The 55,568-nt window shown below is 72.0% G+C and carries 51 protein-coding genes and 1 pseudogene (1 of these 52 running past the window's edge); 34 read left to right on the top strand and 18 right to left on the bottom strand.

Annotation, left to right across the window (positions count from 1 at the left end):
• Positions 1 to 13: 13 nt before the first annotated feature.
• Positions 14 to 961, bottom strand: coding sequence for a 5'-3' exonuclease (locus ACLVWQ_RS34120; protein WP_414113337.1), 948 nt, complete (start codon positions 959 to 961; stop codon positions 14 to 16).
• Positions 962 to 1,276: 315 nt separating this feature from the next.
• Between ACLVWQ_RS34120 and ACLVWQ_RS34115 the strand changes: the two genes are divergently transcribed.
• The 4 genes from ACLVWQ_RS34115 to ACLVWQ_RS34100 all read left to right on the top strand — a co-directional run bounded on the left by ACLVWQ_RS34115 (position 1,277) and on the right by ACLVWQ_RS34100 (position 6,610).
• Positions 1,277 to 2,365, top strand: a complete 1,089-nt coding sequence (locus tag ACLVWQ_RS34115; RefSeq protein ID WP_414113106.1) for a quaternary amine ABC transporter ATP-binding protein — start codon at positions 1,277 to 1,279, stop codon at positions 2,363 to 2,365.
• Positions 2,358 to 4,973 carry an ABC transporter permease/substrate binding protein gene (locus ACLVWQ_RS34110; protein WP_414113105.1) on the top strand — a complete coding sequence of 872 codons (2,616 nt, stop codon included), beginning with the start codon at positions 2,358 to 2,360 and terminating at the stop codon, positions 4,971 to 4,973. Before ACLVWQ_RS34115 ends, ACLVWQ_RS34110 begins: the two co-directional genes overlap by 8 nt.
• 313 nt (positions 4,974 to 5,286) lie before the next feature.
• A complete protein-coding gene (locus ACLVWQ_RS34105) occupies positions 5,287 to 5,850 on the top strand; it encodes a helix-turn-helix domain-containing protein (protein ID WP_414113104.1) in 564 nt (187 codons plus the stop codon).
• A 40-nt stretch (positions 5,851 to 5,890) separates the two neighbouring features.
• On the top strand, positions 5,891 to 6,610 hold the full coding sequence (locus tag ACLVWQ_RS34100; RefSeq protein WP_414113103.1) for a helical backbone metal receptor: 720 nt from the start codon (positions 5,891 to 5,893) through the stop codon (positions 6,608 to 6,610).
• On the opposite strand, the gene ACLVWQ_RS34095 is transcribed toward ACLVWQ_RS34100, so the two are convergent.
• Positions 6,537 to 7,727, bottom strand: a complete 1,191-nt coding sequence (locus ACLVWQ_RS34095) for a TDT family transporter (RefSeq protein WP_414113102.1) — start codon at positions 7,725 to 7,727, stop codon at positions 6,537 to 6,539. The two genes, ACLVWQ_RS34100 and ACLVWQ_RS34095, sit on opposite strands and share 74 nt — an antisense overlap.
• Positions 7,728 to 7,797: 70 nt before the next feature.
• Between ACLVWQ_RS34095 and ACLVWQ_RS34090 the strand changes: the two genes are divergently transcribed.
• Complete coding sequence (locus ACLVWQ_RS34090; RefSeq protein ID WP_414113101.1) at positions 7,798 to 8,736, top strand: LysR family transcriptional regulator; 939 nt, start codon at positions 7,798 to 7,800, stop codon at positions 8,734 to 8,736.
• A 670-nt stretch (positions 8,737 to 9,406) separates the two neighbouring features.
• On the opposite strand, the gene ACLVWQ_RS34085 is transcribed toward ACLVWQ_RS34090, so the two are convergent.
• A complete protein-coding gene (locus ACLVWQ_RS34085) occupies positions 9,407 to 10,117 on the bottom strand; it encodes a gamma-glutamyl-gamma-aminobutyrate hydrolase family protein (protein ID WP_414113100.1) in 711 nt (236 codons plus the stop codon).
• 82 nt (positions 10,118 to 10,199) lie between these two features.
• Positions 10,200 to 10,949, bottom strand: coding sequence for a FadR/GntR family transcriptional regulator (locus tag ACLVWQ_RS34080; RefSeq protein ID WP_414113099.1), 750 nt, complete (start codon positions 10,947 to 10,949; stop codon positions 10,200 to 10,202).
• Positions 10,950 to 11,026: 77 nt separating this feature from the next.
• Between ACLVWQ_RS34080 and ACLVWQ_RS34075 the strand changes: the two genes are divergently transcribed.
• The 4 genes from ACLVWQ_RS34075 (at position 11,027) to ACLVWQ_RS34060 (ending at position 15,582) form a co-directional block, all read left to right on the top strand.
• Positions 11,027 to 12,400 (top strand): glutamine synthetase family protein, encoded by a 1,374-nt coding sequence (locus ACLVWQ_RS34075; RefSeq protein ID WP_414113098.1) that lies wholly within the window; start codon positions 11,027 to 11,029, stop codon positions 12,398 to 12,400.
• A gap of 11 nt (positions 12,401 to 12,411) precedes the next feature.
• Positions 12,412 to 13,809 carry an aldehyde dehydrogenase family protein gene (locus ACLVWQ_RS34070; protein WP_414113097.1) on the top strand — a complete coding sequence of 466 codons (1,398 nt, stop codon included), beginning with the start codon at positions 12,412 to 12,414 and terminating at the stop codon, positions 13,807 to 13,809.
• Positions 13,806 to 14,597, top strand: a complete 792-nt coding sequence (locus ACLVWQ_RS34065) for a 3-oxoacyl-ACP reductase (protein WP_414113096.1) — start codon at positions 13,806 to 13,808, stop codon at positions 14,595 to 14,597. Before ACLVWQ_RS34070 ends, ACLVWQ_RS34065 begins: the two co-directional genes overlap by 4 nt.
• A gap of 61 nt (positions 14,598 to 14,658) precedes the next feature.
• Positions 14,659 to 15,582 (top strand): DUF2510 domain-containing protein, encoded by a 924-nt coding sequence (locus ACLVWQ_RS34060; RefSeq protein WP_414113336.1) that lies wholly within the window; start codon positions 14,659 to 14,661, stop codon positions 15,580 to 15,582.
• Positions 15,583 to 15,622: 40 nt separating this feature from the next.
• Here the strand turns inward: ACLVWQ_RS34060 and ACLVWQ_RS34055 are convergent, their stop codons facing one another.
• The gene (locus ACLVWQ_RS34055) at positions 15,623 to 16,825 is read right to left on the bottom strand and encodes an amino acid deaminase/aldolase (RefSeq protein ID WP_414113095.1); all 1,203 of its coding nucleotides are present in this window, start codon (positions 16,823 to 16,825) and stop codon (positions 15,623 to 15,625) included.
• A gap of 747 nt (positions 16,826 to 17,572) precedes the next feature.
• Between ACLVWQ_RS34055 and ACLVWQ_RS34050 the strand changes: the two genes are divergently transcribed.
• Positions 17,573 to 18,838, top strand: a complete 1,266-nt coding sequence (locus ACLVWQ_RS34050) for a hypothetical protein (protein ID WP_414113094.1) — start codon at positions 17,573 to 17,575, stop codon at positions 18,836 to 18,838.
• Positions 18,835 to 20,028, top strand: coding sequence for a type VII secretion-associated serine protease mycosin (mycP, locus tag ACLVWQ_RS34045; protein ID WP_414113093.1), 1,194 nt, complete (start codon positions 18,835 to 18,837; stop codon positions 20,026 to 20,028). Before ACLVWQ_RS34050 ends, mycP begins: the two co-directional genes overlap by 4 nt.
• Before the next feature lie 67 nt (positions 20,029 to 20,095).
• On the opposite strand, the gene ACLVWQ_RS34040 is transcribed toward mycP, so the two are convergent.
• A complete protein-coding gene (locus ACLVWQ_RS34040) occupies positions 20,096 to 21,082 on the bottom strand; it encodes a serine hydrolase (RefSeq protein ID WP_414113092.1) in 987 nt (328 codons plus the stop codon).
• 148 nt (positions 21,083 to 21,230) lie between these two features.
• On the opposite strand from ACLVWQ_RS34040, the gene ACLVWQ_RS34035 reads away from it, so the two are divergent.
• A complete protein-coding gene (locus ACLVWQ_RS34035; protein WP_414113091.1) occupies positions 21,231 to 21,962 on the top strand; it encodes an SseB family protein in 732 nt (243 codons plus the stop codon).
• Positions 21,963 to 22,037: 75 nt separating this feature from the next.
• On the opposite strand, the gene ACLVWQ_RS34030 is transcribed toward ACLVWQ_RS34035, so the two are convergent.
• A complete protein-coding gene (locus tag ACLVWQ_RS34030) occupies positions 22,038 to 22,394 on the bottom strand; it encodes a DUF1844 domain-containing protein (RefSeq protein ID WP_414113090.1) in 357 nt (118 codons plus the stop codon).
• 366 nt (positions 22,395 to 22,760) lie between these two features.
• Between ACLVWQ_RS34030 and infC the strand changes: the two are divergent.
• From infC to ACLVWQ_RS33980, 10 genes and pseudogenes are all read left to right on the top strand, one after another.
• Positions 22,761 to 23,472: pseudogene (infC, locus tag ACLVWQ_RS34025) on the top strand (translation initiation factor IF-3).
• Between the two features lie 136 nt (positions 23,473 to 23,608).
• Complete coding sequence (gene rpmI, locus ACLVWQ_RS34020) at positions 23,609 to 23,803, top strand: 50S ribosomal protein L35 (protein WP_073499621.1); 195 nt, start codon at positions 23,609 to 23,611, stop codon at positions 23,801 to 23,803.
• A gap of 95 nt (positions 23,804 to 23,898) precedes the next feature.
• The gene (gene rplT, locus ACLVWQ_RS34015) at positions 23,899 to 24,282 is read left to right on the top strand and encodes a 50S ribosomal protein L20 (protein WP_414113089.1); all 384 of its coding nucleotides are present in this window, start codon (positions 23,899 to 23,901) and stop codon (positions 24,280 to 24,282) included.
• Between the two features lie 104 nt (positions 24,283 to 24,386).
• A complete protein-coding gene (locus tag ACLVWQ_RS34010) occupies positions 24,387 to 25,229 on the top strand; it encodes a TrmH family RNA methyltransferase (protein WP_414113088.1) in 843 nt (280 codons plus the stop codon).
• Between the two features lie 122 nt (positions 25,230 to 25,351).
• On the top strand, positions 25,352 to 26,524 hold the full coding sequence (locus ACLVWQ_RS34005; protein WP_414113087.1) for an ATP-binding protein: 1,173 nt from the start codon (positions 25,352 to 25,354) through the stop codon (positions 26,522 to 26,524).
• Between the two features lie 181 nt (positions 26,525 to 26,705).
• Positions 26,706 to 27,848 carry a phenylalanine--tRNA ligase subunit alpha gene (gene pheS / locus ACLVWQ_RS34000; protein ID WP_414113086.1) on the top strand — a complete coding sequence of 381 codons (1,143 nt, stop codon included), beginning with the start codon at positions 26,706 to 26,708 and terminating at the stop codon, positions 27,846 to 27,848.
• The gene (gene pheT, locus ACLVWQ_RS33995) at positions 27,848 to 30,349 is read left to right on the top strand and encodes a phenylalanine--tRNA ligase subunit beta (RefSeq protein WP_414113085.1); all 2,502 of its coding nucleotides are present in this window, start codon (positions 27,848 to 27,850) and stop codon (positions 30,347 to 30,349) included. Before pheS ends, pheT begins: the two co-directional genes overlap by 1 nt.
• Before the next feature lie 350 nt (positions 30,350 to 30,699).
• On the top strand, positions 30,700 to 31,725 hold the full coding sequence (locus ACLVWQ_RS33990; RefSeq protein ID WP_414113084.1) for a PP2C family protein-serine/threonine phosphatase: 1,026 nt from the start codon (positions 30,700 to 30,702) through the stop codon (positions 31,723 to 31,725).
• 430 nt (positions 31,726 to 32,155) lie between these two features.
• Positions 32,156 to 33,496, top strand: coding sequence for a transcriptional regulator (locus ACLVWQ_RS33985; RefSeq protein ID WP_414113083.1), 1,341 nt, complete (start codon positions 32,156 to 32,158; stop codon positions 33,494 to 33,496).
• Positions 33,497 to 33,715: 219 nt separating this feature from the next.
• Positions 33,716 to 34,261, top strand: a complete 546-nt coding sequence (locus ACLVWQ_RS33980; protein WP_414113082.1) for an NUDIX hydrolase — start codon at positions 33,716 to 33,718, stop codon at positions 34,259 to 34,261.
• Between the two features lie 23 nt (positions 34,262 to 34,284).
• Here ACLVWQ_RS33980 and ACLVWQ_RS33975 read toward each other — a convergent pair whose 3' ends face one another.
• Both ACLVWQ_RS33975 and ACLVWQ_RS33970 read right to left on the bottom strand, forming a co-directional pair.
• The gene (locus ACLVWQ_RS33975; RefSeq protein WP_414113081.1) at positions 34,285 to 34,542 is read right to left on the bottom strand and encodes a hypothetical protein; all 258 of its coding nucleotides are present in this window, start codon (positions 34,540 to 34,542) and stop codon (positions 34,285 to 34,287) included.
• A 216-nt stretch (positions 34,543 to 34,758) separates the two neighbouring features.
• Positions 34,759 to 35,619: a 3-hydroxybutyryl-CoA dehydrogenase gene (locus tag ACLVWQ_RS33970; RefSeq protein ID WP_414113080.1), complete on the bottom strand. Its 861-nt coding sequence runs from the start codon at positions 35,617 to 35,619 to the stop codon at positions 34,759 to 34,761.
• A 182-nt stretch (positions 35,620 to 35,801) separates the two neighbouring features.
• Between ACLVWQ_RS33970 and ACLVWQ_RS33965 the strand changes: the two genes are divergently transcribed.
• Positions 35,802 to 37,073, top strand: a complete 1,272-nt coding sequence (locus tag ACLVWQ_RS33965) for a glycoside hydrolase family 10 protein (protein ID WP_414113079.1) — start codon at positions 35,802 to 35,804, stop codon at positions 37,071 to 37,073.
• A 27-nt stretch (positions 37,074 to 37,100) separates the two neighbouring features.
• Here ACLVWQ_RS33965 and ACLVWQ_RS33960 read toward each other — a convergent pair whose 3' ends face one another.
• Positions 37,101 to 37,298 carry a DUF1918 domain-containing protein gene (locus ACLVWQ_RS33960; RefSeq protein ID WP_414113078.1) on the bottom strand — a complete coding sequence of 66 codons (198 nt, stop codon included), beginning with the start codon at positions 37,296 to 37,298 and terminating at the stop codon, positions 37,101 to 37,103.
• A gap of 93 nt (positions 37,299 to 37,391) precedes the next feature.
• The gene (locus ACLVWQ_RS33955; RefSeq protein WP_414113077.1) at positions 37,392 to 38,321 is read right to left on the bottom strand and encodes a DMT family transporter; all 930 of its coding nucleotides are present in this window, start codon (positions 38,319 to 38,321) and stop codon (positions 37,392 to 37,394) included.
• Between ACLVWQ_RS33955 and ACLVWQ_RS33950 the strand changes: the two genes are divergently transcribed.
• The 3 genes from ACLVWQ_RS33950 (at position 38,320) to ACLVWQ_RS33940 (ending at position 40,921) form a co-directional block, all read left to right on the top strand.
• Complete coding sequence (locus ACLVWQ_RS33950; protein ID WP_414113076.1) at positions 38,320 to 39,768, top strand: PLP-dependent aminotransferase family protein; 1,449 nt, start codon at positions 38,320 to 38,322, stop codon at positions 39,766 to 39,768. The two genes, ACLVWQ_RS33955 and ACLVWQ_RS33950, sit on opposite strands and share 2 nt — an antisense overlap.
• 17 nt (positions 39,769 to 39,785) lie before the next feature.
• Positions 39,786 to 40,259, top strand: coding sequence for a GNAT family N-acetyltransferase (locus tag ACLVWQ_RS33945; protein ID WP_414113075.1), 474 nt, complete (start codon positions 39,786 to 39,788; stop codon positions 40,257 to 40,259).
• Between the two features lie 77 nt (positions 40,260 to 40,336).
• A complete protein-coding gene (locus tag ACLVWQ_RS33940; RefSeq protein ID WP_414113074.1) occupies positions 40,337 to 40,921 on the top strand; it encodes a histidine phosphatase family protein in 585 nt (194 codons plus the stop codon).
• A gap of 4 nt (positions 40,922 to 40,925) precedes the next feature.
• On the opposite strand, the gene ACLVWQ_RS33935 is transcribed toward ACLVWQ_RS33940, so the two are convergent.
• Entirely contained in the window at positions 40,926 to 41,411 is a 486-nt protein-coding gene (locus tag ACLVWQ_RS33935; protein ID WP_414113335.1) for a DUF6314 family protein, read from the bottom strand.
• A gap of 146 nt (positions 41,412 to 41,557) precedes the next feature.
• Between ACLVWQ_RS33935 and ACLVWQ_RS33930 the strand changes: the two genes are divergently transcribed.
• A complete protein-coding gene (locus ACLVWQ_RS33930; RefSeq protein WP_414113073.1) occupies positions 41,558 to 44,044 on the top strand; it encodes an alpha-L-arabinofuranosidase C-terminal domain-containing protein in 2,487 nt (828 codons plus the stop codon).
• 16 nt (positions 44,045 to 44,060) lie between these two features.
• Here ACLVWQ_RS33930 and ACLVWQ_RS33925 read toward each other — a convergent pair whose 3' ends face one another.
• The 3 genes from ACLVWQ_RS33925 to ACLVWQ_RS33915 all read right to left on the bottom strand — a co-directional run bounded on the left by ACLVWQ_RS33925 (position 44,061) and on the right by ACLVWQ_RS33915 (position 46,792).
• Entirely contained in the window at positions 44,061 to 45,155 is a 1,095-nt protein-coding gene (locus tag ACLVWQ_RS33925; protein ID WP_414113072.1) for a MerR family transcriptional regulator, read from the bottom strand.
• A 30-nt stretch (positions 45,156 to 45,185) separates the two neighbouring features.
• The gene (locus tag ACLVWQ_RS33920; protein ID WP_414113071.1) at positions 45,186 to 45,851 is read right to left on the bottom strand and encodes a HEAT repeat domain-containing protein; all 666 of its coding nucleotides are present in this window, start codon (positions 45,849 to 45,851) and stop codon (positions 45,186 to 45,188) included.
• A 131-nt stretch (positions 45,852 to 45,982) separates the two neighbouring features.
• The gene (locus ACLVWQ_RS33915; RefSeq protein WP_414113070.1) at positions 45,983 to 46,792 is read right to left on the bottom strand and encodes a LysR family transcriptional regulator; all 810 of its coding nucleotides are present in this window, start codon (positions 46,790 to 46,792) and stop codon (positions 45,983 to 45,985) included.
• A 68-nt stretch (positions 46,793 to 46,860) separates the two neighbouring features.
• On the opposite strand from ACLVWQ_RS33915, the gene ACLVWQ_RS33910 reads away from it, so the two are divergent.
• The 7 genes from ACLVWQ_RS33910 to ACLVWQ_RS33880 all read left to right on the top strand — a co-directional run bounded on the left by ACLVWQ_RS33910 (position 46,861) and on the right by ACLVWQ_RS33880 (position 53,420).
• Positions 46,861 to 47,757 (top strand): NAD(P)H-binding protein, encoded by an 897-nt coding sequence (locus ACLVWQ_RS33910; RefSeq protein WP_414113069.1) that lies wholly within the window; start codon positions 46,861 to 46,863, stop codon positions 47,755 to 47,757.
• Positions 47,754 to 48,443 (top strand): SDR family NAD(P)-dependent oxidoreductase, encoded by a 690-nt coding sequence (locus tag ACLVWQ_RS33905; protein WP_414113068.1) that lies wholly within the window; start codon positions 47,754 to 47,756, stop codon positions 48,441 to 48,443. Before ACLVWQ_RS33910 ends, ACLVWQ_RS33905 begins: the two co-directional genes overlap by 4 nt.
• A 78-nt stretch (positions 48,444 to 48,521) precedes the next feature.
• Positions 48,522 to 49,550: an N-acetyl-gamma-glutamyl-phosphate reductase gene (argC, locus tag ACLVWQ_RS33900; RefSeq protein ID WP_414113067.1), complete on the top strand. Its 1,029-nt coding sequence runs from the start codon at positions 48,522 to 48,524 to the stop codon at positions 49,548 to 49,550.
• Positions 49,547 to 50,740: a bifunctional glutamate N-acetyltransferase/amino-acid acetyltransferase ArgJ gene (argJ, locus tag ACLVWQ_RS33895; protein ID WP_414113066.1), complete on the top strand. Its 1,194-nt coding sequence runs from the start codon at positions 49,547 to 49,549 to the stop codon at positions 50,738 to 50,740. Before argC ends, argJ begins: the two co-directional genes overlap by 4 nt.
• Entirely contained in the window at positions 50,737 to 51,648 is a 912-nt protein-coding gene (gene argB, locus ACLVWQ_RS33890) for an acetylglutamate kinase (RefSeq protein ID WP_414113065.1), read from the top strand. Before argJ ends, argB begins: the two co-directional genes overlap by 4 nt.
• Positions 51,645 to 52,865: an acetylornithine transaminase gene (locus ACLVWQ_RS33885; RefSeq protein WP_414113064.1), complete on the top strand. Its 1,221-nt coding sequence runs from the start codon at positions 51,645 to 51,647 to the stop codon at positions 52,863 to 52,865. Before argB ends, ACLVWQ_RS33885 begins: the two co-directional genes overlap by 4 nt.
• 18 nt (positions 52,866 to 52,883) lie before the next feature.
• Positions 52,884 to 53,420 carry an arginine repressor gene (locus ACLVWQ_RS33880; protein WP_414113063.1) on the top strand — a complete coding sequence of 179 codons (537 nt, stop codon included), beginning with the start codon at positions 52,884 to 52,886 and terminating at the stop codon, positions 53,418 to 53,420.
• A 193-nt stretch (positions 53,421 to 53,613) separates the two neighbouring features.
• Here the strand turns inward: ACLVWQ_RS33880 and ACLVWQ_RS33875 are convergent, their stop codons facing one another.
• From ACLVWQ_RS33875 to ACLVWQ_RS33865, 3 genes are all read right to left on the bottom strand, one after another.
• Positions 53,614 to 54,351 carry an FAD:protein FMN transferase gene (locus tag ACLVWQ_RS33875; protein ID WP_414113334.1) on the bottom strand — a complete coding sequence of 246 codons (738 nt, stop codon included), beginning with the start codon at positions 54,349 to 54,351 and terminating at the stop codon, positions 53,614 to 53,616.
• A 61-nt stretch (positions 54,352 to 54,412) separates the two neighbouring features.
• Complete coding sequence (locus tag ACLVWQ_RS33870; RefSeq protein WP_414113062.1) at positions 54,413 to 55,255, bottom strand: FMN-binding protein; 843 nt, start codon at positions 55,253 to 55,255, stop codon at positions 54,413 to 54,415.
• A 19-nt stretch (positions 55,256 to 55,274) separates the two neighbouring features.
• Positions 55,275 to 55,568: the final stretch of a ferric reductase-like transmembrane domain-containing protein gene (locus ACLVWQ_RS33865; RefSeq protein ID WP_414113333.1), read on the bottom strand. 1,035 nt of this gene lie beyond the right edge of the window; the window shows 294 of its 1,329 coding nt (coding positions 1,036-1,329); its start codon lies off the right edge, out of view; its stop codon occupies positions 55,275 to 55,277.

Raw genomic sequence — 55,568 nt, 5'->3', positions numbered from 1 at the left:
TCCCAGTGTCCTCTCAGGCTCCCAGGGTCGCCAGCAGCCGGGTCAGGGAGCCGCCGAGTCCCCAGCGCTCGGCGAGCGCGTCGAGGGCCGCCCGGTCGCGCGGCGTGTGGGGCAGCGCGGTGTCCACCTCCGGCAGGGGCACGTCACCGGCCACCCTGACGACCTTCGGCGCGACGGAGACGTACGCCCGTGACTCGTCCAGACGCCTGCGCTGCGACGGGGTGAGCTTGGCCTTCGGGTCGTCCACGGCGGCCATGATCTCGGCCAGGTCCCCGAACTCGGCCAGCAGCTTGGCGGCCGTCTTGTCGCCGATGCCCGGCACGCCCGGCAGGCCGTCGCTCGGGTCGCCGCGCAGCAGCGCGAGGTCCACGTACCCCGGGCCGTCGACGCCGTACTTCTCGCGCAGCCAGGCCTCGTCCGTGAGCTGCAGCGAGCCGACGCCCTTGAGCGGGTACAGCACGCGGATCCCGCGCCCGTCGTCGACCAGCTGGTACAGGTCGCGGTCGCCGGTGACGATGTCGACCGGGCCCGTGGCGCGGCCGGCGAACGTGCCGATCACGTCGTCCGCCTCGTACCCCTCGACGCCCACGCGGGCGATGCCCAGCGCGTCCAGGACCTCCTCGATGACCGGCACCTGCGGCGACAGGGTGTCGGGCACCTCCTCCTCGTCCGGCCCGGCCTCGGTCTCCGTGGCCACGCGGTGCGCCTTGTAGGAGGGGATCAGGTCGACCCGCCACTGCGGCCGCCAGTCCGCGTCCATACAGGCCACCAGGTCGTCCGGGCGGTGGTCCTTCACCAGGCGGTCGATGAACTCCAGCAGCCCCCGCACCGCGTTCACCGGAGTGCCGTCCGGGGCCCGCACGGACTCCGGCACTCCGAAATAGGCGCGAAAGTACAGGGAGGCGGTGTCGAGGAGCATGGTTCGCCGGGGCTGCTGAGTCTGCTGCGTCACGCCTCGCATCATGCCGTACGGCACCGACAGCGGGGCCGAGGCGGGCGCCGTCGTCCGGCACGGACAGTCACGGTTCGGTGCGGAGAGTGGGCCGAAAAGGTTTCCACAACCGTCCGTGGGTAAACGTCATGTGAACTAGGACACGAATCGGAAACGGTCGGGTTTGGGCCAGGAAGGTCCGGGCAGGCGCGAACCCGGAGCGAACCCGGTCGCGTTTTCAACCAACCTGTACATGTGCGACCGGATGAGCGGGCGTAACCCGCATCGCTCCACGGCCCGCCGGCGGGGGAGGCGGGCCGTCTTCGTTCGACCGGAGAGGTACTTGTGTCATCCAGGCTGCAGGCGGAACAGCTTTACAAAGTGTTCGGCAGACGACCCGGCGAAGCAGTCGAGCGACTGCGCGGGGGAGCCGACCGGGAGGAACTGCGCGCCGACGGCATCACCGCCGCGGTGATCGACGCGTCCTTCACGGTGGAACCCGGCGAGATCTTCGTCGTGATGGGTCTGTCCGGATCCGGTAAGTCCACGCTGCTGCGCATGCTCAACGGACTCCTGGAACCCACCGAGGGCCGTGTGGTCTTCGACGGGCAGGACCTGACCGCGCTGAACGACCGTGAGATGCGCGAGGTCCGTTCGCGGAAGGTCAGCATGGTCTTCCAGCACTTCGCGCTCTTCCCACACCGCAACATTCTGGAGAACGCCGCCTACGGCCTCGAGGTGCAGGGCGTGCCGCGCGCCGAGCGCCACGACCGCGCCAACAAGGCCCTGGTGCTGGCCGGCCTGGCCGGCTGGGAGAAGTCCTGGCCCGACGAGCTGTCCGGCGGGATGCAGCAGCGCGTGGGTCTCGCCCGCGCGCTCGCCACCGACGCCGACCTGCTGCTGATGGACGAGTCCTTCAGCGCGCTGGACCCGCTGATCCGCCGCGACATGCAGGACCAGCTGATCGAACTCCAGAAGAAACTGAAGAAGACCATCGTGTTCATCACCCACGATCTCAACGAGGCCATGAGGCTCGGAGACCGTATCGCCGTCATGCGTGACGGCGAGATCGTCCAGATCGGCACCGCCGAGGACATCCTGGTACGCCCCGCGAACGACTACGTCGCCTCCTTCACCCAGGACGTGGACCGCTCCCGGGTCCTGACCGCGGCCTCCGTCATGGACACGGAGCTGAGCGGAGACGAGGCGGACTGCGGCTGTGAGACCGCCAGGCCCGACAGCTCGTTCGGTGACCTGTGCGCCATCAGCGCCCGGCTGACCCACCCCGTCGCCGTCGTCGACAAGAAGGGCAAGCTCGTCGGAGTCGTGCCGCGGCGCCGGCTCGTCGGCTTCCTCGGCGACGAACAGGGTGAACCGTCACCGTGCGACTCCTCGGGTGGCAAGACCCTCGGGGCGGTGAAGACCGATGCCTAGAATCCCCTTCGGCGACTGGGTCAACGACACGGTCGACTGGCTGCTCAACCACATGGCGTGGCTGTTCGACTTCTTCAAGACCGTCTTCGACGGCGCCTACGACGGCATCAACGCGGTCCTCCAGGCGCCCGAGCCGCTCCTCCTCGCGGGCATCTTCGCGGTGATCGCGTTCTGGCTGCGCGGCGCCTCGGCCGGTGTCCTCACCTTCGTGGGATTCGCGTTCATCGACTCCCTCGAACTGTGGGAGAACGCGATGATCACTCTGTCGCTCGTTCTCGTGGCGACGATCATCGCGCTCGTGATATCCGTGCCGGTCGGCATCTGGGCGGCCCGCTCGGACCGGGTCAGCAGCATCGTGCGGCCCGTGCTGGACTTCATGCAGACGCTGCCGGCGATGATCTATCTGATCCCGGCGATCCTGTTCTTCGGCACCGGCGCCCCCGCGGGCATCGTGGCCACCCTGATCTTCGCGCTGGCACCCGGCGTCCGGATGACCGAGCTGGGCATCCGGCAGGTCGACAAGGAACTGGTCGAGGCGGCCGACGCGTTCGGCACCACCCCCGGCAACATCCTGCTGCGCGTCCAGCTGCCGCTGGCCCTGCCCACCGTCATGGCGGGCGTCAACCAGGTCATCATGCTGGGCCTGTCCATGGCCGCCATCGCGGGCATGGTCGGCACCGGCGGCCTCGGCGGAGACGTGAACGAGGCCATCGGCCAGCTGAACGTCGGCCTGGGCTCCGAGGCGGGCGTCGCCATCGTCATCCTCGCCATCTACCTGGACCGGATGACCAGCGCGCTGGGCACCGAGGTCTCTCCGCTCGGCCGTCGCGCCGTCGCCAAGCTGCGCGCCGCCGGGGGCCTGAAGATCTGGTCCTACCGCCCGCAGGCCAGTGTGGCCGTGGTGGGCGTCGTCGTGCTCGCGCTCGTCGCGGGCGGCATGGGCGTCTTCGGTTCCGGAGACGACGAAACCACCGCGGCCGACTCCGAGAACGTCGGCCAGGGCAAGAAGATCACCATCGGCTACATCCCCTGGGACGAGGGCGTCGCCTCCACCTTCCTCTGGAAGGAGATCCTGGAGCAGCGCGGCTACAAGGTCGACGTCAAGCAGTTCGACGCCGGCCCGCTCTACACCTCGCTCGCCCAGGGCGACATCGACTTCCAGACCGACTCCTGGCTGCCCGTCACGCACGAGACGTACTGGAAGAAGTACGGCAAGCAGCTCGACGACCTGGGCTCCTGGTTCGGCCCGACGTCCCTCGAGCTGAGCGTGCCCGCCTACATGAAGGACGTCGAGTCCCTGGCGGACCTCAAGGGCAAGGCCGACGAGTTCGGCGGCAAGATCACCGGCATCGAGTCGAGCGCCGGCATGATGGGCCTGCTCAAGTCCAAGGTCCTCAAGGCGTACGGGCTCGACAAGGAGTACAAGGTCGTCGACAGCTCCACGCCGGCGATGCTGGCCGAGCTGAAGCGCTCGTACGCCAAGGAGGAGCCCTTCGTCGGCACGCTCTGGTCGCCGCACTGGGCGTACAGCGACTACAAGCTGAAGAAGCTCAAGGACCCCAAGGGTGCCTGGGGCTCGGGCGACGGTGTGCACACGCTCGCCCACAAGGGGTTCGCCGAGAAGAACCCGGTCATCGGCAAGTGGCTCAAGAACTTCAAGATGACCGAGAAGCAGCTCACGAGTCTCGAGTCGGAGATCAACAAGGCCGGCAAGGGCGCGCAGCAGGACGCCGTGCGCACCTGGCTGAAGAGCAACACCAAGGTCGTCGACAAGCTGGCCCCGGTCGCCGGCTCCTCGTCCGGCACCCCCGCCGAGGCGAAGCGCGCGATCGACGTCGCCTGGTTCCCGTGGGACGAGGACGTCGCCGTCACCTACCTGTGGAAGAACGTCCTGGCGCGGCGCGGCTACACGCTGAACCTGAAGCAGATGGACGTCGGCCCGGTCTACACCGGTCTGGCCTCCGGTGACATCGACCTCAACTTCGACGCGTGGCTCCCGTACGCGCAGTCGAACTACTGGAACAAGCACAAGGACAACCTGACGGACCTCGGCACCTGGTACCAGCCGACGTCCCTGGAGATCGCGGTGCCCTCCTACGTCAAGGACGTCAAGTCCCTGGCGGACCTCAAGGGCAAGGCCGACACGTTCGGCGGCCGGATCATCGGCATCGAGCCGGGCACCGGCGAGATGAACCTGCTCAAGAAGGACGTGCTGCCGGGCTACGGCCTGGACAAGGAGTACAAGGTCGTCGACGGCTCCACGCCGGCGATGCTGGCCGAGCTGAAGCGCTCGTACCGCAAGAAGGAGCCCGTCGCCGTCGTGCTGTGGTCCCCGCACTGGGCCTACAGCGAGTACGAGCTCACCAAGCTGTCGGACGAGAAGAAGAAGTTCGGTGAGGGCAACACGATCCGGACCATCTCGAACAAGAAGTTCCCCGGGCAGTATCCGCAGCTCACGAAGTGGATCAAGAGCTTCAAGATGAGCGAGGACGAACTCGGCAGCCTGGAGGCCGAGATCAAGAACCGTGGCCAGGGGCACGAGGAGGACGCCGTGGCCGCGTGGCTCAAGGAGCACCCGGACATGGTGGAGCGCATGACTCCGCAGTAACCGCGGCCGGTCCGTACGCGATCGTGTTCGGTCCGTACGTCACCGTGTTCGGTTCGGTACGACGACGAGGGGTGGGCGGTGCTTCAGGGCGCCGTTCGCCCCTCGTCGTCGTGTCTGCGCCCGCCCGGCCGCGACAGGCCGACGGCGCGGCAATGTTTGCGGGGATGTGACGGGCACGTGAAACGGTTTGGCGAACACCCGTAGGGTGCAGAGAACACATCAAGAACCCGCGAGACACGGGCGCGTCACCATGGAGCGACCGAGCCGCCACCGAACCTCATGCACCGACGACGCACAGGGGGGAGCCGAAGCGATGGACGAGAACAAGGAGACCCTTCGAGTGGGCGCGGCCGTCAGGCGGCGCCGCCGGGCACTGGAGCTCACCCTGGCCGTCGTCGCCGAGCGCAGCGGTCTGTCGGTGCCGTTCCTGAGCCAGGTCGAGAACGAGCGGGCCCGGCCCAGCACCCGTTCCCTCGAACGCGTGGCCGACGCCCTCGGGACGACCCGCGTGGAGCTGCTGGCGGCGGCCGACCCGGCGCGCAGTGTCGACGTGGTGCACGCCGACGACTCCGAGTTCACCCATGAGCCCCGTGTGCGCCCCCTGGTGCGCGGGCATCACCAGCTGCACGCCATGGAGTTCTCCGGCGACCAGGACGCCGGCCGCGAGTTCCAGCACCGCAACGACGAATTGATGTACGTGGCCGACGGCGTCGTCGAGGTCGAGGCGGAGGGCCGCGCGTACCGGCTGGGCCGGGGCGACACGCTGTATCTGACCGGCGGGGTGCGCCACCGGTGGCGGGCGACCGAGGAGGACACCCGCGTGCTGGTGGTGGCGGTCGCGGACCATGTCGAGGCGGTGGACGATCTCAACCGGTGAGCACGGCGGCGCCGGCCCGGCCCCCGGCTCCGGTCCGGGGATGCGGGTCGTGTCGCTGGTGCCGTCCCTCACCGAGGCCGTCGCCGTGTCCGCGCCGGGGATCCTCGTCGGGGCGACCGACTGGTGCAGCCACCCCGCCGGCCTCGACGTCGTACGCGTCGGCGGCACCAAGAACCCGGACACCGGGCGGATCATCGCGCTCGCCCCGGACCTGGTGATCGCCAACGAGGAGGAGAACCGGGAGCCCGACCTGACCGCGTTGCGGGAGGCGGGACTGGAGGTCCTCGTCACCGAGGTACGGGACCTGCCGGGGGCCCTGCGCGAACTGGAGCGCGTGCTCGTGGCGTGCGGCGTCCACGGGCGGCCGCGCTGGCTCGACGAGGCGGAGGCGGTGTGGCTCGACCCGCCCTGCCCGCCGATCCGGCTCCGCGCGGCCGTGCCGATCTGGCGGCGCCCCTGGATGGTCGTCGGACGGGACACCTTCGCCGGGGACCTGCTGGCCCGCATGGGCGTCGACAACGCGTACGCGTCCCACCCCGAGCGCTATCCGAAGGTCCCCGTCGACGACCTGCGCGCGGCCCGTCTCGACCTGGTCGTGCTGCCCGACGAGCCGTACCGCTTCACGAAGGACGACGGCCCGGAGGAGTTTCCCTCGGTGCCCTGCGCCCTCGTCAGCGGACGCCATCTCACGTGGTACGGGCCGTCGTTGGCGCAGGCCCCGCGGGTGATCGCCGAGGCGCTGCGAGCAGCTGTCCGGTGAGCAGGCCGCGGGCGGTGTGCGCGGCGGCCACGGTCCAGGCGGTGAGCAGCAGGGCGTAGAGGGCGACGGTGAGGCCCTCGTACGCGACGAGCCCCGTCTGCCGGGCGAGCCCCTCGGCGCCCGTCACACAGGTGCCCACCGGGAAAGTGAACGCCCACCAGCTCATCGTGAAGCCCATGCCCCGGCGGCGGGCGCGCACCACCATCGCGCCGGCCAGCGCCAGCCAGAACAGCGCGAACCCCGTCACCGGTACGCCGTAGAGCAGGGCCAGGACGACGAAGCCCTGGTCGTACGGGGCGGGTACGACGCCCGGCGCGATGCCGGCGAACTTGTCGACGGCCGTCGTGGACTGCCCCAGCGGGCCCAGGACCAGGAACAGGGTCGGGGTGAGGGCGAGCGGCAGCGGGCCGCCCGTGACGAGACGGGCGAAGATCATCGGGAGCGTCACGAGGGTGGCCAGCAGGCTGAGGCCGAACATCGCGACGCAGGCGAGCAGCAGGGTCGCGCGCGGGGCGCCGGCCGGCAGATGCGGTACGAGGAGCGGGCCGAGGGCGGCGGACACCATCGGGGCGACCAGGGGGAGCAGCCACACCGGGCTGACCTGGGAGGCGTCCACCCGGTGGCGCACGACCATCAGGTACGGGACGGCCACGGCCACCGTCAGCCCGATCACGGTGCCGGCCGTGAACAGGACGGCGTCCAGGGCGAGAGCGGCGGGGGTGCCGATCCAGTCCCGCCCGACGACGAGTGCGCCGCCGCCGACGGCGAGCAGGGCCATCGAGAGGCAGCCGTAGAACGGCGCCGTGGCCGGGTCGAGGAGGTGGGCCGCCGCCTGGTCCCGGTGGTGGGTCCAGTGCGCGGTCCTGGCGACGAGCAGGGTGCCGAGCAGGGCCAGCGAGAGGGCCCAGAACGCCGTGCAGACGGTGCGCAGGCCCGGGACGCCGAGGGGGAGGCCGGCTCCCGCGGTGGCCACGATGGCGGTGCCCATGACCGGGGCGTACCAGTTGGGGCCGAGGTGGCGGACGTGGTGTGCCGGCGGGTGGGTGGTGCGGCGGGGGGAGCGAGTGTTGCGGGTGTGCCTTCTGAGGGTGGGAAGGCGGAGGGCGGCGGTGACCATGGCTCCACGGTGCCCTCTGCGGGGCGGGCTCACCAGGGAGCGTCGGCCTATGGGGACATAAGGTGGGCTTATGAGTCGGGACGGCAGGGCGAACGGGGCGGGTCCGGTGCCGGGCGGCGGGCTGGCGCACCGGGTGCCCGAGCTGGGCGCGCTGGAGCTGCTGCTCGCGGTGGCGCGGCTCGGGAGCCTCGGGCGGGCCGCCAGGGAGCTCGGGATCACCCAGCCCGCGGCCAGCAGCCGGCTCCGCTCCATGGAACGGCAGTTGGGGGTCGCGCTGGTGGACCGGTCGCCCAGGGGCTCGCGGCTCACCGGCGCGGGCGCGCTCGTCACGGACTGGGCGCGGCGGGTGGTGGAGGCGGCGGAGGCGTTCGACGCGGGGGCGCAGGCGTTGCGGGACGGGCGGGACTCGCGGTTGCGGGTTGCCGCGAGCATGACGATCGCGGAGTACTTGTTGCCGGGGTGGCTGATCGCGCTGCGGGGGCAGCGGCCGGACACGGCGGTGTCGCTGCTCGCCGGGAACTCGACGGTGGTGGCTGAGCGGGTGCTCGGTGGGGAGGCGGACCTGGGGTTCGTGGAGGGGGTGTCCGTGGCGGACGGCCTGGACTCGGTCGTGATCGCGCACGACCGGCTGATCGTGGTGACCGCGCCGGGGCATGCGTGGGCGCGGCGGCGACGGGCTCTGGGGGCGGAGGAGTTGGCGGCGACGCCGCTGATTCTGCGGGAGGAGGGGTCGGGTACGCGGCAGGTGCTGGACGCGGCGTTGGCCGGCGGGCTGGCCCGCCCGCTGATCGAGCTGTCCTCGACGACGGCGGTGAAGGCGTCGGCGGCGTCGGGGGCGGGGCCGGCGGTTCTGAGCGAACTGGCGCTGGGGGAGGAGCTGTCGGCGCGGCGGCTGGTGGAGATACCGGTGGAAGGGGTGCGGCTGAGCCGCGACCTGCGGGCGGTGTGGCCGACGGGGCATCGGCCGGCGGGGCCGGCGCGGGATCTTTTGGCTTTGACACGATCGTAGTGAGCGGGGGTTTTGTCTGCGGGTGGGTGGGGGCTGGTCGCGCAGTTCCCCGCGGTGCCCTGCGGGGCTTGGGCCGTTGTTTGTCTGCGGGTGCGTCGTGGCTGGTCGCGCAGTTCCCCGCGCCCCTGGGTGGGTGGGGCCTGGGGTTGTGTGGTGTCTGCGGGTGGGTGGGGGCTGGTCGCGCAGTTCCTCGCGCCCCTGGGGGGTGGGTGGGGGTGGAGGGTGGTGGTCGGGTGCGGGTGGGGGCGTGTCGGGACGTGCGTCCGCAGCCGGAAACGCGTCGGCCCGACCACGTTCGCGAGGGTGGGTGGGAGTCGTCGTACGCTGCGGCCACACATCCCGCCACACCCCCTACACCGGACAACCGGCCCGAGCCCCCACTAGTCAGGGGCGCGAGGAACGGCGAACCCGCACTAACCATCGGACCTGAACCCCCGCCTACCCAGGGGCGCGGGGAACTGCGCGCTCAGCCACGGCAGACCCGCACCCGACAGCGGCGCTGAACCCCCGCCCACCCAGGGGCGCGAGGAACTGCGCGCTCAACCACAACGCACCCGCACCCGACAGCGGCGCTGAACCCCGACCTACCCAGGGGCGCGGGGAACTGCGCGATCAGCCCCCACCGGGCCGCACCCAAGAACCCGCCCAAGCCCAGCAGGGGGGCGCGCGCTCAGTCTCCGCCGGGCCCCCAGGTGAGACCCGGCGTGGAGGCCGTTACCAGGGCCTTCATCACCCTGGTGTCCGTTGCCATCTCCGGGTGCCACTGGACTCCCAGGGCCCACCCGGGCCCAGGGAGTTCGACCGCCTCCACCGTCCCGTCCTGCGCGAACGCACTCGGTACCAGCCCCGCCCCGAGCCGCCCCACCGCCTGGTGGTGGTACGTCGGCACGGACACCTCCTCGCCGACCACCCCCGCGTACAACGACCCCGGCACCGGCTTCACCCCGTGCCGCCCGAACACCCCCACCGCCTCGACATGCCCGTCGATGTGCTGCCGGAGCGTCCCGCCGAGGGCCACGTTCAGGAGCTGCATCCCCCGGCAGATGCCGAGCAACGGCGTCCCGGAGGCCAGCGCGGCCTCGATCAGGGCGAGTTCCCAGCCGTCACGGGCACGCGCCGCAGGCCCGCAGCGCGGGTCGCGCTCGGCCCCGTACCGGGAAGGATCCACATCGGGCCCGCCCGCGATCACCAGACCGTCCAGCCGCGCGACGACCCCGGCGGCGTACGCCGGTTCGTCCGGCGGCAGCATCACGGCCAGGCCGCCCGCCGCCTGGACCAGCCGCGGATAGCCGGCCGGCAGCAGCGCCGCCTCCAGCTCCCACACCCCCCACCGCGCTGTCTCCAGATACGTACTCACTCCGATCAGTGGCCTGTCCGGCATCCCCGCACTCCCTGCCTCGACTCCCTGCCCTGGCCCTCCGGAGAAGGCTAGCCAATAGACCCGCGCCATACCTTTGTGGAACCTACGTGAGGAAGCCGCGCAGCAGCGCCGCCGTGCCCGCGCAGTGTTCGCGCATCGTCGCGCGGGCCCCGGCCGCGTCCCCGGCCAGCACCGCGTCCACCAGCGCCGTGTGCTGGCGCTGTGAGTGCTCCAGGTTCCGTACCAGCAGGGGGATGCAGTCGAGGAGGTCGTTCACGGTCGAGCGCACGGCCGCGTACTGCGCGGTGAGGGTCGGCGAACCGCACAGCTCGGCCAGGGTCAGGTGGAGGAGCGTGTCGAGGCGCCGGTAGTCGGACAGGGGCGCGTCGTGGGTGCCGGCCAGCGCCGCACGCAGCAGGCCGGCCTGCTCGGCGGAGAGGCCGTGCGCCGCGCACAGGCCCGCCGCACCCACCTCCAGCACCTCCCGGAAGCGCAGGACGTCCTCGATGTCGACCTCCTCGACCCGCCGCCGCAGCTCGGCCCCGCCGGTCGCCTCGGCGCGGTCCCGGGCCCGTACGAACGTGCCGCCGTAGCGGCCGCGCCGGGACTCGACGAGCCCCTGGTCCTGGAGCACCTTCAGGACCTCGCGGAGCGTCACCCGGCTGATCCCGAGCCGCTGCGCCAACTCGCGCTCGGCGGGCAGCCGCTCCCCGCCGGTGACCAGGCCGAGGCGCACGACCTGGAGGATCTGCTCCAGGGCCTCCTCGAAGCCGTTGCCCGCGCGCACCGGCCGCAGGACCGGTGCCAGCCGGTCGTTCGGCCCGTGCGGCGCGTGTGGATCCGGCTGCGACATCCGGCCGCGCCCCCTTCCCAAGCAATGGTTCTCGGCAATACCTTATGGCTCTCGGCTGACCGAAGGAGGCCTTTCCCGTGGCAGACCGCACACCACCGCTCGCCGTCGAGGAGCTGCACGCCCTCGTCGCGAGCGGGGAGATCGACACGGTCGTCCTGGCCTTTCCCGACATGCAGGGACGGCTCCAGGGCAAGCGGTTCGCCGCCCGTTTCTTCCTCGACGAGGTCCTGCACCACGGTACGGAGGGCTGCAACTACCTCCTCGCGGTCGACGCGGAGATGAACACGGTCGACGGGTACGAGATGTCGTCCTGGGACCGCGGCTACGGCGACTTCGCCATGCATCCGGACGTCAGTACGCTCCGCCGGGTCCCGTGGAACGCCGGCACCGCGCTGCTCGTCGCCGACCTCGCCTGGGAGAACGGCTCGCCCGTCGTGGCCGCACCCCGCCAGATCCTCCGGCGCCAGCTGGAGCGGCTCGCCGAGCACGGGTTCAGCGCCCAGGTGGGGACCGAGCTGGAGTTCATCGTCTTCAAGGACACCTACGAGCAGGCCTGGGACGCCGACTACCGGGGCCTGACACCCGCCAACCAGTACAACGTCGACTACTCGGTGCTCGGCACCGGCCGCGTCGAGCCCCTGCTGCGGCGTATCCGCAACGAGATGGCGGCGGCCGGGCTGACCGTCGAGTCCGCCAAGGGCGAGTGCAACCCCGGACAGCACGAGATCGCCTTCAAGTACGACGAGGCCCTGGTCACCTGCGACCAGCACGCCGTCTACAAGACCGGCGCCAAGGAGATCGCCTCCCAGGAGGGCGTCTCGCTCACCTTCATGGCCAAGTACAACGAACGCGAGGGCAACTCCTGCCACATCCACCTCTCCCTCGCCGACGCCGCCGGCACCAATGTGATGGCCGGCCAGGGTGAGGGGAGCGAGGGAGGCATGTCGCGGGTGATGCGGTACTTCCTCGCCGGGCAGCTCGCCGCGCTGCGGGACTTCTCCCTGCTGTACGCGCCCCACATCAACTCGTACAAGAGGTTCCAGCCGGGTTCGTTCGCGCCGACCGCCGTGGCCTGGGGGTACGACAACCGCACCTGTGCGCTGCGGGTGGTCGGCCACGGGCGCTCCATGCGGTTCGAGAACCGGCTCCCGGGCGGCGACGTCAATCCGTATCTCGCCGTCGCCGGGCTCGTCGCGGCCGGTCTCCACGGCATCGAGCAGCGGCTGGAGCTGCCCGAGGCGTGTACGGGCAACGCGTACGCCGGGGAGTACGCGCATGTGCCCACCACCCTGCGCGAGGCCGCCGAGGTCTGGGAGAACAGCCCCCTCGCTCGGGCCGCCTTCGGTGACGAGGTGGTCGCGCACTACCGCAACATGGCGCGCGTCGAGCTGGACGCCTTCGACGCCGCGGTGACCGACTGGGAGCTGCGCCGCTCCTTCGAACGCATGTGAGGGGTTCTTCGTTGTCGCACACGCCTTCCCGGTCCGACGAGCACGAGCTGCTCGTGCTCGACCCGGCCACCGAGGAACTCGTCGCCACCGTCCCGGGTGCCGGTGTCGCGGACGTGGACGCCGCCGTCGTACGGGCCGCGAAGGCCCAGGTCCGCTGGGCCGCCCTCGCGCCCGGGGAACGGGCCCGGCTGCTGCGGCGGTTCGCGGTCGTCGTCGACGAACACCTCGAGGAACTCGCCCGGCTCGAGGTCCGGGAGGCCGGACACCTCATCGGCAACGCCCGCTGGGAGGCGGGCAACGTCCGCGATCTGCTCGACTACGCGGCCGGGGGAGTGGAGCGGCTCACCGGGCGCCAGATCCCCGTGCCCGGCGGCCTCGACCTCACGATCCTCGAACCCCTGGGTGTCGTCGGGGTCATCGCGCCCTGGAACTTCCCGATGCCCATCGCGGCGTGGGGGACGGCCCCGGCCCTCGCGGCGGGCAACGCGGTCGTCCTGAAGCCCGCCGAGACGACGCCGCTGACCGCCCTGCGGCTGGCCGAACTCGCCCTGGTGGCCGGGCTGCCGGATCATCTCTTCCAGGTCCTGCCGGGGGCGGGCGCGGTCACGGGCGACGCGCTGGTCGAGCACCCCGGCGTCGCGAAGATCGTCTTCACGGGGTCCACGGCCGTCGGCAAGCAGGTCCTGGCGAAGGGGGCGGCCCTCGTCAAGCGCGTCACCCTCGAACTCGGCGGCAAGAGCCCCAACATCGTCTTCGCCGACGCCGACATCGAGGCCGCCGCGGCCGCCACCCCCATGTCCTTCCTCGACAACTCCGGCCAGGACTGCTGCGCCCGCACCCGCGTTCTCGTCCAGCGCTCGGTGTACGACCGCTTCCTCGCGCTCCTGGCCCCCGCGATCGAGTCGGTCGTCGTCGGCGACCCCTCCGACGAGAAGACCGGCATGGGGCCGCTGATCTCCCGGACCCAGCTGGAGCGCGTACGGTCGTACGTCACCGACGACCTGGCGGGCATCAGGGGCAGCGCTCCGGACGGCCCCGGCTTCTGGTTCCCGCCCACCGTCCTGACCGGGGTCGAGCCCCACGCGCGCGTGGCCGTCGAGGAGGTCTTCGGGCCCGTCGCCGTGGTCCTGCCCTTCGAGGACGAGGCCGACGCGATCCGCCTGGCCAACGCCACCGACTACGGCCTCGCCGGTTCCATCTGGACCCGCGACGTGGGCCGCGCCCTGCGGGTGTCGGGCGCCGTCCGCGCCGGGAACCTGTCCGTCAACTCCCATGCGAGCGTCCGCTACTGGACCCCCTTCGGGGGCTTCAAACAGTCCGGCGTCGGCCGTGAGCTCGGCCCGGACGCCCTGACCGCCTTCACCGAGACCAAGAACGTCTTCATCAGTACGGAGGGCCCCGCACAGTGACCGCATCGACCGACGCCATCGTCTGCCGCCGCCTGGTCGGCCGTACCGCCGTCGTCACCGGAGCCGGCAGCGGCATCGGCCTCGCCACCGCCCGTCGGCTCGCCTCCGAGGGCGCCCATGTCGTCTGCGCGGACATCGACGAGCCCCGGGGCAGCGTCGCGGCCGAGGAGGTGGCGGGGATCTTCGTCAAGGTCGACGTCACCGACCCCGAGGAGGTCGAGGCGCTCTTCAAGGCCGCGTACGACACGTACGGATCCGTCGACGTCGCCTTCAACAACGCGGGCATCTCGCCGCCCGACGACGACTCGATCCTGGAGACCGGGCTGGAAGCCTGGAAGCGCGTCCAGGAGGTCAACCTCACCTCCGTGTACCTGTGCTGCAAGGCCGCGATCCCCTACATGCGCCGCCAGGGCAAGGGGTCGATCATCAACACCGCCTCCTTCGTGGCCCGGATGGGCGCCGCGACCTCGCAGATCTCGTACACCGCGTCCAAGGGCGGCGTGCTGGCCATGTCCCGGGAACTGGGCGTGCAGTTCGCCCGCGAGGGCATCCGGGTCAATGCCCTGTGCCCCGGCCCCGTCAACACGCCCCTCCTCCAGGAACTGTTCGCCAAGGACCCGGAGCGGGCCGCGCGCCGCCTGGTGCACATCCCGCTCGGGCGGTTCGCGGAGGCCGACGAGATCGCCGCCGCGGTCGCCTTCCTCGCCAGCGACGACTCCTCGTTCGTCAACGCCTCGGACTTCCTGGTGGACGGCGGGATCTCGGGCGCGTACGTCACGCCGCTCTAGGCCCTGTGGGGAGGAGACCCCTGTGGCCGTGCCGGGCGGCGCCTAGAGTGCTCGGATGAGTATGACGACCCCGCCCGGCTGGTACCGGGACCCCGCCGCCCCGCACACGGAGCGCTGGTGGGACGGGACCGCCTGGACCGAGCACCGCCGCGCGCCGGGGGCGCCGCAGCCGCAGCCGGCGTACGCGCAGACCGTGCCGATGCCGCGAGGCAGGGGCTCCGGACGGGCGAAGGCGGTCGCCCTCACCACCGCGGCGGCCGTCCTCGTCGCCGCTGTCGTCACCGGTGCCGTCGTCCTGAGCGGGGACGACGGCGACGGGGACCCCGGGGCCGGAGGCGGGGCGACGCCCACGGTGTCCGCCCCGAAGAGCGCGCCGTCCACGCCCGAGCCCGCGGAGTCGTCCACCGACGACCCCGCCTTCGTCGTCGACGAGCTCAACGGCATCACCCTGCCGCTCCTCGACGGCTGGGCCAGACCCGAGAACGTCTCCGACACCGACATCGTGATGACCACCCCCGGGACCTACAGATGCCCGGGTGACGACGGCCTGTGCCGGCACGGCAAGATCTTCTCGCGCACGGTGACGGCGAACGACGAGAAATCCCCCGCGGCGCTCGCCAGGGACGACATCTCCGAGGCGGCCGACCTGGCCTACGACCGGGACAGCATCGACCAGCGCCCCTTCCACGGCATCACGTCCCACCAGCTCGTGGAGCAGGGCCCGGTCGCGGTCGCGGGGCGCACCGGATACCTGGTGCGCTGGCGCGTCAGCACCGAGGTGGGGCCCGGCGGTTACGTCCAGTCGATGGCGTTCCCGTCCAGCGTCGGCTCGGAGTCGCTGGTCATGGTGCGGTACGTCTTCGACGCGGGCGACGAGGGGCCCCCGCTCGCCGACATGGACCGGATCACCGAGGGCATCCGGCCGGTCGGCGACGAGGCCACGGGCGGCGGCGTGGGCAGCAGCATCGGCCCCGCACAGCCCTGACGACGGACCGTCGGTCCCACGCCCCACGCCCCACGCGGTCCTAGAGGAACGTGTGTCCCTCACCGCGGTAGGTCGGCACCGACTCCGTCACCGCGTCGCCCTCCACCAGGTGCAGCACGTCGAACCGCTCGCACAGCTCCCCGGCCTTCGCGTGCCGGAACCACACCTTGTCGCCGATCAGCAGATCGTCGGCGGGCGAGCCGAGCAGCGGTGTCTGCACCTCGCCCGCGCTCTCCTGGGAGTCGAACCGCAGCCCCTCCGGGAGGTACGGCACGGGCAGCCGGTCGGGGCCGGGGGCGCCCGACGCCGGGTAGCCGCCGCCGAGGACGGTCACCACACCGACCCCCGGCCTGCGCACGACGGGCTGCGCGAAGAGCGCGGCCGGACGCCCGCTGAACGACGTGTAGTTGTCGAAGAGCCGCGGCATGTACAGGCCCGAACCGGCCGCGACCTCGGTCACCGAGTCCTCGGCCGCGGTGTGCTGGACGCTGCCCGTGCCCCCGCCGTTGACGAACTCCAGGTCCGGCACAACGGCTCGGACGGCCCGCACGACGTCCGCACGGCGCTCCCGCAGCTCCTTGCGCGCCGTGGCCTGCATCAGCCGGATCGCGCGCGACCGGAACGGACGCCCCCGTACCGAGTCGCCCACCCCGGCGATGTGACCCTCGTACGCCATGAGCCCGACGAGCCGGAAACCGGGACGGCGGTCGACCATGCGCGCCAACTCGGCCAGCTGCGCGGGGGATCGCAGGGGCGAACGGAGCGCGCCCAACCGGATCCGGCCGCCGAGCATCCGCAGCGCGGTGTCCAGCTCCAGGCAGACGCGCACCTCTTCCCGTCCGCCGTCCCGGGCGTCGTCGATCAGCCGCAGCTGGGCCGGGTCGTCGATCATGACGGTCACGGCCGCGGCGAGCTTGGGATCGGCGGTGAGCTGCGCGTACGCCGCCCGGTCGGTGGACGGATAGGCGAGCAGTACGTCGTCGAAGCCGGAGCGGGCCAGCCACAGCGACTCGGCGAGCGTGAAGGACATGAGACCGGCGAAGCCCTCCCGGGCCAGCACCCGTTCCAGCAGGGCCCGGCAGCGCACCGATTTGCTCGCGACACGTAGGGGTTTGCCCGCCGCTCGCCGTACGAGATCGTCCGCGTTGGCGTCGAAGGCCTCCAGATCAACGATCGCGACAGGTGCGTCGAGATGAGCGGTGGCCCGGTCGTAACGGGCCCGGTCTGTGGCACGGGCAGTCATGTATGAAGCCTGCCAGACCGGGTTACCGCAGGGTAGAGGGATCTTCCGGGCAGATGCCCCGGGCCTGCGGACTGATTCCCACGCGCGCGTCGTCAAGCCGTAGAGTGACGCGCACGCCGACGGGGAACGGATCCGGAGGGGTTCCTTCGGTGGGTGGGTCAGTGGGTTGTCCGGGGTCGAGGAAACGGGGGGTGCATGAGCACGGAAGCGCGCCGCGCCTCCATTCCTCCGCGTCCCCCGATGCCACCGGGGCCGCCCGCGTCGCAGAGCGAACGAGAACTGGAACGAGAACTGTCGGAGGGGCCGGGGGACACGGGCCCGCGACCGTATCCGGACCGCGAGCGTGACCGTGAACGTGACCGTGGCGAGGGCTGTGAGAGCCACGAGGACCACGAGGACCGTGAAGGTCGTGACAGCCGTGACGGTCGTGGCGGAGAAGCGGTCCCCGGCCGGCCGGGGAGTTCGATAGCCCCGCCACCGCGAGGACGCGGCCCCGCCGGATCCGAGCGGTCCGGGAGCGCGGGGGCCTGGTTCGGGTCGAGCCCCGAGACGGCCCCGCCGCCACCGGCTTCGGCCCGTTTCCCGGACACCCCGCCCGGCGGCGGCGTCCTGCCCCGTCCGGCGACGGCGCCGCGCGCTCCCGTCGGGGGCACCGAGTGGACGGCCGTCCCGCCGCGCCCCACGAGCGCACCCCGCGTCCCCGTACCGAACGGCTCGGCGCCGAACGGCTCCGTACCGAACGGTTCCGTGCCGAACGGCGAGGAGCGGCCCACCCCGCCCCGCCCCGTCACCGAACCACGGACCGGCACGGGCGGCACCGCCCGCCAGCCGGGCCCGAGCCTGCCGCTGCGCCCCTTCGCTCCGCCACGGCCCGACACCCCCGCACCCCGGCCGGACGCCACCGGAGACCGGAACGGGGAGCGGGACTACCGCGTCGCCCCACCCGCAGGGCCCGGTGCCCGGCGCACCGGAGCGCCCGAGGAGACCCCCTCGGAGACCACGAGGCGACTGCGGCCCGTCCCGGCCGAGCCGCCCGCCGCCACCCCCAGCGGGCCGATGCCCGCACTGCGTGAACCCTTCGGTGGTGAGCCGTTCGGTGGTGAGCCGTTCGGTGGTGAGCCGTTCTCCGGGGAGTCCTTCTCGGCCCCCGCCCGGCACATCGCCGAAGCCGCGGACCCGGCACACCGCCCCTTCGTGTCCCTCGCGCACCCGGACACGTACGACGAGGACACCGCGCACACCCGTCCCACGGGCCCCCGCCGACGCAGCAGCATCGTGGCCGCCGCGGCCTGCGTGGTGCTCGGACTCGGTCTCATCGGCGGTGCGGTGACGGGGAGTTGGCTCACCGGTGACGGCTCGGACGGGTCCGCGAAGCCGTCCGCCTTCACGGCGGCCGGTGACCTGTGGCACAGCGTCCCCGTCGACGAACTCTTCCCGCCCACGGTCGACGGCGACGGCGCGGGCCCCGGCGGCTCCGACCGCGTCTGGACACGTATCGCGGTCGCCCCCGACAGCGGCTGCAAGGACGCCTTCGACCCGCTGCTGCAGAAGGCCCTCGCGCCCGCCGGCTGTCTGCGCCTGCTGCGCGCCACCTACACGGACGCGACCCGCAGCCATGTCGTCACGGTCGGCCTGCTGTTCACGAAGGCCGACTCCGCCGCCATGAGCGCGCTGCACCGCCGGTTCGAGGAGCAGGGGCTCGACAGCAGGCGTGATCTCATGCCCCGCCCGTACGCGCAGAAGGGCACCGTCGCCTCCGGGTTCGGCGACGACCAGCGCGCCTCCTGGACGCTGTCGGTCCTGACCGACGCCCCGGTCGTCGCCTACGCGGTCTCCGGCTTCGCCGACGGCCGCGGCGTCACCGAACCGCAGTCCGCCGAGGACGCGATGAAGGCCGGGGCCACCACGCCCGTCGCCCAGGCCGGTCTGGGCCACGACGCGCAGGGCCTTGCCGACCGCATCGAGCGGAGCCTCCGCAAGACCGTCGACTCGGCCACGGAGAAGCCGTCATGACCCGTAAGGCCCCCCGCGGAGGCGGCCGGGGACTCCTGGTCGCCGCCCTGGCAACCGGTCTCGCCCTGCTGCCCGCCACCGCCGCGCACGCCGACGGCATCCGGGCCAAGCAGTGGGCGCTGGAGGCCATGCACACGCAGGAGGCCTGGCAGACGACGAAGGGCGAGGGCATCACCGTCGCCGTCCTCGACACGGGCGTCGACGACGAGCACCCCGACCTGGCGGGCAACGTCCTCACCGGCAAGGACATGGTCGGTTTCGGCGCCGGCCGGGGCGACCGCCCCTGGGCGCGGCACGGCACGGCCATGGCCGGCATCATCGCGGGCCACGGACACGGCTCGGGCAATGACGACGGGGTCCTGGGCATCGCCCCCGAAGCGAAGATCCTCCCCGTCCGCGTGATCCTCGAAGACGGCGACTCGGCCCGCGGCAAGGCCCGCAGCACCCGTGGCAACGCCCTCGCCGACGGCATCCGGTGGGCCGCCGACCACGGCGCCGACGTCATCAACCTCTCCCTCGGCGACGACTCCAAGTCCGCCCACCCGGAGGCATCCGAGGACTCCGCCGTCCAGTACGCCCTGAAGAAGGGCGCCGCCGTGGTCGCCTCCGCGGGCAACGGCGGCGAGAAGGGCGACCACATCTCGTACCCGGCGGCCTACCCGGGGGTGATCGCCGCGACCGCCGTCGACCGCTACGGCACCCGCGCCTCGTTCTCCACCCGCCGCTGGTACGCCACGGTCAGTGCCCCCGGTGTCGACGTCGTCATCGCCGACCCCGACCGCAAGTACTACGAGGGCTGGGGGACCAGCGCCGCCTCGGCCTTCGTCTCCGGTGCGGTGGCCCTCATCAAGGCGGCCCACCCCGGCCTGTCCCCGGCCCAGATCAAGGACCTCTTGGAGGAGACGGCCCGCAACGCGCCCAGCGGCGGCCGCGACGACTCCCGGGGGTACGGCTTCGTGGACCCCGCGGCGGCGATCAGGAAGGCCGCCGGTCTGAAGCCGGACGACCTGAGGTCGGCGGCCCACTCCGACACGTACTTCGGCAAGGGCCCGGACACCGCCGGGGGCGACGGGGCCTCGACCGCCTGGGCCGGCCCCCTGGCGGGCAGCGCGGGCGGCGTGCTCCTCGTCGTGGCGACCGTCCTGTGGCGGGGCAGCAGAAGGCCACGCCGGACGACCGAAATCCCGTAAGCCGGTAGGCCCGTAGCCCGGTAGGCCGGTAGACCCGTGAGCCGGTGAAGGGGGCGTCCGCGGCGGGTCAGGTCTTCGCGAGGACGGACACCGCGGCCTTCGCCGCCGCCTCCACCAGCGAGATCCCCTCCGCCTTGGTGGTGTTCCCGTCGGACAGCACCGCGACGAGGTACGCGCGGCCGTCCGCCGCCGTCACCCGCCCGACGCTGTTGATGTCCCACAGCCCCGTCGCGCTCCGCGGCAGCCACCCGTTCTTCAGGGCGAACCCGGAGGGCCCGGCGGCGGACACCCCCCAGTCCTGCCCCGCGGATATCTCCCCCATCAGCCCTCGCAGACAGTCCCGGGAGGTCTCGTCCAGCTCCGAGTCGTCGCCGAACACCTTTTGCAGCAGGGTGAGTTGATCGGCGGCCGTGGTCTGGGTCAGCCCCCACAGCGGCCCGTCCCCGCCCTCGGTGCCGTCGAGTCCGAACCGTTTGTTGGCCTCGGCCAGCCCCTGCGCCCGGCCGATCGCCGTCCACAGGGCCGAAGCGGACGCGTTGTCGCTGTCGCGGATCATCGCGGTGGCGTACGCCTTCTCCTGGGCGGTGAGTTCCCGCCCCGCGTCCTGGGCCCGCAGCAGCAGCGCGGCCAGGATGTCGACCTTCACGATGCTCGCGGTGTCGAACGCCCCGTCCCCGTACACCGCGCCGGCTCCCGACGCCGTGTCCAGCACCGCCACCGAGACCCGGGCCCCGGCCCCGACCGCGAGGCCCGCCATGGCCTCGGCGAGCAGCGCGTCCCGGTCCACCGGGGGAGCGGACGTGGGTGCCGATGCGGGCGTCGTCGCCGATTCCACCGTTGTCTCCTCCGTCGCGGCCGCCGCCCTCGTCGTCCCGGGCGACGACGAGGAGGATACGAGCAGGCCGGTGTCGTGCGCCCGCGTGGTCACGTACACCGACCCCGCGGTGCCCGCGGCCGTGACGCCCAGGAGTACGACGGAGGCGACCGCCGTACGTCCCAGAGGCCCCCGGCGGGACGGGAGGTCACTGCGCCGGAGGGCTCTGTGAGGGAACATGCCGTGAGCCTGCGCCGCTCCGCTGTGCGCACGGTCAGGCGCGGGTGAGAAGTGTGTCAACGATCGCTGAGAAACCCCTGAGCCCTGTGAACAGCCCGTTTCCGGGTCGGGCAAAGCGCGCGACGGGGCACCGATAGGGTCGGTCCCCGTGGCGAACAAGAACATCCCCGACCCCGGATTCTCCGACGACGACGGCTCCGCCGACCCACGGCTGAGCGCGGCGCTCGCGGCCTGGGCCGAGGACCGGACCGCGCACGGCCCCGTCCTGGCGGCGCTCAAGGGCGCGCGCCTCCTCGTGCCCGTCGTCGCCGTGCTCGGCGAGGTGGAGGAGGACGAGAACGGGCTGCGCAGGGAGAAGACGAGCGACATGGCCGTGCCCACGCTCAAGGCCGGCGGCCGCACCGCGCTGCCGGCCTTCACCTCCACCGCGTCACTGGCCCGCTGGGACCCGCTGGCCCGCCCCGTCGCCGTACCCCTGCACCAGGCGTTGCAGGCCGCCGCGCACGAGAAGGCCGACACGGTCGTGCTGGACCTGGCGGGACCGGTCGCGTACGAGCTGACCGGGTCCGCCCTGCTGGCCCTGGCGGAGGGGCGTACGACGACGGACCCGCTGGCCGATCCCGCGGTGGTCGAAGCGGTGCGTGCCGCGGTCGCCGCCGAGCCCCTGGTGCTCCGCGCCCACCTCGGCCCCGGACAGGCCGACGGCACCCTGGCCCTCGTACTGGACCCGGCCGCGGCCCCGGCCGGAACGGCCCAGGCCGTCGCCCGGCGCCTCGCGGCCGACGAGACACTGAGGGCCCGCCTGGTGCGCGGCCTCGACCTGGCACTCCTGCCGGCCGAGGCGACGCCGCCGGGCGAGCCCCTGTACGTACGTCGCTGAGCGGATGTTCGCTGAGCGGATGTTCGGTGAGCGGATGTTCGGTGAGCGGATATCCGGACGGTCGGGCAACCGGGCTCAGCCGAAGACCGGGCCCGTGTACTTCTCACCCGGGCCCTGGCCCGGCTCGTCCGGGACGAGCGACGCCTCGCGGAACGCCAGCTGCAGCGACTTGAGGCCGTCGCGCAGCGGCGCGGCGTGGAAGGAGCTGATCTCGGTGGCGCTCGCGTCGAGCAGCCCGGCCAGCGCGTGGACCAGCTTGCGCGCCTCGTCGAGGTCCTTGTACTTGTCGCCCTCCTCGGTCAGGCCGAGCTTCACGGCGGCGGCGCTCATCAGGTTCACGGCGACCGTGACCAGGACCTCGACCGCGGGGACCTCGGCGATGTCGCGGGTCATGTCGTCGAAACCGGGGGTCTCGGGAGGGGTGTCACTCATGCCCCACACGATAGGCCCAGGCCGGTGGACCCCTCTCCGCGGGAGCGGGCGCGCACACCGGTTAGCGCCACCCCGTGGGAGCTGCTAACCTTGTGTAACGACCGGCCGGACACTCCTGTGCCCGGCCCACAAGTGGAGGCTCCGATCTCCCACCCGACCATCCTCCGGGACGGCGGGTCACCCGGTCAGGCGGCCACCATCGTTCCGTACGGACGATGGAGTCGCTGGATATGCGCCCCGCGGTAGGCCGCGGCGGTGCTCCGGTAATCCTTGGAGCCACCGCCTGTGTCCCGTCCGGGGCATTTTTCATGCGCCGGGGCGGTTGGTTCAGTGAAAAGACGTACGCGAGCTGTCTGCCAGACAGCCGTGTGGTGCTATCCGAGGAGGATCCATCAGCGCCGAGCCCCGCATCAACGACCGGATTCGCGTTCCCGAGGTGCGACTTGTCGGTCCCAGCGGCGAGCAGGTCGGGATTGTCCCGCTTGCCAAGGCCCTGGAGCTTGCGCAGGAGTACGACCTCGACCTGGTCGAGGTGGCCGCGACTGCGCGTCCGCCGGTCTGCAAGCTCATGGACTACGGGAAGTTCAAGTACGAGTCGGCCATGAAGGCCCGTGAGGCGCGCAAGAACCAGGCGCACACGGTCATCAAGGAGATGAAGCTCCGGCCGAAGATCGACCCGCATGACTATGACACCAAAAAGGGTCACGTCGTCCGGTTCCTCAAGCAGGGCGACAAGGTCAAGATCACGATCATGTTCCGTGGTCGCGAGCAGTCCCGGCCGGAACTCGGCTACCGGCTGCTGCAGCGTCTCGCTTCGGACGTCGAGGACCTCGGGTTCGTCGAGTCCAACCCGAAGCAGGACGGCCGAAACATGATCATGGTTCTCGGTCCGCACAAGAAGAAGACCGAGGCGATGGCCGAGGCCCGTGAGGCCCAGGCGGCACGCAAGGCGGAAGCGAAGGCCAATCCAGGCAAGTCGCAGAACCACGCGGGCGACGACATCCCCGAAGGGGAGGACGTCGAGGCCGCCGACGCCGAGCTCACCGAGGCCCCGGCCGAGGCATCCGCCGACGCCTGACCCCGGTCCCGGGACGCGAGTCCCGGAGGGTTTCCGGACGCGAGTCCGGGGACGTCAACCGATACCGATGACGTTCCGTTGTGCCCGGTTTCACGACCGGGCACAGGAGCGCCACTGACGAGGAGAGAACGGCGCTATGCCGAAGAACAAGTCGCACAGCGGTGCCAGCAAGCGTTTCAAGATCACCGGCTCCGGCAAGGTGCTCCGCGAGCGCGCCGGCAAGCGCCACCTGCTCGAGCACAAGTCGTCGCGTGTCACGCGCCGCCTCACCGGCACCGCCGAGATGGCCCCGGGCGACGCCAAGAAGATCAAGAAGCTTCTCGGCAAGTGACGCTCCGGCGCCTTCGCGCCGGACGTCAGCACCGGGACCCAGTCGAATCCGGACCGTGTGACGACCCCCACGGTCCCGCTACAAGGAGTTAACAAGTGGCACGCGTCAAGCGGGCAGTCAACGCCCACAAGAAGCGCCGGGCAATCCTCGAGGCGGCCTCCGGCTACCGCGGTCAGCGTTCGCGCCTGTACCGCAAGGCCAAGGAGCAGGTCACCCACTCCCTGGTCTACAACTACAACGACCGCAAGAAGCGCAAGGGCGACTTCCGTCGGCTGTGGATCCAGCGCATCAACGCCGCTGCCCGCGCCAACGGCATGACGTACAACCGCCTCATCCAGGGTCTGAACGCCGCCAACATCGAGGTGGACCGCAAGATCCTCGCGGAGCTGGCCGTCAACGACGCGGGCGCGTTCGCCGCGCTCGTCGAGGTCGCGCAGAAGGCTCTGCCGTCGGACGTCAACGCGCCCAAGGCTGCGTGACGCTGGCGCTGGCCCCGGCCGGACCTGTGGTGTGGGCTCGCTCGCCTTAGGGCTGCGGGCCCACATTTTTTTGTTTCTCTTTGTTCTGAACCGAGGGTGAAGTCATGTCCACCGGCCCCGAGTTGATCTCGCCCCGCTCGCAGCGTGTCTCCGTCGCCCGGCGGCTCGCCCGGCGGAGCTTCCGGGGCAAGGAGCGGCTGTTCCTCGCCGAGGGGCCGCAGGCCGCGCGGGAGGCCGCCGCGCACCGTGTCGGAGGCGAGCCCGCCCTCGTCGAACTGTTCGCCACGGTCGAGGCCGCCGAGCGGTACGCCGACATCGTGGGGGAGGCCCGCGACACCGGCGCCCGGGTGCACCTCGCCGCCGACGACGTGATCGCGGACATCTCGACCACCGTCACCCCCCAGGGGCTCGTCGGGATCTGCCGGTTCCTGGACACCCCGTTCGCGGACGTCCTCACGGCGAAGCCCCGGCTCGTCGCCGTACTGGCGCACGTACGGGACCCCGGGAACGCGGGCACCGTCCTGCGCTGCGCCGACGCCGCGGGGGCCGACGCCGTCGTCCTCACCGACGCCTCCGTCGACCTCTACAACCCCAAGGCCGTACGGGCGTCGGTCGGTTCGCTGTTCCATCTGCCCGTCGCGGTCGGCGTACCCGTGGAACAGGCGGTACGGGGGCTCAGGGAGGCCGGCGTACGGATCCTCGCGGCCGACGGCGCGGGAGAGGACGACCTGGACGACGAGCTCGACAAGGGCACCATGGGCGGGCCGACCGCCTGGGTGTTCGGCAACGAGGCATGGGGCCTTCCCGAGGAGACGCGCGCGCTGGCGGACGCCGTCGTGCGCGTACCGATCCACGGCAGGGCCGAGAGCCTGAACCTCGCGACGGCCGCCGCCGTATGTCTCTACGCGTCGGCTCGCGCGCAGCGTGCCGGCCGTGCTCGTTCCTGAGGGGGTCCGTTCCGTCACTCCCAGCTAGTAGGGTGACGGGCTCGGGGACCCGCCCCCCAAACTCTCGGCTGCGCTCGAGCAGGGAGGTACCCCGGATGCCGGACGAGAGGTGGGGTACGGGGATGAGTGTCGGCACGAGCGGTGCGAAGAGCGCGTTGCGGACACCGGACGTGCGCAGCGCTCCGGCGCCCGGACCCACCGACCCCGCCGACGGTCCCCGGCACGAGGATCCGGCCGGACTCGGCATCGACCCCGACGACCTGCCCGACGGACTCGTGATCGCCGACGACCGCGGCCGGGTCGTCTGCTTCAACGCCGCCGCCGTCCGGATCACCGCCACCCCCGCCACCGACGCCCTCGGCCACCATCTCGACCGGGCCCTGCCGCTGGAGGACCTCGAAGGCCGCCGCTGGTGGCAGCTGACCGACCCGTACGGCGGTCTCGCGATCCGCGTCGGACAGCCCGAGCGCAACCTGCTGCTGCCGGGCGGCCGGGAGGTCCTGGTCACCGCGCGGTACGTACGCGTACAGCCCCTCGGCCCGGTCCGCCGGGTCGTCGTCTCGCTCCGGGACACCGAGGGCCGCCGCCGCACCGAGCGCAGCCACGCCGAGCTGATCGCCACGGTCGCCCACGAGCTGCGCTCACCGCTCACCTCCGTCAAGGGCTTCACGGCCACGCTGCTCGCCAAGTGGGAGCGGTTCACCGACGACCAGAAGAAACTGATGCTGGAGACGGTCGACGCGGACGCCAACCGGGTCACGCGGCTCATCGCCGAGCTCCTCGACATCTCCCGCATCGACTCCGGACGCCTGGAGGTACGGCGTCAGCCCGTCGACATAGGCGCCGCCGTCGGCCGGCACATCCAGGCCTACGTGGCCGCGGGCCAGTCCGCCGACCGCTTCCTGCTGCGCATCGGCCAGCCGCTGCCCGACCTGTGGGCGGACCCCGACAAGGTCGACCAGGTACTGAGCAACCTGCTGGAAAATGCGGTGCGGCACGGCGAGGGAACCGTCACCATCGACGTAGGGCCCGCGCCCTCCCCCCGCGAAGGGGAGGACGTCTGCACGTCGGTCACGGTGAGCGACGAGGGCCCCGGCATCCCGGAGGAGTCCATGAACCGCGTCTTCACCCGCTTTTGGCGGGGCAGCAAGCGCGGCGGCACCGGTCTCGGGCTGTACATCGTCAAGGGCATCGTCGAAGCCCACGGCGGCACCATCACGGTCGGCCGCGCCCTCGAAGGCGGCGCGCAGTTCCGATTTACGCTGCCCGTGGGCACCCCGGCGTATCTGCAGTAACGCCGAAGAGGGCCCGCGGGCGCCTTCGCGCACCTTCCTCCGCCCGGACCACGCGTCCGGGAGGAGCTCCCACCCCCGTTAGACTCGGCCTTTGGCACCTTTGCGTCCCCATGTCAGGGACAGGGCGTCCCACGAGCCGCGACGGGGACCGTCGGCCAACCAATCGGAAGCACGGGAAGAGATGTCGGCACCGAACAAGTCGTACGACCCTGTTGAGGTCGAGGCACTGAAACCGGAAGAGATCGAGCGCCTGCGGGACGAGGCGCTCGCCGCCTTCGCCGCCGCCGGTGACCTCGACACGCTCCAGGAGGCGAAGGTCGCCCACACCGGCGGCGCCTCGCCGCTGGCCCTCGCCAACCGCGAGATCGGCGCACTGCCCCCGCACGCCAAGGCCGCCGCGGGCAAGCTCGTCGGCCAGGCCCGCGGCGCCGTGAACAAGGCTCTCGCCGCCCGCCAGGTCGAACTGGAGGCCGAGCGCGACGCCCGTGTGCTGGTCGAGGAGGCCGTGGACGTCACGCTGCCCCACGACCGGGTACCGGCCGGCGCCCGGCACCCCCTGACCACGTTCATGGAGCGGGTCTCGGACGTGTTCGTGTCCATGGGGTACGAGATCGCGGAGGGCCCCGAGGTCGAGGCGGAGTGGTTCAACTTCGACGCCCTGAACTTCGGCCCGGACCACCCGGCCCGGCAGATGCAGGACACCTTCTTCGTCCAGGGAGCCAAGGGTGCCGAGGGTGCCGAGGGCACGGACGGCGAGTCCGGGGTCGTGCTGCGCACCCACACCTCGCCCGTGCAGGCCCGCGCCATGCTGGACCGCGAGCCGCCCGTCTACATCGTGTGCCCCGGCCGCGTGTACCGCACGGACGAGCTGGACGCCACGCACACGCCGGTCTTCCACCAGATCGAGCTGCTCGCCATCGACGAGGGCCTGACCATGGCCGACCTGAAGGGCACCCTGGACCACATGGTCCGGTCGCTCTTCGGCGCCGACATGAAGACCCGGCTGCGGCCGAACTTCTTCCCCTTCACCGAGCCGTCCGCCGAGATGGACATGCTCTGCTACGTCTGCAAGGGCGCGTCCGTCGGCAACCCCGACCGCCCCTGCCGCACCTGCTCCAGCGAGGGCTGGATCGAGCTGGGCGGCTGCGGCATGGTCAACCCCCGGGTGCTCGTCGCCTGCGGCGTGGACCCCCAGAAGTACAGCGGATTCGCCTTCGGGTTCGGCATCGAGCGGATGCTGATGTTCCGCCACAACGTCGAAGACATGCGAGACATGGTCGAGGGTGACGTCCGGTTCACCCGGCCGTTCGGGATGGAGATCTGATGCGGGTCCCGCTTTCCTGGCTGCGGGAGTACGTCGACCTCCCCGCCACCGAGACCGGCCGCGACGTGCAGGCCAAGCTCGTGTCCGCCGGCCTTGAGGTCGAGCGCGTCGAGCAGCTCGGCGCCGACCTCAAGGGGCCGCTCGTCGTCGGCCGGGTGCTGACCATCGAGGAGCTGGAGGGGTTCAAGAAGCCCATCCGCTTCTGCACCGTCGACGTCGGCACCGCCAACGGCACGGGTGAGCCGCAGGAGATCGTCTGCGGTGCCCGCAACTTCGCCGTCGGCGACAAGGTCGTCGTGGTCCTGCCCGGCGCCGTGCTGCCCGGCGACTTCGCGATCGCCGCGCGCAAGACCTACGGCCACACCTCGCAGGGCATGATCTGCTCCGGCGACGAGCTGGGCATGGGCGACGACGGCAGCGGCGGCATCATCGTGCTGCCGCCCGAGCACGAGGTCGGCACCGACGCCGTCGAACTGCTCGAACTCGTCGACGAGGTCCTCGACATCGCGGTCACGCCCGACCGCGGCTACGCCCTGTCGATGCGCGGCGTCGCCCGCGAGACCGCCACCGCCTACGGCCTCGACCTGCGCGACCCGGCGCTGCTCGACGTGCCGGGCCCGAACGCGTTCGGGCACCCCGTGCGGGTCGACGACCCGCGCGGCTGCGACCGCTTCACCGCGCGCACCGTCACCGGTCTGTCGCCCGAGGCGCGCTCCCCGATCTGGCTGCGCCGCCGCCTCCAGAAGGCCGGCATGCGCCCGATCTCGCTGGCCGTCGACGTCACCAACTACGTGATGCTGGAGCTCGGCCAGCCCCTGCACGCGTACGACCGCTCCCGCGTCCAGGGCACGATCGGCGTGCGCAGGGCCGAGCAGGGCGAGAAGCTCACCACCCTCGACGGCACCCAGCGCACGCTGGACGCCGAGGACCTGGTGATCACCGACGACCGCGGGCCGATCGGCCTGGCCGGTGTCATGGGCGGCGCCGACACCGAGATCGACGACACCGAGGGCACCACCACCGAGGTCGTCGTCGAGGCCGCGCACTTCGACCCGATCTCCATCGCGCGCACCGCCCGCCGGCACAAGCTGGCCTCCGAGGCGTCCAAGCGCTTCGAGCGGGGCGTCGACCCGGAGGCCGCGGCCTCCGCCGCCCAGCGCACGGTCGACCTGCTGGTCCTCCTCGCGGGCGGCACCGCCGACGCGGGCGTCACCCAGATCAGCACGCAGTCCGCGCCGCACTCCGTCACCATCCCGGCGAACCACCCGGACCAGGTCGCGGGCGTCGACTACGGCCGTGAGACGGTCGTACGCCGGCTCCAGCAGGTCGGCTGCGACGTCTACGGCCAGGACGAGCTGATCGTCACCGTGCCGTCCTGGCGGCCCGACCTCAGGGACCCGAACGACCTGGCCGAAGAGGTCATCCGGCTCGAAGGCTACGAGAACCTGCCCTCGACGCTGCCCAAGCCCCCCGCGGGCCTGGGCCTCACCGACCGGCAGCGGCTGCACCGCAGGATCGGCCGCGCGCTGGCCGGCGCCGGGTACGTGGAAGCGCTGAACTACCCGTTCATCGGGACCGAGGTGCTCGACCAGTTCGGCCTGGCCGCCGACGACCCGCGCCGCACCCTGGTGACGCTGGCCAACCCGCTCTCCGACGAAGAGCCCGCGATGCGTACGACGCTGCTGCCGGGGCTCCTCGGCGCGCTGCGCCGCAACGACGGGCGGGGCTCGCACGATCTGGCGCTCTTCGAGACCGGCCTGGTCTTCCGGCCGACCGGCACGGAGGGGACGGCCGGGCGGCTGTCCGTCGACCACCGTCCCACCGAGGAGGAGATCGCCGGGATCGACGCCGCGCTGCCGCGTCAGCCGCGCCATGCCGCCGTCGTCCTCGCGGGCGCCCGCGAGCAGGCCGGCTGGTGGGGCAAGGGACGCCCGGCGGACTGGGCGGACGCCGTCGAGGCCGCTCGTACCGTCGCCCGCGAGGCCGGTGTCGAACTGACCGTGCGCGGCGACCAGCACGCTCCCTGGCACCCGGGCCGCTGCGCCGCGCTGTACGTCACCGTGGACGGCGAGGAGACGCTCGTCGGCCACGCCGGTGAGCTGCATCCGCGGGTCGTCAAGGCACTGCACCTGCCGGAGCGCGCCTGCGCCATGGAGATCGAGCTCGACCTGCTGGAGCGGGCGGGCACCGGTGCGCTGCGCGCGCCGCGGATCTCCTCGTTCCCGGTCGCCACGCAGGATGTCGCGCTGGTCGTCCCCCGGGACGTCCCGGCGGCCGACGTCGAGGCGGCGCTGCGCGACGGCGCGGGTGAACTCCTGGAGTCCATCCGGCTGTTCGACGTGTACGAGGGCGAGCAGCTGGGAGAGGGACGGAAGTCGCTTGCGTACGCGCTGCGCTTCCGCGCGCAGGACCGGACGTTGACCGTGGACGAGGCATCCGCCGCGCGGGACTCGGCGGTCGCCCTGGCGGGCGAGCGGACGGGTGCGTCCTTGCGTAGTTGACTCCGGGGCCGGCCGGGCGGTCGGCTCCGCCCCTTCGGGGGCGCGTCCCTCAGGGCGTCTTCCTTGTGGAGGCGCCCTTTGTGGCGTTTGTGGGGGGTTCACTCTTTTGGGTGACAAGTGTGGGGGATTCGGGGCGGTTGGGGGTGTGGGGTCGAAAGAATCGATCCGGCCGAAGAGGCCGGTGCCTGCGCTGAACAGGGCCTAGGGGGGCCATCGGCATGATTCGTACCAAGGCTTGGGCGCCCCGTCGGGCCGGGCGGCCCGGGGTGGACCAACGGACACCATGGCGGAGAACCGTCACCCGGACACCGGCGCCCGCCCGCCGCCGACGACTGCGCCGCGTCCTCGCGTTGGGACTGCCCACGGCGTGGGGCGCGGTCGCGATCACGTACAAGCTGGCCTGTCCGCTCGCCCAGCAGAACGGGCTCGGTGCGCGCATCGTCACCTGCGCCGTGTTCTTCACCGTCGGCACGGGGCTGATCCTGCACGTCAGACGGGGGCTGCTGAAGGAACTGCGGCAGATCCGCAGGGTCGCCGGGGCCGCCCAGGGGGTCCTCCTGCGTCCGCTGCCGCCGCGCATCGAAGGGCTGGACGTGGCGGCCGCCCAGCTCTCGGCCGACCGCGGGGCCAGCGTCGGCGGCGACCTGTACGAGGTGATCGGTACCGAACACGGCGTGCGGGTCGTGATGGGCGACGTCCGCGGACACGGGCTGGCCGCCATCGGGACCGTCGCCGCCGTGCTCGGCAGCTTCCGCGAGGCCGTCCACGACGAGCCCGAACTCGTCGGCGTGCTGCGCAAGCTGGAGCGCGCCATGGGCCGGCATCTCAGGGAGCGCGCGAAGGCCGAGCATCCGTCGTCCGGGCTCACCTCCGACAGCACGGTCGCCGAGGAGTTCGTCACCGTACTGCTTCTGGAGATCGGCCGTGACGGCGAGATGCGCGCCCTGAACTGCGGTCACCCCTGGCCGTTCCTGCTGCGCGCAGACGCGGGTCCGGCCGGTGTGCGCGGTCGCGTGGAGCACCTCGGGTTCGGTGACCCCCTGCCGCCGCTCGGACTCTTCCCGCTCCCCGCCGAACCGCCCGTCGTCCACTGCGGGCGTCTGATGCCGGGGGAGGCGCTGTTCCTGCACACGGACGGAGTCGAGGACGCCCGCGACCGCGCCGGCCGGTTCTTCCCCCTGGCCACCGCGCTCTCCGAGGCGGCCCGCACCCGTCCGACCTCGGCCCAGGCCGTACTCGGCGCCGTCTTCGCCCGGCTCCTGAGCCACACGAACGGCCCCCCGACCGACGACGTGGCCCTCCTGGTCCTGCACAACGACCGAGCCCGTACACCCTTACCGCAGGACGAACCGATGGCCCACCACAGCGCCCCGTAGGACCGCGGAGCCGCACCCAGGCCCACCACAGCGCCCCGTAGAGCCGCGGAGCCGCACCCAGGCCCACCACAGCGCCCCGTAGGGGCGCGGGGAACTGCGCGACCAGCCACCAACCACCCGCACCCAAGAACACCGAGCAAGCCACCCGGCACAACCAAGCGGAGCGAACCCGTGGAACGGAGCCGTCCGCCCGGCCACGGAGTGTCGGGCAGGCGGCTGGGCGGACGGCATGGCTCCGGGTCGCCGCACTGTACGAGGGGGAGCCGGCGGCCCGGCCGGCCTCTTGCGAGGCATTTCAGTCAACCGGTTCACCACTCTGCGCAACAGCGCGCGTACGCCCCGGATTCGCGCACTCCGTTCACACCCCGTGTGAAGGGAGAGGCGCTACGTTGAACAGCACCGTCGGCACCGAGCCACCGGATGGCATCTCATGCAGCCCAACACTCTGCTCGACGCGATCCTCGACGAGGCCGGAATCTCGCACGCGGGACTCGCAGCTCATGTGAACCAGGCGGGGCGGGCACGCGGTCTCGCGCTCCGGTACGAACACACCGCCGTGGCACGGTGGTTGAAGGGCCAGCGGCCGCGCGGCCAGGTGCCCGACCTGATCTGCGAGGTCCTCGCCGCACGGCTCCAACGGCCCGTCACGCTCGACGACATCGGCCTCGGCGTGCCCGGCGAACCGGCCGCCCCGCACAGCACGTCGCTCTCCGGCTTCGTCGAGCGGGCCACCGCGTTGTGGCGCTCCGACGAACAGCAGCGCCCGCACATCCTCGGCGCCCCCGCAGTCACCGGCACACCCGCCGTGATGCCCGTGTGGGAGTGGGAGAACCCGCCGGAGGACGTGGACGTGTCACGCGGCGGACGGCACCGCGTGAGCATGTCGGACATCGAGATGCTGCGCGCCGCCCGCGCGCACTACGAGCAGATGTACCGCAAGGCGGGCGGCGTCGCGACCCGTACCCGCATCGTCGGATTCCTCAACTCCGAGACCGCGCCGCTGCTCAGAGGCAGTTACCCCGACGCCACGGGCCGTCAGCTGCACCGCGCCACCGGCGGCCTGGTGGCGATCGCCGGCATCTGCGCGTACGACTCCGACGCGCACGGACTCGCCCAGCGCTACTTCCATCAGGCGCTCAGGCTCGCGAAGGCCAGCGGGGACAGGGGACTCGGCGCCTACATCATCGCGCTGCTCGTCAACCAGGCGCTGTTCATGCGCGAGAACCGGCAGGCGGTGGCCTTCGCCGAGGCCGCGCTGCGCGCCGCGGGGCGCCACATCACTCCGGCGCTCGCGTCGGACCTCTACGCGATGCAGGCCAAGGCGTACGCACACCTCGGTGACGGCAGCAGCGCGCTGTCCTGCATCCGGCGTGCCGAGCAGGCCGCCGACCGTATCCGGCGCGGATACGAACCCGACGAGACCGGCTATGTCCAGCCGGGCCTGGTCAACGTCCAGGTGGCGGAGGCGTTGTTGAGCCTCGGCGACCTGACCGCCGCGCGGGAGCACGCCGCGGCCGCCGTGGACAATCCGGCGCACGACCGGGGCAGGGTGCACCGGCTCGCCATGCTGAGCCAGATCGAGCTACGGCAGGGGAACGCCGACAGAGCGGTGGTCACCGCCGTCGAAATGGCGGAGCGGGCACGGGGAATGGAGTCCCAGCGGATGCGCGACAGACTGAGAGCGGTACGCGAGCACCTGGTCGCCAACGGCTGCGCCGGCACCACCGAGGCGGCCGAACTCATCGACGGAGCCCTGCGCGTGCCGCTCTAGGAACCGAGGACCGCACCACGAACCGAGGCCGGCTCCAGGAACCGAGGACTGAGAGCCGCCGCGCCCCACGATGCCCCGACCGCCCCCGGGGGTACGCCGTAGCTCCCGGGCGGGGCAACTCTGCGCCCGCCGCTGCGCCGGGAGCGGCCCACCGCGCGCCTGCTGTGCGGAGACGCCTGCTGCGATATTGCCATCTACTCGGCGGAAGGTGGCAGAACCGTGCAGTGGACGAAACAGAGCGAACAAAATGTGTACTCAAACCGCTGGTTCAGCGTCAATCTTGCGGATGTCGAGCTGCCGGACGGACGGCATCTCGATCACTACTTAATCAGGCTGCGGCCCGTGGCCGTGGCCACTGTCGTGAATGGGGGGAACGAGGTGCTCCTGCTGTGGCGGCACCGCTTCATCACCGACAGCTGGGGGTGGGAGCTCCCCGCCGGCGTCGTCGAGGACGGCGAGGACATCGCCGTCGCCGCGGCCCGCGAACTGGAGGAGGAGACCGGCTGGCGACCGGGACCCCTACGCCATCTGATGAGCGTCGAGCCCTCGAACGGGCTCTCCGACGCCAGGCACCACATCTACTGGGCCGACGAAGGCGCGTACATCGGACACCCTGTGGACGACTTCGAGTCGGACCGCCGGGAGTGGGTTCCACTCAAGCTCGTACCCGACATGGTCGCCCGCGGCGAGGTTCCGGCCGCCAATATGGCAGCCGCGCTGCTCCTCCTGCACCATCTGAGGCTCGGGCAGGACGCGTTGCCCTGATGTCCCCCACCGCGTCCATGGGCTCAGTGGCCCAGAGCCTGCCAGACCGCCACGACCAGCGCGCCTACGGCCGTGACGACCGCGACCGCTCGCAGCGGCCAGCGGGTGTGCTCCAGCGCGACGATCCGAGTGCTCAGGTCGTCGAGCTCCTTCGCGTTCTGTTCGGCGCGGTGACTGAGCAGAGTCAGCCCACCTTCGACGCGGGCATGTGCCACATCGAGGCGACGGCGTAACTCTGCGACTTCTCCATGGACCACGGGACGCTCCGGGTCGGCGGTCACGTGTCGGTTCCTTTCCGTAGTCGTCACATCTCTTACATGTGCACGGAAAGTCAACTCGCCAGGTGGGCGTGTGGGGAGAGTGTGCGAGGGGCATATGCGAGCCCGGGGCGCACACGGTGTGTGAATGCGGCGGGCCCGGCCCTCGGAAGAGAGCCGGGCCCGCGACAGCCTGAGCTTGCACGGAACGTGACCGTGCTCGGCGATTCAGCGGAGCGCTCAGGCGTACGTGTAGAAGCCCGAGCCGGACTTCCGGCCCAGCCGCCCCGCGTCCACCATCCGCTGGAGCAGCGGCGGGGCCGCGTACAGCGGCTCTTTATATTCTTCGTACATCGAGTACGCGACCGAGGCCACGGTGTCCAGGCCGATCAGGTCGGAGAGCTTCAGCGGGCCCATCGGGTGGGCGCAGCCCAGCTCCATGCCGTTGTCGATGTCCTCGCGGCTCGCCATGCCGGACTCGAACATCCGGATCGCGGAGAGGAGATAGGGGATCAGCAGCGCGTTCACCACGAAGCCCGAGCGGTCCTGGGCGCGGATGGCGTGCTTGCCGAGGATCTTCTCCACCAGGGACTGCGCCCGGCTGATGGTGCCCTCGGAGGTGGTGAGCGCCGGGATCAGCTCGACGAGCTGCTGCACCGGGGCCGGGTTGAAGAAGTGGATCCCGATGACCTGGTCGGGGCGCGAGGTGGCGACGGCGAGCCGCACCAGCGGGATGGAGGAGGTGTTGGAGGCGAGGATCGCGTCCTGCCGGGTCACCACCTGGTCGAGCACCTGGAAGATCTCCGTCTTGACCTGCTCGTTCTCGACGACCGCCTCGATCACCAGATCGCGGTCGGAGAACTCCCCGAGGTCGGTGGTGAAGGAGAGCCGGCCCAGGGTGGCGTCCCGCTCCTCCTCGGAGATCTTGCCGCGCTCGGCCGCCTTGGAGAGCGAGTTGTGGAGCCGGGTCCGGCCGATCTCCAACGCCTCACCAGTGGTCTCGGCCACCTTCACATCCAGGCCGGCGCGGGCGCACACCTCGGCGATGCCCGCTCCCATCTGGCCGCAGCCCACCACTCCGACGCGTTCGATGTCGGTCACATCGTCCCTTTCGCTCTCACTGTCATGGGGCCGGTGCGTATCCGGTGCCCGGTACCTGTAGCCGACACGCACGTTACTCCGGATCTGTCCACGTACGACGGGCCGGGTCGGGCATGCTGTGCCAGGTGGACGGTCCGTGACCAGGCGGACCCACTGTTTCTGGGGTGTGCGGCATGAGGCGTATGTCACGACGGGGATTCGCGGCGACAGCGGCGGTCGGGCTGTCGGGACTGGTCACGGCGGGGCTGGCCGTCGCGGCCGAGCTGTCGGAAGGCTCCGGCGGCTCCGGGGGCGGGGACTCCCGTAACCCGGGGCGTCGTGCTCCCGCCGGTGAGCTGCGCGGCATGTGGGTGGCGACCGTGGCGAACCGGGACTGGCCCTCGAAGCCCGGCCTCACCGTGGCCCGGCAGCGCGCCGAACTGCTCGCGCACCTCGACCGGGCGGTGGAGCGCCGGCTGACCGCCGTGATCTTCCAGGTGCGCCCCACCGCCGACGCCCTGTGGCCCTCGCCCCATGAGCCCTGGGCGCAGTGCCTCACCGGGGTGCAGGGCGAGGATCCCGGCTGGGACCCGCTGGGCACGGCCGTGAAGGAGGCCCACGCGCGGGGGCTCGAACTGCACGCCTGGTTCAACCCGTACCGTGTCGCCAATCACACGGACCCGACGAAGCTCGTGGCCTCGCACCCGGCCCGTCGGCACCCCGACTGGGTCGTGCCCTACGGCGGGAAGCTCTACTACAACCCCGGTCTGCCGGCGGTCCGCGCCTTCGTCCAGGACGCGATGCTCGACGCGGTGAAGAAGTACGCCGTCGACGCCGTGCACTGGGACGACTACTTCTACCCGTATCCGGTCGCGGGCCAGGTCTTCGACGACGACGCCGCGTACGCCGCGCACGGCGGCGACTACTCCGACCGGGCGGCGTGGCGGCGCGCCAACATCGACCGGCTGGTGCGGGAGACGGCCGCCCGGATCAAGAAGGTGCGGCCCGGTACGAAGTTCGGGATCAGCCCCTTCGGGGTGTGGCGCAACGCCGCCACCGACCCGCTGGGCTCGGACACCCGGGCCGGCGTGCAGACGTACGACGATCTCCACGCGGACACCAGGAAATGGGTCCGGGAGAACTGGATCGACTACATCTGCCCGCAGGTGTACTGGAACATCGGCTTCGCCGCCGCCGACTACGCCACGCTCGTCCCCTGGTGGGCGAAGGTCGCGCGGGGCAGCGGAACCGTGCTGTACGTGGGCGAGGCGCTCTACAAGGCCGGTGACCCGGCGCAGCCCGCGGCCTGGCGGGACCCGGCCGAACTGTCCCGGCACCTCACCCTCGCCAAGAAGCACCCGGAGGTGCAGGGGCATGTGTTCTTCTCGGCCAAGGAGGTGGGGGAGGACAAGATCGGGGCCATGGCCCGGGTGGTCGCCGACCACTACCAGCGGCCGGCGAAGCCCACCCGCTGAGCCTCGCCGGGGACGTCCCGCGCCCGGCTATCCGGGAGTGTCCTCGCGGCGTTGGACCACGCAGTCGGGGCCCGGCGACATCAAGGTCTCGTGACCGTCCTCGAAGCGGACCCGGTAAGGGGGGTTCCCCTGCTGTCCGAGTACCTCGATGACTTCCGCGACCCGGTCGTGCTGCCCGACGATCCTGCCGTGCACCAGCAGCTGGTCGCCTACGGTTGCCTGCATCTGTAGGGCCTCCTCGGTCCGCACGGGAGTGGCGATTCGTGACCGCAAGTCTACGGCGCGTAGCGCGAGTTGGGACCGGCCCGGGGGCGCCGCTCAGCCCCGTGCCCGTTGGGTGACGGCGATGCAGACGAGCACGGCGGCGGCCGTCAGCGGGGCGGCCGGGGTGAGGTGTTCACCCAGCAGCAGCACCGACCACACCAGGGTCAGCAGCGGCTGCGCCAGCTGCAACTGGCTGGCCTTCGGGATGCCGATCGCGGCCATGCCGCGGTACCAGACGACCAGGCCGAGGAACTGCGAGCCGGCCGCGACCCACAACAGCCCGGCCACGCTGTGCGCCGTCAGCCGCACGGGCTCCTGCGACAGCGCGATCGCGGCCACCGGAGCCGTGAGCGGCAGGCACAGGACCAGCGTCCAGCCGATGACCTGCCAGCCCGGCATCACCCGGGCCAGCCGGCCGCCCTCCGTGTAGCCCGCCGCGCAGACCAGGAGCGCTCCGAAGAGATAGGCGTCCGCGCTGCTCAGGGAGCCGCCGCTCTGCTGCACGGTGAACGCGATCACCACGACGGCGCCCGCGGACGCCGCGACCCAGAAGGTGCGGGAGGGGCGGGTGCCGACGCGCAGCGCCGAGAACAGGGCGGTCGTCAGGGGGAGCAGACCGACGACGACCGCGGCGTGCGCGGTGGTCGACGTCTCCAGGGCCAGGGTGGTGAGCATCGGGAACCCGAGCACGACCCCGGCGCCGACGACGGCCAGCCCCGCCCGGTGCCGGCGGTCGGGGAGCGGGACGCGCAGGGCCAGCAGGCAGCCGCCCGCGACGAGCGCGGCCAGGACGCTCCGCACCGCCACGAGCGACCAGGGGCCGAAGCCCTCCAGTCCCCACGCGGTGGCGGGAAAGGTGAGCGAGAAGGCGACGACACCGAGCGCGGCGAGGAGGGTGCCGGACCTGGGGCCCGGCTGGGCGGCCATCGGCTCGGCGGGGACCGCTATCGCGGTGCGTGCGGTAGCGCTATTGTCTGCTCTCATGCAAGAGCGTAGCAGCGTCGGTGATCTGGCCAGTCGGCTGAGGGAGGAGCTGGACCGCTACTCCCATGGTGGAAAGCTGCCGTCCAGCCGGGCACTCGTCGAGCGGTTCCGGGTGAGCCCGGTGACCGTGTCCCGGGCGCTGGCCCAGCTCTCCGCGGAGGGGCTCGTGGTGACCAGGCCCGGCGCGGGGGCGTTCCGGGCCGGGCCGCGCGAGGCCGGGCCCGCCGTCGGGGACACCGCGTGGCAGGAGGTCGCGCTCAGCGCCGACGCCGTGTCCGACCTCGTACCGCGCACGGTGGACGCCTCGGGGGTGCTCGTCTCGCTGGCCGCGCCACCGCCCGGCGTCATCGAGTTCAACGGCGGCTATCTGCACCCCGCGCTCCAGCCGGAACGGGCGATGGCCGCGGCGCTCTCCCGGGCCGGCCGCCGCCCGGGGGCCTGGGCGCGCCCGCCGGTGGACGGGCTGCCGGAGCTGCGCGAGTGGTTCGCCCGGGGCATCGGCGGCGCCATCACCGCCGCCGAGGTGCTGATCACGGCCGGCGGCCAGTCCGCGCTGACCACCGCGCTGCGCGCACTCGCCCCGCCCGGCGCCCCGGTCCTCGTCGAGTCGCCCACGTACCCCGGCATGCTCGCCATCGCCCGTGCGGGCGGACAACGGCCCGTACCCGTGCCCGTGGACCGGGACGGGGTGAAGCCGGAGCTGCTCGCCGACGCCTTCCGGGCCACCGGCGCCCGGGTCTTCGTCTGCCAGCCGCTGTTCCAGAACCCGACCGGCGCGGTGCTCGCTCCTCAGCGGCGGGGCGAGGTGCTGCGGATCGCCCGGGAGGCCGGCGCGTTCGTCGTCGAGGACGACTTCGTGCGCCGGCTCGTGCACGAGGACGCGGGGCCGCTGCCGCGTCCGCTCGCCTCGGACGACCCCGACGGAGTCGTCGTGCACGTCTGCTCGCTGACCAAGGCGACCTCACCGAGCTTCCGGGTGAGCGCGCTCGCCGCCCGCGGGCCCGTGCTGGAACGGCTGCGGGCGATCCAGATCGTCGACACCTTCTTCGTACCGCGCCCCCTCCAGGAGGCGGCCCTGGAACTCGTCGGCTCGCCCGCCTGGCCCCGCCACCTGCGCGCCGTCTCGGCCGAGCTGCGCGGCCGGCGCGACGCGATGGCCGCCGCGCTGCGGCTGCGACTGCCCGAACTGTCCCTGCCGCACATCCCGTCCGGCGGCTACCACCTGTGGCTGCGGCTGCCCGACGGCACGGACGAGCAGGCCCTCCTCGCCGCCGCCCTGCGCGCGGGCGTGGCCGTCACCCCGGGCCGCCCGTACTTCAGCGCCGAGCCCCCGGCCGCCCATCTGCGGCTGAGCTTCGCGGCGGTCGCGAGCATCGCGGAGATCACCGAGGGCGTCCGGCGGCTGCGTGCGGCCTGCGCGGAAATCGGTTCGACAGCGGGGACATGACCTGCGAATCTCCCGCCATGAACGACATACCGGGCCTGCCCGAGGGCCATGAGCTCCCCGAGAGCTACGAACTCCCCGAGGGTTACGAGATCTCCGCCGACCCCGCGCGTATCGACGTCGACCGGGTCCACCACTGGCTCGCCACCGACGCGTACTGGGCGATGGGGCGGCCGCGCGCGCGGCACGAGAGCGCGATGGCCGGATCGCTCAACTTCGGGGTGTACGAGACGGTGTCGGGCGGCCAGCGGGCGTACGCGCGCGTGGTGACCGACGGGGCGACCTTCGCGTGGCTGTGCGACGTGTACGTGGACCCCTCCGCGCGGGGCGAGGGGCTCGGCACCGCGCTGGTCGCCGCGGTGTGCGACCACCTCAGGCCGCTGGGACTGCGGCGGGTGCTGCTCGCCACGGAGGACGCGCACGGGGTGTACGAGAAGCTGGGGTTCAGGCCGCTCGCACAGCCGGAACGGTGGATGGCACTGGGCCTCGAATGACCTTGTGTCCGTGAGTATTCGGTGAGCGCCGTCGATCACCCCTTGACCTGGTCACCTTCGGCGCTCACCATCGCCGCATGCATGTTCGGGTCACGCTGATCGCCGCCGCCCGCGGTTCCTCGTTGCTCGCCGAGCGCTTCGACGACGACCGGCCGCTGGACCAGGCGGGCTGGGGCGAGGTGCAGCGTGTCGTCCACGTCCTGCTGCCGTTGGCGGCGGCCGAACTGCGGTACTGCTCGCCGACGCCGCGCAGCCGGGCCACCGGAGACGGGCTGGGGCTGACGCCGCTGGTCCAGCCGGCCCTGCGGGACTGCGACATGGGCCGCTGGCGCGGTCTGACGCTCGGCGAGGCGATGGCCCGTGAACCCGAGGCGGTGGACGCCTGGCTCGCCGACCCGTACTCCGCGGCGCACGGCGGAGAGCCGCTGGTGGAGTTCATCCAGCGGGTGGGCGGCTGGCTCGACACCCGCCCCGCCGACGACGGCGGCCGGATCGTGGCCGTGGTGGAACCGGCGGTCGTGCGCGCCGCGCTCGTCTACGCCCTGAAGGCGCACCCGTCGACGTACTGGAACTTCGACGTCCGCCCGTTGTCGACGGCCACGCTCACCGGGCGGGCCGGCCGCTGGAACCTCCGGTTCGACCCTCAGTACGACCGCATGTAGTCCGTCAGCGCGACCGTAGGTAGTCCGTGGTGAGGACCAGGTCCTTGGCGGGGCCGCGTACCCGCCACACCGTCCGCCAGCGGTCCGCGTCCTGGACGGTGAACTCGCCCCGGTAGAGGTCCGCCGAGCACGGATGGTCCGCGACGTACCGCCCGGAGGTCAGGTCCAGGTCGTGGAAGGGGCGTCCGTCGGCGAACCGTACGTCGGCCCGCCCGGCCTCGTCGCCCGGCAGGAACCGCAGGGTGCGCTCGGCGGGCCGGGCCACGCCCTGCCACACGAAGGTGCCGGACTCGTGGTGGAGCAGCCCGGAGACGGAGCTGGGGCCGGAGTCGGAGTCGGGGCTGTCGCCGTCGCCGTCCAGCCGCTCGAACACCGTCGTCCCGGTGAAGGTCCCGGTCGCCCCGCTCGCGAGATCCCGCACCGAGCGCTCCACGTGCCAGCTCCCGGCGAGGTACGCCAGCACATCGTCCACCGGCCGGAATTCGGCCATCCCCTCCGTCACCGCGGCCTCTCCTGTCCAACCCATTGACGCCCTCCTGCCTCCTGCCTACCTTGCCCCTATCTTGCCGTTCGAAGTTCTGATCAGCGTCCGGTATCTCGAACATGTCGCACCCCTCTCAGAGCCGCGGAGGATCCATGTCGCATGCCCGTACCCGTACTCGCTGGAGACTGTCCCTCACGGCCGCCACCCTGCTGGCCGCCTCCTTCCTGGTTCCGGCCCCGCCGACCGCGGTCGCCGAGGATGCCGCCGACTACGCGATCACCGTCGACCCGAGGGCCTCGGGCGCGAAGATCGACGACACGATGTACGGGGTCTTCTTCGAGGACATCAACCGGGCCGCGGACGGCGGCCTGTACGCCGAGCTGGTGCAGAACCGGTCGTTCGAGTACTCGACCGCCGACAACCTGGCGTACACCCCCCTCACCTCCTGGGCCGCCACCGGCACCGCGACCACCGCGGACGACGACGGCCGGCTCGACCCCCGCAACCGCACCTACCTCGCCCTGGACGGCGGCTCGTCCGTCACCAACTCCGGCTACAACACCGGTATCCCGGTGCGGGAGGGCAAGGTCTACGACTTCTCGGTGTGGGCCCGCGCCGAGGGCACGTCCGCCCTCACGGTGACTCTGGCGGACGCCGCCGGCGAACTGGCCGCGGCCAGGCGCGTCGGCGCACACGGCGGCTGGGCCAAGTACACGGCACGCCTCACCGCGACCCGCACCAGCGCCACCGGCCGCCTCACGGTGGCCGCGGACGCCCCGGCCGCGCTCGACATGGTCTCGCTCGTCCCGCACGACACGTACAAGGGTCACGGGCTGCGCGAGGACCTCGCCCGGAGGATCGCCGCCCTGGACCCCGCCTTCGTCCGCTTCCCGGGCGGCTGCCTCGTCAACACCGGCAGCATGGAGGGGTACGACGAGGCGTCCGGCTGGGAGCGCAAGCGCGCCTACCAGTGGAAGGACACCGTCGGCCCGGTCGAGCAGCGCCCGACGAACGCCAACTTCTGGGGCTACAACCAGAGTTACGGCCTCGGCTACTACGAGTACTTCCAGTTCTCCGAGGACATCGGTGCCATGCCGCTGCCCGTGGTGCCCGCCCTGGTCACCGGCTGCGGCCAGAACCAGGCCGTCGACGACGAGGTGCTCCTGAAGCGCCACATCCAGGACACCCTGGACCTCGTCGAGTTCGCCAACGGCGCGGTGACCAGCGAGTGGGGAGCGAAGCGGGCCAGGATGGGGCACCCGAAGCCCTTCCACCTCACCCACCTCGCCGTCGGCAACGAGGAGAACCTGCCGACCGAGTTCTTCGAGCGCTTCACCCGGTTCCGTACGGCCGTCGAGGCGGTGTACCCGGACGTCACCGTCATCTCCAACTCCGGCCCGGACGACGCCGGTTCGACGTTCGACACGGCCTGGCAGCTCAACCGCGAGGCGAACGTGGCCATGGTGGACGAGCATTATTACAACAGCACGCAGTGGTTCCTGCAGAACAACGACCGCTACGACACCTACGACAGGAACGGCCCGAAGGTCTTCCTCGGCGAGTACGCCTCACAGGGCAACACCTTCAAGAACGCCCTCTCCGAAGCCGCGTTCATGACCGGCCTCGAACGCAACGCGGACATCGTGAAGCTCGCCTCGTACGCCCCGCTGCTCGCCAACGAGGACTACGTGCAGTGGCGTCCCGACCTCATCTGGTTCAACAACCACGCCTCCTGGAACTCCGCCAACTACGAGGTCCAGAAGCTCTTCATGCGCAACGTCGGCGACCGCGTCGTACCGTCGAGCGCGACCGCCACCCCGTCGCTGAGCGGGCCCATCACGGGCGCGGTCGGCCTGTCGACCTGGGCGACGAGCGCCGCGTACGACGACGTGTCGGTGACCGGCGCGGACGGCACGCCGCTGCTCACCGACGACTTCTCCGGTGACGCGGCGCGGTGGACCCACACGGGCGGCGGCAGCTGGAGCGTCCAGGACGGGCAGTACGTGCAGAGCGACGAGGCCGCCGAGAACACCATGGTGTCGGCGGGCGACCCGGCCTGGCACGACTACGACGTGCGGGTGAAGACCACCAAGAAGTCCGGCAAGGAGGGCTTCCTCGTCGCGTTCGGCGTCAAGGACACCGGCAATTACTACTGGTGGAACCTGGGCGGCTGGAACAACACCCGGTCCGCCGTCGAACAGGCCGTGGACGGCGGCAAGTCGACGCTGATCTCCAAGGCCGGGTCGATCGAGACGGGCCGCACCTACGACATCGACATCAAGGTGCGCGGCCGGCAGGTGACCCTCCACCTCGACGGACAGGAGTGGGGCGGGTTCACCGACGACAAGCCCGCCGAGCCGTTCCGGCAGGTCGTGACCGAGGACGCGAGGACCGGCGATCTGATCGTCAAGGTCGTCAACGCCCAGGCCGCGGAGGCCCGTACGGCGATCGACCTCGGCGGCGCGAAGGTCCGCCCGAACGCCGCCGTGACCACGCTCAGCGCGGCCCCCGACGCGGTGAACACCGAGACGGACACGGCCGTCGCGCCCGTCACGTCCACCTTCTCGGGGGTCGCGAAGAAGTTCACGTACACCTTCCCGGCGAACTCGGTGACGTTCCTGCGCGTCGGACGGCGGTAGCCGGGCCGGGCCACCGTCACTGTGCGGCGCGCAGCCGGAGAAGGTACGTCGCCGTCAGTGCGACGGCTCGGTCCTCGTCGTGCGACAGCTCCAGGAGGGCACGCGACGCCGTCGGCCCCGGGACGGCCGCCAGTGACTGGGTCAGCCGGCCGCGGGCGGGCGCCCCGGTGGTGTCGTGGGCGAGGCGGTCGACCAGCCCGGCCGCGATCCGGTCCGCCGTCGCGGTGTCGACCGCCAGCACGCTCAGCGCGTCGGCCGCGTCGGTGTCGTTGCGCCCCTCCACGATCAGGTCGATGAGGGTCGGGACCGCCTCGGCCGCGCCGCGTGCCCCGAGCGCCAGCGCCGCGTACCCGCGGACCACGGTGTCGGGGTGCGCGAGGGCGTCGCGCAGCCGCGCGGTGGGCCCACCGTCGCGGTTGTCGCGTTTGTCGCGGTTGTCAGGATTGTCGGGAGATCCGGGAGATCCGGGAGATCCGGGAGCGTCCGGAGAGCCGGGATCCTCGGGCAGTTCGGCGAGGGCTTGGACGGCGCGCCTGCGCACCGCGGCCACCGGTGAGCCGAGGGCCTCCGCCAGCAGTGCGCAGCCGCCGTCGCCCGAACGCGCCAGTGCCCACCGAAGGGCCCCGGCGACGTTCGGGTCGCTCTCGCCGAGCGCCACCTCGACCAGGGCCTCCACCGGCACCGGCACGGCGTCGGCCGAGGCCAGGGCCGCGCGCTGGCGGGCGTCGGCGCTCTTCGACCCCAGCGCCTGGAGGAGCGGGACGACCTGGAGGACGTCCTCCCAGCCGGCGGGTTCCGCCGCGTCGATGCGGGTGAGCCGGGTGAGCAACTCGCTCTCGGCCGCGATGCGTTCGCGTGTCCGACGGACGAGGTCGCCGACGAGTGCCGAAGGCGTGAAGCCGGGGTCGTCGAGCGCGCGCCCGATCTCCCGCAGCGACAGTCCCAGCGACCGCAGGCTCTCGATGTGGAAGATCCGCCGGATGTCGTCGCCGGAGTACTCCCGATAACCGGAGCCGGTACGGCCCGAGGGCCGGACCAGGCCGAGCGACTCGTAGTGCCGGAGCATGCGGGCGCTGACCCCGGACCGCCGCGCCACCTCACCGATCAACACGCCTTGCCGTCCCTCTTCTCGTCCCTCTGGTCACTGTTCACCGTGCCCGCCGAGGGCCACGACGCGCTTGGCCTCCTCGATCGCGAACTCGAACCCGGTGTCCGGCTCGCGCAGCAGCCGCTGTGTGGCGAGCGCGTGTGCGCGTACCCGCTCGTCAGGGGCCGTCGTAGCCGTACGCAGAGCGGGCACCGCCACGTCCCCCAGCGCGACCAGCGCCCGGCTCAGACTCAACTGGGTCTCCCGCGCACCGCGCCCGAGCTGCGTCGCCAGTGCGGAGGCCAGGGCGGACTCCTCGCCTTCCGGTACGAGCACGACCGCGGCCCGCCAGGCGGTGCGCGCCACCTCGTCGTCGGCGTCGGACAGCAGCGCCGGTGTGATGGCCGGCCACGCCTGGCGGTCACCGAGCTTGGACAGGGTGTGCAGCGCCTGACTCCGGGCCCGCGCACGGTCCGAGCGGAGTTCGCGGACCAGCGCGGGGAGCGTGAGGGCCACCGGGTGGCGGGTGAGCGCCCAGGTCAGCATGTCGCGGACGAGGAAGTCCGGCTCGGTCGCGCAGCGCTCGACGAGCGGGTCGACGCAGCGCGGGTCGGGCGTCGTACCGACGGCCAGAGCGGCCCGCAGCCGCACGGACGAACGGTCGTCCGCCAGTCCCCGAAGAGCCTGTACCGCAGCTGTTTCCTGTCCTGTGGCCGTCATCGGAACCACCTCCTTGGTGAGGAGTGAATGCCTTGTCACGGTGTCAAGGTCAACCGCACGGCCGCCGTCCGTGGCCCGGCCGGGCCACGTCCGTGCCCCGGCCGAGCATCGGCGGACCGTCCGCTGATCTCTCAGGCGCACCGCAGCGTCGCGGTGGCGATCTCCAGGAAGTCGCGCACCAGCGGCTCGCGCCGGTCTTCGAGGACGGCCAGGCAGGTCTCGATCAGGGGGAGGTCCGTGACGGTGAGATGGACGAGGTCGGGTCGGGAGTAGGAGCGCGCGAGGCTCAGCGGGACGAGCGCGATGCCGTGCCCGGAGGCGATGAGCTCGAACTTCTCCTCGAGTGTCGACGTGCGCCGCGTTGGTGTGTCGAGCTTCCGCTCGTCGGCGAGGTCCGCGGAGGTCAGCTCGCCACGGCCCGCCAGCGGGTGCGCCGCGGGCATGCAGGCGACCCGGGGTTCGTGGCCGATGGGGACGGTGCGCAGCCCCGAGTCGTCGAACGGCCGCCGCAGGTAGCCCAGTTGGGCCCGCCCGTCCCGGAGCGGCGCGTCCTGCTCCCACCAGCGCGCCGGGACGACGTCGGTCTCGACGTGGGGGTGGCGCAGTGTGAAGGCCCGGAGCGCGTCCGACACGTGCAGTCCGGGGGAGAAGGCGACCACGAGCCGTTGGACGCTGTGGTCGGCGTCGTGCACGCGCCGCACCGCCGCCGCGACGGCCGCGAGGACGCCCTGCGCCTCCTCGTGGAGCTGCTTCCCGGCGGCGGTCAGTTCCACGCTGCGGGTGGTCCGCACGAACAGCGCGCACTCCAGTTCCTGCTCGAAGGCCCTGATCTGACGGCTGAGAACGGGCTGTGCGATGTAGAGCTGTTCCGCCGCCCGGCCGAAGTGCCGGTGGTCGGCCACCGCGACGAAGTAGCGGAGCTTGCGCAGATCCAGATCCATGCCCTCAAGGTATCAATCGCCGGGAAGGGTATTGGACGCCGCGGGGGGACCGCGCCGAGACTCGAAACATGATCGTCATCACCACTCCCACCGGCCAGATCGGCAGCCGGCTCCTGGACATCCTGCTCACCGAGGCTCCCGCTCACGAGGAAGAGCTGCGCGTGATCGTGCGCGACCCGGGGAAGCTTCCCGCCGCGGCCCGCGACCGCGTCGACGTCGTCACCGGCTCGCACGGCGACGCCGCGGTGGCCGACCGGGCCTTCGCCGGCGCGGACGCCGTCTTCTGGGTCGTCCCGTCGAACCCGCGGGCACCGAGCATGGACGCGGTGTACTCCGGGTTCACCCGCACCGCCGCCGAGGCGTTCAAGGCCCACGGCGTGACACACGTCGTCGGCGTCTCGGCGCTCGGCCGCGGCACCCCTGTCGCCGGCCGCGCCGGGCACGTGACGGCGTCGCTGGCCATGGACGACCTCATCGCGAGCACCGGCGTGGCCTACCGGGCGCTCGCCAACCCGTCCTTCATGGACAACCTGCTGCGGCAGGTGGCGTCGATCCGCGACCACGGTGTGTTCACCGACACCGTCACCGCCGACCGCAAGGCACCGGCGGCCGCCACCCGGGACATCGCCGCAGCCGCCGCGACGCTGCTGCTCGACCGCTCGTGGACGGGGGCGGGCGAGGTCCCGGTGCTGGGCCCCGAGGACCTCTCGGCCGACGACATGGCGCGCGTCATCTCCGACGTGCTCGGCCGTCCGGTCCGCTACGAGAGGCAGTCGCTCGACGACTTCCGCGCCGCCCTCACCGGACACGGGATCGGGAACGCGGTCGCCGAAGGCTTCGTGGACATGATGCGCGCCAAGGACGACGGCCTCGACGACGGCGTCCCGCGCACCCCGCGGACCGCGAGCCCGACGACCTTCCGTCAATGGTGCGAAGAGGTCCTGAAGCCGGCGGTGCTGGCGTGAGCGCCAGGACCGTTCTCGTCGTCGGGGCGTCCCGCGGTCTCGGGCTCGCCCTGGCCGCCGAGTACGCGCGCCGCGGCTGGGACGTCATCGGCACCGTACGGGGCGGCGGGCGCACCGGTCTGCACGAGCTGGCCGAGGCGTCGGGCGGCGGCGTCACGGTCGAGTCGCTGGACACGACGAAGCCGGAGCAGATCACCGCGCTGCGCGACCGCCTCGCGGAGCGCACCCTCGACCTGCTGTTCGTCAACGCCGCCGTCACGCGGGGCGACATTCCGATCGGCGAGGTCCCGGAGGAGATGTTCACCGAGGTCATGGTCACCAACGCGCTCAGCCCGATGCGCGTGGTCGAGTCCTTGCGCTCGCTGGTCACGCCGAACGGGACCATCGGTGTCATGTCGTCGCGGCAGGGCAGCGTCAGCCTCAACACCAACGGCGGCCAGGACACCTACCGCGCCAGCAAGTCCGCTCTGAACCAGTTGATGCGCAGCTACGCCGCCCGGTACGCCGACGCCGCGCACACCCTCCTGCTCATCTGCCCCGGACACGTCCGCACCGGGCTCGGCGGCCCGGACGCACCACTGTCCATCGACCAGTCCGTCCCGGGCGTGGTGGACACGATCGACCGCCACAGCGGCGAACCGGGTCTGCGGTACCTCAACCACCAGGACCAGCAGGTGCCCTGGTAGAGCCACCGGGCCGCGACGCCCGATATTGCATAAACCTGCGGCGAAACGTATAGTCATGCCTTCCAAGAGGAGGGTTCCATGGCGGTACGTGCGGCAGTGGCCGGAGCGAGTGGGTACGCGGGCGGGGAGCTGCTGCGGCTGCTTCTGGCGCACCCCGGGATCGAGATCGGCGCCCTGACCGGCAACTCCAACGCGGGCCTGCGGCTGGGCGCGCTGCAGCCGCATCTGCTGCCGCTCGCCGACCGGGTGCTCCAGGAGACCACGGCCGAGGTCCTCGCCGGCCACGACGTGGTCTTCCTGGCCCTGCCCCACGGGCAGTCCGCCGCCGTCGCGGAGCGGCTCGGGCCGGAGGTCCTGGTCGTCGACATGGGCGCCGACTTCCGGCTGAAGGACCCGGCCGACTGGGAGAGGTTCTACGGCTCGGCGCACGCCGGGACCTGGCCCTACGGCCTCCCGGAGCTGCCGGGGGGCCGTGCCGCGCTGGAGGGGACGAAGCGCATCGCCGTGCCCGGCTGCTATCCGACGGCCGTCTCACTGGCGCTCTTCCCCGCCTACACGGCCGGCCTCGCGGAGCACGAGGCGGTCGTCGTCGCCGCGTCCGGGACGTCCGGCGCCGGCAAGTCCCCCAAGGCGCATCTGCTCGGCAGCGAGGTCATGGGGTCCATGTCCCCGTACGGGGTCGGCGGCGTCCACCGGCACACCCCCGAGATGATCCAGAACCTCGGCGCGGCCGCGGGCGGACCCGTCACCGTCTCCTTCACGCCGACCCTCGCCCCGATGCCCCGCGGCATCCTCGCCACGTGCAGCGCCAAGGCGCGGCCCGGCGTCACCGCTCAGTCCGTACGGGCCGCCTACGAGAAGGCCTACGCCGAAGAACCGTTCGTGCACCTGCTGCCGGAGGGGCAGTGGCCGGCGACCGGGTCCGTCCACGGTTCCAACGCCGTTCAGGTGCAGGTCGCGTACGACGAGGCCGCGGGGCGCATCATCGCGATCAGCGCCATCGACAACCTCACCAAGGGCACCGCGGGCGGTGCCGTCCAGAGCATGAACATCGCCCTCGGACTCGACGAGACCACGGGGCTTTCCACGATCGGAGTCGCACCGTGAGTGTCACGGCAGCACAGGGGTTCACGGCGGCCGGTGTCGCCGCCGGGATCAAGGAGAGCGGGGGCGCCGACCTGGCCCTCGTGGTCAACCACGGGCCCCGTCTCGCCGCCGCGGGCGTCTTCACCTCCAACCGCGTCAAGGCCGCCCCGGTCCTGTGGTCGGAACAGGTCCTCAAGGGCGGCGAGCTGACCGCCGTCGTCCTCAACTCCGGTGGCGCCAACGCCTGTACGGGTCCCAAGGGTTTCCAGGACACCCACGCCACCGCGGAGAAGGTGGCCGAGTCCCTCAACGCCGCCGGCCTCGACACCGCCGGTGCCGACGACACCGGCGGTCACGCCGCGGGCACGGTCGCCGTCTGCTCCACCGGCCTCATCGGCATCCTCCTGCCGATGGACAAGCTGCTGCCGGGCGTCGACAAGGCCGTCGCCCAACTCGGCCCGCACGGTGGCGAGAAGGCCGCCATCGCCATCAAGACCACCGACACCGTCCACAAGACCTCGGTCGTGACGGGCGACGGCTGGACCGTCGGCGGCATGGCCAAGGGCGCGGGCATGCTCGCCCCCGGCCTCGCCACGATGCTGGTCGTCCTCACCACGGACGCCGACGTCGACAGCGCCGCACTGGACCAGGCACTGCGGGCGGCCACCCGGGTCACCTTCGACCGGGTCGACTCCGACGGCTGCATGTCGACGAACGACACCGTGCTGCTGCTCGCCTCCGGCGCCTCGGGCATCACACCTGCGTACGCGGAGTTCGCCGAGGCCGTACGGGCCGTCTGCGACGACCTCGGACAGCAGCTGATCCGGGACGCCGAGGGCGCGGGCAAGGACATCAAGGTCGAGGTCGTGAACGCGGCGAGCGAGGACGACGCCGTCGAGGTGGGCCGCTCCATCGCCCGCAACAACCTCCTCAAGTGCGCCGTCCACGGCGAGGACCCCAACTGGGGCCGGGTGCTCTCCGCCATCGGCACGACGTCCGCCGCCTTCGAACCCGACCTGCTGAACGTCGCCATCAACGGCGTCTGGGTGTGCCGGAACGGCTCGGTCGGCGAGGACCGCGACCAGGTCGACATGCGCTACCGGGAGGTCCACATCGTCGCCGACCTCGCGGCCGGCGACGACACCGCCACGATCTGGACCAACGACCTCACCGCGGAGTACGTGCACGAGAACAGCGCCTACTCGTCATGAGCGCCACGCGGAAGCACACCGCGCTGCCCAAGGCCCAGATCCTCATCGAGGCGCTGCCCTGGCTGACCCGGCACAACGGAAAGACCGTCGTCATCAAGTTCGGCGGCAACGCCATGATCGACGAGGACCTGAAGGCCGCGTTCGCCCAGGACGTCGTGTTCCTGCGCCAGGCAGGCCTCAAGCCCGTGGTCGTGCACGGCGGCGGCCCGCAGATCAGCGCGGCCCTGGACCGGCACGGCATCGTCAGCGAGTTCAAGGCGGGCCTGCGGGTCACCACCGAGGACGCCATGGACGTCGTACGCATGGTGCTCGCGGGCCAGGTCCAGCGGGAACTCGTCGGGCTGCTCAACCAGCACGGTCCGCTCGCCGTGGGACTCACCGGCGAGGACGCGCACACCATCACCGCCACGAAGCACCGGCCCGAGATCGACGGGGAGCTGGTCGACATCGGGCGGGTGGGTGAGATCACCGCGATCGACACGGGCGCGATCGAGGCACTGCTCGCCGACGGGCGGATCCCGGTCGTCTCCTCGATCGCCCGTAGCCAGGACGAAGGTGATCTGGGGCATGTCTACAACGTCAATGCTGATACGGCGGCTGCGGCACTCGCTGCGGCGCTGGGCGCCGAGACCCTGATGGTCCTGACCGACGTCGAGGGGCTCTACGAGGACTGGCCGCACTCCGACGAGGTCATCAGCCGGCTCACCGCGAAGCAACTGGAGAAGCTGCTGCCCGAACTGGCCAGCGGCATGGTGCCGAAGATGCAGGGCTGTCTGCACGCCGTGCGCAACGGCGTGAACACCGCCCGCGTGATCGACGGCCGGGTCCAGCACTCGATCCTGCTGGAGATCTTCACCGACGAAGGCATCGGCACGATGGTCGTGCCCGATGCGGAGGGGGACGCATGACCGCCGACGAAGAGCTGACCGCCAACGGAAAGCTCACCCAGCGCTGGCAGGGCGCGCTGATGGACAACTACGGGACCCCTCGGCTGCCCCTGGTCCGCGGCGCGGGCACCAGACTGTGGGACGCGGACGGCACGCAGTACCTGGACTTCGTCGGCGGGATCGCGGTGAACGCGCTGGGCCACGCCCACCCGGCGATCGTCGAGGCCGTGAGCCGGCAGATCGCGTCGCTCGGCCATGTCTCCAACCTCTTCGTCGCCGAGCCGCCCGTCGCGCTCGCCGAACGGCTCCTCCAGCTCTTCGGGCGGGACGGCCGTGTCTACTTCTGCAACTCGGGGGCCGAGGCCAACGAGGGCGCCTTCAAGATCGGCCGGCTGACCGGCCGCCCGCACATGGTGGCGACCGACGGCGGCTTCCACGGCCGGACCATGGGCGCGCTCGCGCTCACCGGCCAGCCGGGCAAGCGCGAACCGTTCCTGCCGCTGCCCGGCGACGTCACCCACGTCCCGTACGGGGACCCGCAGGCGCTGGCCGCCGCCGTCACCGAGGACACCGCGCTGGTCGTCATCGAGCCGATCCAGGGCGAGAACGGCGTGGTCGTGCCGCCGCCCGGCTATCTGAAGGCGGCCCGCGCCATCACCGCCGCCACCGGCAGCCTCCTCGTCCTGGACGAGGTGCAGACCGGCGTCGGCCGGACCGGACACTGGTTCGAGTACCAGGCCCACGAAGGCGTCCTGCCGGACGTCGTCACGCTGGCGAAGGGCCTCGGCGGCGGCCTGCCGCTCGGCGCGACCGTCGCCTTCGGGCGCGCCGCCCAGTTCCTGAAGCCCGGTCACCACGGCACGACGTTCGGCGGGAACCCGGTCGCCTGCGCGGCCGGCCTCGCCGTCCTCGACACGATCGAGAGCGAGGGCCTGCTGGAGAACGTGAAGCGGTCGGGGGAGAAGCTGCGTGAGGGAATCGAAGCCCTCGGCCACCCGCTGATCGGCCATGTCCGGGGATCCGGCCTCCTCCTGGGTATCGTGCTCACCGAGCCGCTCGCACCCCGCGCACAACAGGCGGCTCAGGACGCCGGCCTCCTGGTGAACGCGCCCGCCCCCGATGTCGTACGGCTGATGCCGCCCCTGAACATCACCGAGGACGAGGTGGACACGTTCCTCCGGGCCCTCCCCGGTGTTCTCGACGCGGTGACCGACGGCGACGGACGAACCGGAGAATGACCGGAGAATGAGACGACGATGAGTCAGGCGCAGGATCACGACCAGGCGGGGCCTGCCGTTCCGCAGACCCGCACCGCACGCCACCGCCGGATCGTGGACATCCTCAACCGGCAGCCGGTGCGCTCCCAGAGCCAGTTGGCGAAACTCCTCGCCGACGACGGGCTGAACGTCACTCAGGCGACGCTCTCCCGGGACCTGGACGAGCTGAACGCGGTGAAGATCCGCAACAACGACGGCGACCTGATCTACGCGGTGCCGAGCGAGGGGGGTTTCCGTACCCCGCGTGCTCCGCTGGGGGAGTCGGCGAAGGAGGAGCGGATGCGGAGGCTGTCCTCGGAGCTGCTGATCTCGGCCGAGGCGTCCGCGAACCTCGTGGTCCTGCGGACGCCTCCGGGGGCCGCGCAGTTCCTCGCCTCGGCCATCGACCAGGCCGAGTTGCAGGACATCCTCGGGACGATCGCGGGGGACGACACGTTGCTGTTGATCAGCCGGAACCCGACGGGCGGGCAGGCCCTGGCGGACCACTTGCTGCGGCTGGCCCAGAGCCATCACTGAGACACGGCCCCGCGTTCGTCGCCGGGTGCGCCCCGGCGGGGGCCGGCCGCGCAGTTCCCCACGCCCCTGAAAACCCCGGGCGCGGCCCCGTCTTTCAGGGGCGCGGGGAACTGCGCGACCAGCCACGACGCACCCGCACTCACACCCGCACCCGCACCCGCACTCACACGCGCACCCGACACAACAGGCCGGCTCAGCCCAGCAGGCCGGCCAGGCCCCCCGTGCATCTGACCTCGTCGCCCGCCGTGATCAGCAGCCCCTCGATGCCGGGCAGCGACTCCAGCCAGGCGAGTCCCTGCCGGGAGCCCATCGCGAACGCCGCCGTCGCCCACGCGTCCGCCCAGGTGATCCGGGGTCCGACGACGGTCACCGCGACCAGGTCGGTGACCGCGGAGCGCCCCGTGCTCGGGTCCACGATGTGCGTACCGCGCTCGGCGGAGCCCGACGTGGCCACGGCCAGCCGGTCGACACCCGCCGCGGAGACCACGGCGGCGAGACCACCCGGACGCAGCGGGTCCGCCACACCGACCCGCCAGGGCCGGTGCGGCCCCGGCACGCCGTACATCTGCACGTCCCCGCCGCCGTTCACGCTCACCCCGCTCGCCCCGGCCTCGAAGAGCCGCAGCGCCGCGCGTTCGACGGACCAGCCCTTCACGATGCCGGTCGGGTCGATGACACCCTCGTACGTCGGACTGAACCAGCCGTCGCTCAACCGCTCGGCCTCGGCGCACAGTTCGAGCACCTCGGCGACCTGCGGGTCGCACGCGTCGACGGTCGTCCGGCCGTCGGCCAGCCGGGAGATCTGGCTGTCCTCGCGGTAGGTGCTGAACATCGCGTCCACCGCGTGGAGCTGGGCGACGGCCTGTGCCAACGCGGCTTGTACGGCCTCGGGTTCACCGCCCCGGATGTCGAAGGAGAAGACCGTGCCCATCACCTCCTCCGCGTGACGCACCGCCGAGGGGGCCTCGGCCGGCCCGGCCGGTTCAGCCGGTTCAGCCACCGGCCTGGTCCAGGGCCGACTGCAGGGACTCCTTGTAGCCACCACTGGTGTAGGTGGCGCCCGAGACGGCGTCGATGTCGGCGGTGCCCGCGGCGACCGCGGCCTTGTTCAGCTTGGGCACCGCGTCACCGGTGACCTGGCTGCTGCGGCCGCCGCTCGGCGACTGCACGGCCTCGGCCTTGGTGATCTTCCCGCCGGCCACGGTGATCCGTACCTGCACGGGGCCGTAGTCGGTCGTGACGGCCTTGCCGGTGACGGTCTTCGCCTGGGCGGCGCCCGCCCCCGACCCGCTCGCGTCGCCGGAGCCGCTGCCCGAACCACTGCCCGAGCCGCTGCCGCCGCCCGTGGCGCCCGCCTCGGCCGAACCGCCGCCGGGCGCACCCGCCTTGTCGAGGGCCGACTGGAGGGACTTCTTGTAGCCGCCGCTGGTGTAGGTGGCGCCGGAGACGGCGTCGATGTCGGCGCTGCCGGCCGTGACGGCGGCCTTGTTGAGCTTGGGCACCGCGTCGGTGCTGACCGTGGTGGAGCGGCCGCCGCTCGGCGACTGCAGGGCGGCGGCCGAGGTGATCTTCCCGCCGGCCACCGTGACACGGACCTGGACGTTGCCGTACTCGGTCTTGACGACGTCACCGGTGAGCATCTGGGCCTGGGTGCCGGCGGCGGCCTGGGCTCCGCCGGATCCCTGCGGGGCGACCGACTGCCGGCCCTGTGGCGCGCCTTCGGCGGACGCGGACGCCGGGTCCGAGGCCGGCTTGAGCGCCAGCAGCAGGACGATTCCGGACACCGTGGCGGCACCGGCCAGCACGACGCGGCGCAGGGGATGGTTCTTCTTCATCGGTCCGGACTCCCGTTCCTCAGAGTTCGAAGGACTCGTGGTGGATGCGGCGGGCGGGTACGCCGGCGCCGCGCAGTGCGGTGTACGCGCCCTGGGCGAAGCCGGGAGGCCCGCACAGGAACACGTCGTGGTCGTCGATGTCGGGCAGCTTCTGGCGCAGCGTCTCCGGGTTGATGTCGGGGCGCTCCCCGTCGGGGCTGTTCACCGCGTACATCAGCCGGGCGCCGCGCTCGTCGGCGATGGCCGACAACTCGTCCCACAGCGCCAGGTCCTGGGTGCTGTTGGCCCGGTACAGCAGGGTGAGGTCGCCGCG

It is taken from the genome of Streptomyces sp. CWNU-52B (assembly GCF_047444975.1).
Classification (GTDB): domain Bacteria; phylum Actinomycetota; class Actinomycetes; order Streptomycetales; family Streptomycetaceae; genus Streptomyces.
The sequence above is the reverse complement of the archived record's forward strand: the minus strand, read 5'-3'. Positions and strand labels throughout refer to the sequence as shown.

What these genes read in the sequence shown, in the direction of transcription:
- argB (WP_414113065.1), top strand. Translation starts at nt 50,737, where the DNA reads ATGAGCGCCACGCGGAAGCACACCGCGCTGCCCAAGGCCCAGATCCTC.
- ACLVWQ_RS34080 (WP_414113099.1), bottom strand. Translation starts at nt 10,949, where the DNA reads ATGTCGCAGCCGGATCCACACGCGCCGCACGGGCCGAACGACCGGCTG.
- pheT (WP_414113085.1), top strand. Translation starts at nt 27,848, where the DNA reads ATGCGGGTCCCGCTTTCCTGGCTGCGGGAGTACGTCGACCTCCCCGCC.
- ACLVWQ_RS34090 (WP_414113101.1), top strand. Translation starts at nt 7,798, where the DNA reads ATGAGTCGGGACGGCAGGGCGAACGGGGCGGGTCCGGTGCCGGGCGGC.
- rpmI (WP_073499621.1), top strand. Translation starts at nt 23,609, where the DNA reads ATGCCGAAGAACAAGTCGCACAGCGGTGCCAGCAAGCGTTTCAAGATC.
- ACLVWQ_RS34055 (WP_414113095.1), bottom strand. Translation starts at nt 16,825, where the DNA reads ATGACTGCCCGTGCCACAGACCGGGCCCGTTACGACCGGGCCACCGCT.
- ACLVWQ_RS33885 (WP_414113064.1), top strand. Translation starts at nt 51,645, where the DNA reads ATGACCGCCGACGAAGAGCTGACCGCCAACGGAAAGCTCACCCAGCGC.
- ACLVWQ_RS33920 (WP_414113071.1), bottom strand. Translation starts at nt 45,851, where the DNA reads ATGACGGCCACAGGACAGGAAACAGCTGCGGTACAGGCTCTTCGGGGA.
- ACLVWQ_RS34060 (WP_414113336.1), top strand. Translation starts at nt 14,659, where the DNA reads ATGACGACCCCGCCCGGCTGGTACCGGGACCCCGCCGCCCCGCACACG.
- ACLVWQ_RS34010 (WP_414113088.1), top strand. Translation starts at nt 24,387, where the DNA reads ATGTCCACCGGCCCCGAGTTGATCTCGCCCCGCTCGCAGCGTGTCTCC.
- pheS (WP_414113086.1), top strand. Translation starts at nt 26,706, where the DNA reads ATGTCGGCACCGAACAAGTCGTACGACCCTGTTGAGGTCGAGGCACTG.
- ACLVWQ_RS33950 (WP_414113076.1), top strand. Translation starts at nt 38,320, where the DNA reads ATGCAAGAGCGTAGCAGCGTCGGTGATCTGGCCAGTCGGCTGAGGGAG.
- ACLVWQ_RS34030 (WP_414113090.1), bottom strand. Translation starts at nt 22,394, where the DNA reads ATGAGTGACACCCCTCCCGAGACCCCCGGTTTCGACGACATGACCCGC.
- ACLVWQ_RS33955 (WP_414113077.1), bottom strand. Translation starts at nt 38,321, where the DNA reads ATGAGAGCAGACAATAGCGCTACCGCACGCACCGCGATAGCGGTCCCC.
- ACLVWQ_RS34085 (WP_414113100.1), bottom strand. Translation starts at nt 10,117, where the DNA reads ATGCCGGACAGGCCACTGATCGGAGTGAGTACGTATCTGGAGACAGCG.
- ACLVWQ_RS34120 (WP_414113337.1), bottom strand. Translation starts at nt 961, where the DNA reads ATGCGAGGCGTGACGCAGCAGACTCAGCAGCCCCGGCGAACCATGCTC.
- ACLVWQ_RS33940 (WP_414113074.1), top strand. Translation starts at nt 40,337, where the DNA reads ATGCATGTTCGGGTCACGCTGATCGCCGCCGCCCGCGGTTCCTCGTTG.
- ACLVWQ_RS33870 (WP_414113062.1), bottom strand. Translation starts at nt 55,255, where the DNA reads ATGAAGAAGAACCATCCCCTGCGCCGCGTCGTGCTGGCCGGTGCCGCC.
- ACLVWQ_RS33880 (WP_414113063.1), top strand. Translation starts at nt 52,884, where the DNA reads ATGAGTCAGGCGCAGGATCACGACCAGGCGGGGCCTGCCGTTCCGCAG.
- ACLVWQ_RS34005 (WP_414113087.1), top strand. Translation starts at nt 25,352, where the DNA reads ATGAGTGTCGGCACGAGCGGTGCGAAGAGCGCGTTGCGGACACCGGAC.
- ACLVWQ_RS34110 (WP_414113105.1), top strand. Translation starts at nt 2,358, where the DNA reads ATGCCTAGAATCCCCTTCGGCGACTGGGTCAACGACACGGTCGACTGG.
- ACLVWQ_RS33960 (WP_414113078.1), bottom strand. Translation starts at nt 37,298, where the DNA reads ATGCAGGCAACCGTAGGCGACCAGCTGCTGGTGCACGGCAGGATCGTC.
- ACLVWQ_RS33945 (WP_414113075.1), top strand. Translation starts at nt 39,786, where the DNA reads ATGAACGACATACCGGGCCTGCCCGAGGGCCATGAGCTCCCCGAGAGC.
- mycP (WP_414113093.1), top strand. Translation starts at nt 18,835, where the DNA reads ATGACCCGTAAGGCCCCCCGCGGAGGCGGCCGGGGACTCCTGGTCGCC.
- ACLVWQ_RS33875 (WP_414113334.1), bottom strand. Translation starts at nt 54,351, where the DNA reads ATGGGCACGGTCTTCTCCTTCGACATCCGGGGCGGTGAACCCGAGGCC.
- ACLVWQ_RS33985 (WP_414113083.1), top strand. Translation starts at nt 32,156, where the DNA reads ATGCAGCCCAACACTCTGCTCGACGCGATCCTCGACGAGGCCGGAATC.
- ACLVWQ_RS33915 (WP_414113070.1), bottom strand. Translation starts at nt 46,792, where the DNA reads ATGGATCTGGATCTGCGCAAGCTCCGCTACTTCGTCGCGGTGGCCGAC.
- ACLVWQ_RS33930 (WP_414113073.1), top strand. Translation starts at nt 41,558, where the DNA reads ATGTCGCATGCCCGTACCCGTACTCGCTGGAGACTGTCCCTCACGGCC.
- ACLVWQ_RS34040 (WP_414113092.1), bottom strand. Translation starts at nt 21,082, where the DNA reads ATGTTCCCTCACAGAGCCCTCCGGCGCAGTGACCTCCCGTCCCGCCGG.
- ACLVWQ_RS33910 (WP_414113069.1), top strand. Translation starts at nt 46,861, where the DNA reads ATGATCGTCATCACCACTCCCACCGGCCAGATCGGCAGCCGGCTCCTG.
- ACLVWQ_RS34095 (WP_414113102.1), bottom strand. Translation starts at nt 7,727, where the DNA reads ATGGTCACCGCCGCCCTCCGCCTTCCCACCCTCAGAAGGCACACCCGC.
- ACLVWQ_RS34100 (WP_414113103.1), top strand. Translation starts at nt 5,891, where the DNA reads ATGCGGGTCGTGTCGCTGGTGCCGTCCCTCACCGAGGCCGTCGCCGTG.
- ACLVWQ_RS34105 (WP_414113104.1), top strand. Translation starts at nt 5,287, where the DNA reads ATGGACGAGAACAAGGAGACCCTTCGAGTGGGCGCGGCCGTCAGGCGG.
- argC (WP_414113067.1), top strand. Translation starts at nt 48,522, where the DNA reads ATGGCGGTACGTGCGGCAGTGGCCGGAGCGAGTGGGTACGCGGGCGGG.
- ACLVWQ_RS33935 (WP_414113335.1), bottom strand. Translation starts at nt 41,411, where the DNA reads ATGGCCGAATTCCGGCCGGTGGACGATGTGCTGGCGTACCTCGCCGGG.
- ACLVWQ_RS33965 (WP_414113079.1), top strand. Translation starts at nt 35,802, where the DNA reads ATGTCACGACGGGGATTCGCGGCGACAGCGGCGGTCGGGCTGTCGGGA.